Origin of the sequence: Lysobacter antibioticus HS124, from assembly GCF_000336385.2 — a bacterium.
GTDB classification, from domain to species: domain Bacteria; phylum Pseudomonadota; class Gammaproteobacteria; order Xanthomonadales; family Xanthomonadaceae; genus Lysobacter; species Lysobacter firmicutimachus.
This window is the reverse complement of the sequence record NZ_HG424449.1, coordinates 1-56,171: the sequence shown is the minus strand read 5'-3', so window position 1 is coordinate 56,171 and position 56,171 is coordinate 1. Positions and strand designations below refer to the sequence as shown.

Here is a 56,171-nt window from a genome sequence, read left to right as displayed (position 1 = left end):
CAGGTTCGGCACCAAACCGTATCCGACCGCGAGCTGGTCGCAAGCGATCCGTTCCACGCCGCGCGCCGTTTCGATCTCGACCTCGCTCACCTTGCGCTCGCCATAGGCCGCGCGCACCCAGGCGCCGCAGCGGTACGGGACGCCGGCCAGGCGCGCGCGCAGCGCCGCAGCCTGCGCCAGCTTGGCCGGCCAGCGCCACAGCCGTGCGGCGAAACCGCGCACCGACGCAGCCGGCGCCTGTTCGCAGATCGCCAGCACCTGCGCGCCGTGCGCACGCAAGGTGGCCGCCGCCGCCAGCAACAACGGGCCGCTGCCGGCCACCAGTACGCGCCGACCGGCGATCGGCCAGCCTTGCTTGACCAGCGCCTGCAGAGCGCCGGCGCCGCTCGCGCCGGGCAGCGTCCAACCCGGAAACGGCAGCAGCAGCTCGCGCGCGCCGGTGGCCAGGACGAGGCTGCGATACCGCAGTTCGTGCAGGCCCTGTTCCTGCTCGATCAACAAACGTCCCGGGGCGGACGCGAAGGCCTGCGTCGCCAGATGCCATTGCACCGGTACGCCCCGTTCCAGTTCGGCCAAGGCGCGATGCAGCCCCGGCGCGATGCCGCGCTGTACGTCCGGCCGCCATACCTGGCCGCCGGCGCGCGCCTGCAGATCCACCAGCGCGACCTGGGCGCCGTGCGAAGCGGCCGCGCGCGCCGCGGCCAGTCCGGCCGGGCCGGCGCCGACCACCAGCACGTCGATGAGGACGTCGTGCGCGTCAGTCATCGCAGCGCACCCGCATGCCCTCGCGCGCCGGCACCAGACAGGCGCGCCGATGCGCGACGCCGTCGATTTCGACCCGGCATTCGAAGCAGACGCCCATCCCGCACAAGGGCGCGCGCGGCTCGCCGCCGCAGGAGCGGCGGAAATGCGCGCCGGCGCGCGCCACCGCCGCAGCGACGTTGGCTCCGGCCGGTACGTCGACCGCGACCTGGTTGACCCACAGCCATAGCTTGGCGCTCATCGCAGACTCCTCGCGGGCGAAAACGGCGCCATGTCGATCTGCGGCGCGCGGCCGAGCATCTGATCGATCAGCAGCTGCGCGGTGCCCAGCGCCGTGGTCACGCCCAGCCCTTCGTGCCCGGCCGCGACCCAGGTGTGCGCGCGGTCGGCGACGGCGCCGATGTAAGGCCGCCCGTCGGGCGTGGTCGGTCGAAAACCGGTCCAGACCCGCAAGGCCTGCAGCTCGCGCAACATCGGCAGGTACTCGAAGGCGCGCTCGAGCATGCGCTGCAACATCGGCCACGACACCTCGCGCCCTTCGACGCCGAACTCGCGCGAGGAACCGATCAGCAATTGCCCGGTCGGGCGCGGCTGTACGTTGAAAGCGACACTGCTGTCGGCGTCGCCGTGGGCGCTGTCGGCATAGCCCAGTTCCAGCAGCTGATGCCGCACCCGTCCGGGATAGCGCTCGGTGATGACCAGATGCCCCTTACGCGCGCGCATCGGCAGCTGCGGCAGCAGTTCCGGCAGGGCGCAGCCGGTCGCGACCAGCACCGGCCCGGTCAGCTCGCTGCCGTCGTCCAGGCGCACGCCTCGCGCGCTGAGCGCCGATGCGCGCCGGCCGAGCCGACAGTCGGCGCCGCCGGCGCGGGCACGTTCGAGCAAGTGCAGCGCGACCCGCGGCGGGTAGACCACCGCCTCGTCGGCGACCAGCATGCCGCCGCGCAACCCCGGCGCCAGGGCAGGCTCCAGGCGATACAGCTCTTCGGCATCGATCTGCCTGGCCTGCACCCCGGCCGCAGCCAGGCGCGCGATCTTGGCGGCGATGCCGTCGTACTCGCGCGCCGTGCGCGCCACCCACAACGTGCCGCAACGGCTGAACTCGGCGTCGGCCAAGCCGGCATAGCGCTGCCACAGCTGCAGCGAATAGCGCGACAACGCCAGCTCGGCGGGGTCGTCGTCCATCGCCACCAGATGCCCCATCGCCGCCGCGGTCGCGCCGCCGCCGACCGGGCCCGGCTCGACCACCGCCACCCGCAGGCCTTCGGCCGCCGCACGTTCGGCGCAAGCGGTGCCGACGATGCCGGCGCCGATGACGATGAGGTCGTATGCGGCCATCGTTCAGCGCGCCACCACGCCCCAGGCGAAGGGGTCGTTCGGGTCGATCAGCAATTGCGCGAGCGCGGTGACGTGAGCGCTGCCGGTGATGGTCGGCAATACGCCGCGCTCGCCGGAGCGATAGCGGCCTTCGAACACGCTGCCGATGAGGCTTTCCTGGCGCCACACCTGCTCCGGCGCGAGCTTGCCGTCGGCCGCCAGGCAGGCCAGCTTGGCGCTGGTGCCGGTGCCGCAGGGCGAGCGGTCATAAGCCAGGCCCGGACACAGCACGTAGTTTCGCCCGTCCAGCCCCGGCGTCGGCGAAGCCGTCTCCAACTCGATGTGATCGATCTCGGCGCCGTCGGCGCCGGTCACGCCCTGCGCGCCCAGCGCGCGCCGGATCGCCTCGGCGTAAGCACGCAGTTCGGGCTCGTGCGTCAGCGCGATGGGGCGGTCGATGCGGACGATGAAGAACCAATTGCCGCCCCAGGCGATGTCGCCGCGCACCTCGCCGTAGCCGGGCACGTCCAGGCGCACGTCGGCGGCATGGCGCCAGCTTTCGACGTTGTCGATCGACACCCGTCCGTCCTCGTGCAGCCGTGCGCCGACCGTGCCGACCGGGGTGTCGATGTAATGCTGCCCGGGTTCGATCCGGCCCAGGTACTGCAACGTGCGCACCAGGCCGATGGTGCCGTGGCCGCACATGCCCAGCGTGCCGACGTTGTTGAAGAAGATCGTCGCCGCGCAGGCGTGCGCCGACTGCGGCGGCAGCAACAACGCGCCGACCACCGTGTCGGAGCCGCGCGGCTCGCAGGCGATCGCCCGCCGCCAAGGGTCGAATTCGGCACGGAAGCGGTCGCGTTGCGCGGTCAGCGGGCCGGGGCCGAGATCGGGCAGGCCGGAGACCACGACCCGGGTCGGTTCGCCGCCGGTATGGGAGTCGATGACGTGGACGGTATGCATGCCGCACATGCTCGCGGCGGGGGCCGTCGGCGGTCTAGCGCGGCTTGCCGCCCACGGATGCGGAATTCGGCATAATTCGCAACGCCCTCCGAAGCCCGCCGACGATGCCCGCCTTGCCCGCCCCACCGGTCCGGATCGACGCCGACCTGATGCAGACCCTGTGCGACGCGCTCGCCGACGTGGTGTTCTTCGTCAAGGACGAGGCCGGCCGCTACACGCACGCCAATCTGACCCTGGTACGCCGGCTCGGCCTGAAGCGGCGCGAGGACGTGATCGGCCGCGGCGTCGAGGACGTGTTCCCGGCCCGTCTCGCCGCGCGCTATGCCCAGCAGGACCGGCGTGTGCTCGAAGGCGGCACGATCGAAGACCAGCTCGAAGTGCACCTGTATCCCAACCGCCGCCCGGGCTGGTGCCTGACCGGCAAGCGGCCGCTGCCGCTGGCCGGCGGCCGGCGCGGCCTGATCGGCTTGTCGCGCGACCTCGGCGCCCCGGACGGCCGCGACCCGACCTTCGAACGCCTCGGCCGGGTCGTCGCGCACATGCAGGCGCACTACGCCGAGCCGCTGCGCGTGGCCGCGCTGGCGCAGTTGGCCGGCCTGTCGGTGGCGCAGTTGGAGCGGCACTTCCAGCGCGTGTTCCAGCTCAGCCCGCAACAGAGCCTGATCAAACTGCGCATCGAAGCGGCGATGCGCGAACTGTGCGGCGAGGCGCGCATCGCCGAGGTCGGCCTGGCCTGCGGCTTCACCGACCAGAGCGCATTCGCGCGCCAGTTCAAGGCCACGGTCGGGATGACGCCGCGCGACTACCGCGCCCTGCACCGCGATGAGGGCTGGCCCGGCGGCGCGCGCTGATCCGGCGGAATTCCTATGCCAGCGCGATGGCCTCGATCTCGATCCGCCAGTCCTCGTCGTAAATGCCGGTGACGATCACCCCGACCGACGGCCGCACGCAGTCGCCGAAACGCGCCCGGCGTAGCGCGCGTTCGCGGCCGCGGTCCCCGGCCCGGGCCAGGAACACGTTGACCCGGACCAGATGCCGCAACCCCATCCCGGCCGCGGCCAATTGCCGCTCCACGCCGTCCCAGGCCAGCGCGCACTGCGCATCGAAATCCTCCGGCGCCGCGCCATCGGCATCGGTCGGCACCTGCCCGCTGACGAACAGCAGGCGGCTGCCGGCATGCAGGCGGTGCGCGGGCGGTCCGTCCGACACCGCATCGGCAGGCGCGGGCGAGAGCGCCAGCGTCGTGGCGCCCAGTCCCGCCAGCAGGAAGCCGCGACGGCGCAAGCTCAGCCCGCCTCCGGCGCGGGGCGCGGACGCCGGTCGGGTCTGGATAGGCCGGTTCGGGCCGAACGACGCACGCCGATAACCTCCAACAGGGTTATTGAAGGTTATGGCGGGGAACTTGAACCTGTCAACGGCGCTTCAAGGGTTTCCGACCGAAGGCTTCACGCAGGAGCGGCATACGCCGCCCCGGCGAAAACGCAGCCTCAGTAGCGGTCGTCGAAGGCGAAGATCGGCTTGCGGTCCTTCCACTTGCCCTCGGTGAAGTCGGGAAACGCCAACGTCTTGTGCTCGGCGATCGATTGCTCCGACAGCGGCGTGATCGCGCTCCAGGCGACTGCGTCGTAGATATCGATCGGCATGGCCTCGCCGGCCTTGAGCGCCTCGACGAAGGCATGGATCACGAAATAGTCCATGCCGCCGTGGCCGGCGCCGGCAGCGGCCTGGGCATAGCGCTTCCACAGCGGGTGGTCGTACTTCTGCAACCAGGCTTCGGCCGGGTCCCACTCGTGCGGCTTGCTCTTGCCTTCGATATGGATCGAATCGTTGACGTCCATCCACAGCCCGTCGGTGCCTTGTACGCGGAAGCCCAGCGAGTACGGGCGCGGCAACGAGGTGTCGTGCTGCAGCAGGATGGTCTCGCCGTTCTCGCATTCGATCTGGGTCGTGACCAGGTCGCCGAGCTTGAACTTGATCTTGGCGTTGGGATGGTCCGCGCCGCCCTTCTTGACGATGTAGTCGTGCAGGCCGCGCGCCTTGCTGGCGAACGAGCTGAGGTAGGTGAAGCGGTTGCCGCGATGGATATTGGCGACCATCGCGCAAGGGCCGATGCCGTGGCTCGGGTACAGCTCGCCGTTGCGCTCGACCGAATGCTCGGTGCGCCAGCGGGCCTCGGACCAGGCCTTGGGACCGAACTCCACGCCGTCGTTGATCAGCTTGTCCGGGTCGCCGCTGTTGAACTTGACCGCGCGCAGATCGTGCTGGTAGCCGCCCTGCAGGTGCACGATCTCGCCGAACAGGCCTTGGCGGACCATGTTCAGGACCGCCAGCACGTCGCGGCGGTAGCAGACGTTCTCCAGCAGCATGTAGGGCGTCCCGGTCTTCTGCTGCACGCGCAAGACCTGCCAATGATCGTCCAGGGTGATGCCGGCCACGACCTCGCAGGCGACCGCGATCCGCGCCTGCATGGCGGCGATCGCCATCGGCGCATGGAACTCCCAGGGCGTGGCGATGATCACCCCGTCCAGCCCGCCCTTGTCGAGCATCTTGCGGTAGGCGTCCTGGCCCTGCTCGCCGTACGTGGCGGGCTTGGGTCGGCCGGCCTTCTCGATCATCTTCATCGCGCGCCCGAGCATGATCGGTTCGATGTCGCAAAGCGCCACCACTTCGACGTCGTCGCGGCGCACCAGCTCGCGCAGCAGCACCTGGCCGCGCATGCCCGTGCCGATCATGCCCAGGCGAAGTTTCGAACGGGTACGCGCGAACGCCGGAGTGAACGCGTTGCTGGCCAGCAACGTGCCCGCGGTGGCGGAGGTGGCGAGGAAGTCGCGTCGGTTCATTGCAGGAAGCCTCGATCGGGTGCGGTGGGGTGGAAGGCGTAAGCGCGGGCAGCGCCGGGCGGCGGGAAATGCGTGGCGGCGAGAGAAACGATCCGGCGCGTCGCGCGCCGGCGGAACCGTTTCGCGGCTCAGCGCGGAAGCGGGGCGTAAGCGACGGCTTCGATCTCGATCTTGCAGTCGACCATCATCTGCGCGCGCACGCACGAACGCGCCGGCGGCCGGTCGCCGAAGTATTCGCGGTAGACGCGGTTGAAGCTCCAGAAATCGCGGGTATCGTCGAGCCAGACGGTGACCTTGACCACCTGCGTCAGATCGCAGCCGGCCAGCGCCAGCGCTTTTCCGACGTTCTCCATCGTGCGCCGGGTCTGCGCCTCGATGCCGCCGGGCTCGATCTCGCCGCGCTCGTTCATCGCCACCTGTCCGGAGATGTAGACGAAGTCGCCGGCGCGCACCGCCGGCGAGAACGGCAGAGACTGGCCCCCGGCGCCGCTGGGCTCCAGGCCGTAACGGACGATGGCGTCGGTGTCGCTCATGAAAGCCTCCGGCAGCGGGCATGGAACGAAGCAGCCGCGCCGCCGTCCGCGGTCCCGAGCTCGGGAAGCCGCAACGAAGGCTTCGACTGATGTGCTTCGCAGACCATTGAACCGGGACCGCCAGCACCGTCATGTGAAAGTATCCTACACGACCACTTCTTGCATTTTGCACCGCACAATGCCTTTATTTTCTTTTGGTTGATACCATCATCGAAAGATCAGTCGCCAAGTTGTTTCTAATTTACAAGGAACGCAGATGAGCACGGTGCGGTCGCCGGTCCGGTCCCTGTACGCCTATCCCTGGGACGTGGCCGCACGCGGCGCTCGCGAGTTCGCTTCCCAGGTGCGCGAGCTCGGCCTGGACAGCGTGACCCTGGCGTTGAGCTACCACGCCGGCAAGTTCGTCAGCCCGCACCACCCCGGCCGGCGCGTGGTCTTCCCCGAAGACGGCGCCACCTACTTCGCACCCGATCCGGACCGCTACGGCGAGATCGCTCCGTTCGCGCACTCCGATGCCGCCTTGTTGCGCATCGCCGCCGATCTCGCCGACGACGGCCGCATCGCCGTGCGCGCATGGACCGTGCTGCTGCACAACAGCCGCCTCGGCGAACGCCACCCCCGCCATGTCGTGCGCAATGCCTGGGGCGACCCCTACGTCCACAGCCTGTGCCCGTCCTCGCCGGCGGTGTTCGACTATGCCGTCGCGCTGTCGACCGATGTCGCCCGGCAACCGGTGCAGGGGCTGGTGCTGGAAACGCCGAACTGGTTGCCGTACGCGCATGGACACCGTTGCGAGTTCATCCAGGTGCGCGGCAATCTGTGGCTGGAAACTCTGCTGGGACTGTGCTTCTGTGCCGATTGCCGGCGCCTGGCGATCACCGCCGACCTCGACGCCGACGCCCTGTCCGCGCGCGTGCGCAGTCGCGTCGATGCCTATCTCGGCGCGCCCATCGACGCCGGCGCCGACCAGGCCGCGAGCTGGCTGATGGCCGACCTGCTGGATATGCCGCAACTGTCGGCGTATCTCAAGCTGCGCCAGCGCCGGGTGGCCGAGCTGGTTGCGGCGATACGCGCCGCGGTTCCGCGCGATCGCGAAGTGGTGGTGATTCCGACCGCACAACGGCCGACCGCTTCCTCCTGGCTGGAGGGCAGCCAACTGGCGGCGCTGGCCCAGGCGGCCGATGCGATCGAAGTGCCGCTGTACGAACCCAATGCCGCGCGCGTGGCCGCCGACGCGTTCGACACCGTGCAGCGGGTCGGCGCAGCCGGCCGGGTGCGCGCGATACTGCGTCCCGGCCCGCCCGATCTCGACGATGGCCACGAACTGGAGGCGGCGCTGCACGCGGTCAAAGCGGCCGGCATCGCCGATATATCCTTCTACAACTACGGCCTGCTTCGCCCCGACCGCCTGCGTGCGCTCGGCCGAACGTTGCGGCGGTGCGACTGAGAACACAGGAACCGAACGCGCATGAGTACGTCCCCTCGCCCTCGCCGCCTGACCCTGATCACCGGCGCCGCCGGCGGCATCGGCCAGGCCCTGGTCGCACGCTTCGTCGCCGGCGGCGACCGCGTGCTCGCTCACGATCGCGACGGCGCGGCGCTGGCTGAGCTGGCCGCAGGCTACGATCCGGATAGTGTGCTGACAGGCACATCGGAGCTGTCCGACCTGGACGCCTTGCGCGCATCGCTGGCGCCCACCCTGCAGACTCACGGCCCGATCGGCGCAGTGATCGCCAACGCCGGCAGCGCCGAAAGCCTGAGCCTGGCCGACACCAGCGCCGACTCGTGGCGGCGCGACGTCGAATTCAACTTGCACGCCGGCTATTGCACGATCACGGCCGCCATCGACGGGCTCAAGGCCAGCCGCGGCAACGCGGTCTTCATCGGCTCGGTCAACGGCCTGGCCGCGCTCGGCCATCCCGCCTACAGCGCGGCCAAGGCGGCGTTGATCAGCTACGCCCGCTCGATCGCGATCGAGTATGGCCGCTTCGGCGTGCGCGCCAACGTGGTCTGCCCCGGCACGGTCAAGACGCCGGCCTGGCAGGCGCGCGCCGACAAGCACCCGCAGGTGTTCGAAGACCTGCGCAAGTGGTACCCGCTGGGCGACTTCGCCGCTCCGCAGGACGTCGCCGAGGCGGCCTGGTTCCTGGCGTCGGAGCAGGCGCGGATGATCAGCGGCGCGGTGTTACCGGTGGACGGCGGGCTGATGGCCGGCAATCGGTTGATGGCGGCGGAACTGACCCTCGAGCCCTACTGATGAGCGCCGCCGCACCGATGAACGACGCATTGCGCGCCCTGCACGAACAATGGTTGCTGCCCGGCACCAAGGGACTGGCGCTGCAGACGCCGGTACAGCAGAGCGCCTTGGCCGGACACGGCCTCAACGTGCTCGACGGCCGCCTGTCCTATCCGGTTGCCGTACTGCGCGATTCGACCGTCGCCCACAACATCGCCTGGATGCGCGACTTCGTCGCCCGTGCCGGCGCACTGCTGGCGCCGCACGGCAAGACCACGATGAGCCCGCAACTGTTCCAGGCCCAGATCGAGGCCGGTGCCTGGGCGATCACCCTGGCCACCGTGCCGCAACTGCAGATCGCGTACCGTTTTGGGGTGCGCCGCGTGCTGCTGGCCAACCAGCCGGTCGCCCTGGCCGATATCGAAAGCCTGGCCGCGCTGCTGCGCGACGATCCCGCTTTCGAAGCCTGGGTGCTGGTCGATTCGTCCGCCGGCGTGCAGCGCCTGCAGCAGACGATGCAGCGGATCGCGCCGCAACGCCGCCTGCCCGTGCTGGTGGAGCTCGGCGCGCCGCAGGGGCGCACCGGCGTGCGCGGCGTGGACGCCGCCCGCGCGCTGGCGCGCGAGGTCGCCGCCGCGCCGCGACTGCGCCTGGCCGGCATCGAGGGCTACGAGGGGCTGTGGGTCGGCGCCGATCGCGAGGCCGATCTGCAACGCGTCGACGCTCTGCTCGCGCAGTTGCTCGAACTGACCCGCCACTGCGACGAGGAGCGGCTGTTCGACGGCGAAGAGATCCTGCTCAGCGCCGGCGGCTCGGCCTATTTCGACCGCGTCGCCGCCGCGTTCGCCAGCCTGCGGCACAGCTCCCGGCCGCTGCGGCGGGTGCTGCGCTCGGGCTGCTATCTGACCTCCGACCACGGCTTCTATCACGGCCTCCAGCAAGAGATGCGCACCCGCCACGACGCCAGCTTCCGCCATGGCCTGCAGCCGGCGCTGGAAGTGTGGGCCATGGTGCAGTCGCGCCCGGAGCCGGGCCTGGCCCTGCTGACCCTGGGCAAGCGCGACGCCTCCTACGACATCGACCTGCCCAGGCCGCTGTGCTGGCATCGCCCCGGCGACGGCGCGCCGCGGCCGTTGCGCGAGGCGCGCATCGCCAAGATGAACGATCAGCACGCCTACCTGGAACTGCCGCCGGAACACCCGCTGCAAATCGGCGACCTGGTAGCGACCGGCATCTCGCACCCCTGCACCACCTTCGACAAATGGCCGGTCCTGCTGACGGTCGACGACGGCTATCGCGTCACCGGCGCGATCAACACTTTCTTCTGAGGAGCGCGCCCTTGTCCGACAATCTGATTCCGGCGATCCGCGACGCCCTCGGACGACTGCGTCCGGCCGAGCGCAAGGTCGGCGAGGTCGTGCTGGCCGACCTGGACTTCGCCATCCACGCCAGCATCGGCGCGCTGGCCGCGCGCGCCGGGGTCTCGGAGCCCAGCGTGACCCGCTTCTGCCGCGCCGTCGGCTGCGACGGGCTGCGCCAGTTCAAGGTCCGCCTCGCCCACAGCCTGGCCGTCGGCGTGCCCTACCAGGCGGTGACCATCGACAAGGACGACGACGCCGCGACCTTGGTGCACAAGGTCTGCGACAGCATTTCCGTGGCCTTGCAGGACGTGCGCGAACGCACCGATCCGGCCGCGCTCGACGCCGCAGCGGCGCTGATCGCCGGCGCGCGCCGGGTGTGCTGCATCGGCGTGGGATCGGGCTCCGGCGTGGTCGCGCAGGACGCGTTCCTGCGCTTCTTGCGCCTGGACATCGCCGCCACCGCGCACAGCGACGGGCATCTGCAGCGGCTGGCCGCGGGCATGCTCGATCCGGGCGATGTGTTGTTCGCGATCTCGCTGTCCGGGCGCAGCGCCGAGATCAACGACAGCGTGCGCATCGCCAAGGACCATGGCGCGCAGGTCATCGCCCTGACCCAGGCCGGCACGCCGCTGGGCTGGGACGCGCACGTACCGCTGCTGCTGCCGCCGTCCAGCGCGGCGACCCAGTACTCGCCGGGCGTATCGCGGCTGATGCAGCTGGCCGTGATCGACATGCTCGCGATCGCGGTCGCCCTGCGCCAGCAGCCGGCCGTGCTGGAGAAGGCGCGGCGCGCCAAGGCCGAGTTGGAGCGCCTGCAGGCGCAGAGCCGGACATGAACCCGACGCGCGAATACGAGCTGGTCGTCGCCGACGCCCGGATCTACGACGGCAGCGGCGGCCCGGCCTATCGCGGCGACGTCGCGGTCGACGGCGGGCGCATCGCCGCCATCGGCGCGTCGCACACGCTGCGCGGACGCTTGCGCGAGGACGCGCACGGCCTGGCCCTGGCGCCGGGCTTCATCGACGTGCATACCCACGACGACCGTGCCGTACTCGACGATCCCGGGCTGTTCAACAAGCTCAGCCAGGGCGTGACCACGGTGATCGCCGGCAACTGCGGCATCAGCCTGGCGCCGTGGCGGGCCGACCGCGAGCCGCCCGCGCCGCTGTCGCTGATCGGCGGCCGCGAGCATTTCCGCTTCGACCGGTTCGCCGACTACCTCGATGCGGTCGATGCGGCACGGCCGGCGGTCAACGTCGCCGCACTGGTCGGCCATTCCACCCTGCGCATCGCCGAGGTCGCCGACTTGTCGCGGCCGGCCGACGAAGCCGAACTCGGACGCATGCGCGCGCGCCTGCGCGAGGCGCTGGACGCCGGCGCGATAGGTTTGTCCAGCGGCTTGTTCTACAGGCCCAGCCAGGCCGCGCCGAACAGCGAGGTGATCGCGCTCGCCGCGGAAAGCGGCGCGCGCGGCGGCGTCTACGCCTCGCACATCCGCGACGAGTACGACGGCGTGCTCGATGCGCTCGACGAAGCCATCGACGCCGGCGTCGCGGCGCGCACGCCGGTGGTGCTGTCGCACCACAAGTGCGCCGGACCGGCCAACTGGGGCCGCAGCGCCGAAACCCTGGCGCGGATCGATCAGCGCCGGCGCTCGCACTGGGTCGGGCTCGACGCCTATCCGTACACGGCCGGCTCGACCGTACTCGATCCGGATTACGTCGACGGCGTCATCCGCGTCCTGGTCAGCTGGTCGCAGCCGCATCCGCAGCAGGCCGGACGCGATCTGGCCGAGATCGCCGCCGATTGGGGCGTTGATCAGAAGGAGGCCGCGCGCCGCCTGCACCCGGCCGGCGCGGTGTATTTCCAGATGCGCGAAGACGACGTGCGCCGGGTGCTCGCCCACGACCGCACCATGATCGGCTCCGACGGCCTGCCGCACGACGCGCACCCGCATCCGCGCCTGTGGGGCGCGTTCCCGCGCGTGCTCGGCCACTACTGCCGCGACGAGGGGCTGTTCCACCTCGCCGAGGCGGTGCGGCGCATGACTTCGTTATCGGCCGACTGCTTCGGCCTCAAACGCCGCGGCCGCATCGCGCCGGGGCTGGCCGCCGATCTGGTGCTGTTCGATCCGGCCACCATCGCCGACCGAGCCAGCTATGCCGAACCCCGGCAGGCGGCCGCCGGCATTCGTGCGGTCTGGGTCGACGGCGCTTGCGCGCTGCGCGACGCCCGCGCCACCGGCGAACGACGCGGCCGCGCTCTGCGTCGCGAGGAGGAAAGACATGGCCGCTGATCCCACCGCAATCTCGCCCGGCGCGGTCGCCCTGATCGGCGTCGACTGGGGTTCGACCCACCTGCGCGTGCATGCCTTCGACGAACTCGGCGGCATCATCGCCACCCGCTCCAGCGCCAGCGGCATGGCCGGTCTCGCCTCGCCGGACGCGTTCGCCGCGGCGCTGGAAGAATTGCTCGGCGCCGATCTCGACGACGGCACCGCGCCGATCCTGTTGGCCGGCATGGTCGGTGCGCGCAGCGGCTGGCAGGAGGCGCCCTACGCGGCCCTGCCGGCCGACGCCTCGGCCCTGGCCGCGGCCTTGCAGCCGCTGGCGTTCCGCGGCCGGCGCGCCGCGATCGTGCCCGGAGTCAGCGGCGACAGCGACGGCTTCGCCGACGTGATGCGCGGCGAAGAGACGCAGGCGCTCGGCGTGCCGCCCGGAACCCATCGCGTGGTCGCGCCGGGCACCCACAGCAAGTGGATCGGACTCGACCGGGGCGCCGTCGTGGATTTCGCCACCTACCCCACCGGCGAGCTTTACGCGCTGCTGTTGAATCAGAGCCTGATCGGCCGCGGCCTGCCCGCGCAAGCCTGGTCGGAACGCGGTTTTCTCAGAGGCCTGGACACCGCGCGCGAGCGTCCGGATTGGCTGCATCAATTGTTCGGCGTGCGCGCGCGCCACGTTCGCGACGCGACCCCGGCGGAGGAATTGCCGGCCTTCCTGTCCGGCCTGCTGATCGGCTACGAATGCCTGGCCGCGAGCGTCGGCCGCGACCCCGCCGCCGACGGCGAAATCGCGGTGATCGGCGGCGCACGCCTCGCCGCCACCTACGCCCTGGCGCTGCGCCGTTACGGCTGCGCGCACTACATCATCGAAGGCGACACCGCCTTTTGCCATGGCCTGTGGCGCATCGCGAAGGCGGCAGGACTGGTATGAACGCCGACATCCGCCCCCCTGTCCAGCCTCCTCTGCGCACATGGCTGGCGCACTCGCCGTTCGTGGCGATCCTGCGCGGCATCACCCCCGACGAAGCGATCGGCGTCGGCGACGCGCTGGTCGACGCCGGCTGGCGGGTGATCGAGGTCCCCCTGAATTCGCCCGGCGCCTTCGACAGCATCGCCCGCCTGCAGCGTCGCTACGGCGACGACATCCTGCTCGGCGCGGGCACCGTGCGCCGGGCGGCCGAAGTCGACGAGTTGGCGCGGGTCGGCGCACGGTTGATGGTGTGCCCGCACACCGACCCGGCGCTGATCCGCTACGCCAAAACGCTGGGGCTGCTCGCCCTGCCCGGCGCCGCCACGCCCAGCGAATGCCTGGCGGCGCTCGACGCCGGCGCCGATGCACTCAAGCTGTTCCCGGCCGACGCGCTGGGTCCGGCCATGCTCGCCGCATCGCGTGCGGTGTTGCCGGCCGACGCCGCGGTACTGCCGGTCGGCGGCATCCATACCGACCTCCTCGCAGTTTGGCGCAAAGCCGGCGCGACCGGCTTCGGCATCGGCGGCAGTTTGTACCGTCCCGGCCGCAGCGCCGCGCAGGTCGCTCAGATCGCGCACGGCTTCAACCAGGCCTGGCGCGAGACCGAGGCCGCACGGCGCGCGCCGCGCTGACGTCATCCCCCAACCGCTAGGCCGGAGCCTCCGCGCATGTCGTCGATGTCCGTTTCGCGTTCTCTCGCCGCAGCCCTGCTCGGGCTGGCCCTCGCCCTGCCGACGCAGGCCGCGGCCGCGCCGCGCTTCGCCATCGACGGCGACCGCTTCCTGCTCGACGGCAGGCCGCACCTGATCCGCTCCGGCGAAATGCATTATCCGCGCATACCGCGCGAGTTCTGGCGCGAACGTCTGCGCCAGGCGAAAGCCATGGGCCTCAACACGGTCACCACCTACGTGTTCTGGAACCTGCACGAACCCGAACCCGGCCGCTTCGACTTCAGCGGCAATCTGGACATCGCCGCGTTCGTGCGCACCGCCGCCGAGGAAGGCCTGGACGTGATCGTCCGCCCCGGTCCTTACATCTGCACCGAGCTCGACTTCGGCGGCTATCCGGCCTGGCTGCTGCGCACGCCCGGACTGCGCGTGCGCAGCATGGACCCGCGCTACCTGGCCGCCGGCGAACGCTATCTGCGCCGCGTGCACCAGGAACTCGGCCCGCTGCTGAGCACGCGCGGCGGCCCGATCCTGATGATGCAGGTCGAGAACGAATACGGCTCCTACGGCCGCGACCGCGACTACATGGCCACCGCCAAGCGACAGATGATCGAGGCCGGCTTCGACCTGCCGCTGTTCACCTCCGACGGCGCCGGCCCGCACTACTTCGAAGGCGGCCCGTTGCCCGAGGTCGCCGCGGTGATCAACTTCGACGGCGACGTCGCCGACGCCGAAGCCGCGTTCGCCCACCTCAAGGCCTTCCGTCCCGGCGGCCCGCGCATGGTCGGCGAGTACTGGGCCGGCTGGTTCGACCACTGGGGCGAGCAGCACCACACCACGCCGCTGGAGCGCGCCGCGCGCACCGTCGACTGGTTCCTCGATCGCGGCATCTCGTTCAACCTGTACATGTTCCACGGCGGCACCAGCTTCGGCTGGATGGCCGGCGCGAACTACAGCCGCGACCAGCCCTACCAGCCCGATACCACCAGCTACGACTACGACGCGCCGGTCGACGAGGCCGGTCGGCTCACGCCGAAATTCCATGCCTTGCGCGAGGTCATCGGCCGCCATCTGCCGGCCGGCGAGACCTTGCCGCCGCTGCCTGCGCCGGCCGCGGCGACCATCGCGGTGCCGCGCTTCGTCCTGAGCGAATCGGCATCGCTGTGGGATGCGTTGCCGGCGTTGAGCCGGCCGGTATCGGCGCAGCTGCCGCGGACGATGGAAGACCTGCAGCAGAACTACGGCTTCGTGCTCTACCGCAACACCGTGCCGGCCGGCGCGCAGGGCAAGCTCAGCGTCGACGAGGTGCGCGACTACGCCAGCGTGTTCGCCGACGGCGCGCCTGCGGGCACGCTGGACCGCCGCTTCGGCGAGCGCGAACTCGATGCCGGGTTGAAGCCGGGCCAGCGGCTCGATCTGTTGGTCGAGAACATGGGCCGGATCAACTTCGGCACGCGCCTGGACGAGGAGCGCAAAGGCATCACCCGCTCGGTCTCGGTCGGCGGCCGCGCGCTGTACGACTGGACCCACTACCCGCTGCCGCTGAGCGACCTGTCCGGCCTGCGCTACGCCAAGACCGCAGCCGGCGCGCCGGCCGGCTCGCGTTTCTGGCGCGGCGGCTTCCAGCTCGAACGCGTCGGCAGCACCTTCCTCGACACCCGCGGCTGGGGCAAGGGCCACGTCTGGGTCAACGGCCATCACCTCGGCCGCTACTGGAAGATCGGCCCGCAACAGACCCTGTTCGTGCCGGCGCCCTGGCTGCGCCGGGGCCGCAACGAGGTGGTGGTGTTCGAAGTCGAGGGCGACGCCGGCGCGCGCAGCCTGCAGGGGCTGGCCGACCCGGTGTACGCGACCGATCCGGACGGCTTGAAGCCGGCCAAGCGCTGAGGCGGCGACGCAGGCCGCCTCGGCGGGCTTGCGCGATGTCCGCTGCGGGTTTCGTCGCGCCTGCGGGGCGAAGAACAACCCCCCCCTTTTCAAAAGGGGGAACAGCGGTTACGACGCGAATATGCGACGACGCCGAGCGCGGGCATAGTGCTTGAATGGTCCATCGTCGCCGGCGTACTTTCCCGCTGAAGCCGCCTGCCTTTGCCGTTCCCCCGTTGAAAAAGGGGGCAGGGGAATTTGCCGTTGCCGTCACGCCCGAACCTAAGGCGGCGGCGTCGAAGGCCGATGATCGAAGCTCAGCACCCTCGCCAAGCGCCAGACCCCGTTCTCCTGCTTCCACAGGTGCACGAATTTGGCGACTTCCGAGCCCGGCTCGCCTTTGCGGGCGAAGACATGGCGCCCGATCTGGACAGCGCCGTAGCCCTTCATCGGGTAGACCTCCAGACTTCCGGGCATCAGGGTGCGGGTGACGCCGTTGTCGCGCGGACACGACTTCAGCGTTCGGACGTCTTCGCCGACCGCCGCACCCGTGCGGTCGTGATAGAACTCCGCGTCGGCGGTGAAGATCGCCCGGAACCTGTCCGCGTCGCAGCTGACGAAAGCGGCGTCGAACAGTTGCTTGTCCATGCCTGCAAGCTCATCGAACAGCGGGCCCGACCGGGTCGTGTCCTGAGCCGAGCCGAGCGATGCGTATCCGATCAGGAGCGCCGCAAGGGCCCGGGCGTGCCGGCGGGCGGCGCAGGCCCCGGAGTGTCCGAGCGTGACGGGTGCGCGCATGGCAGTCCTCGACGGCGTCTGTGGTTTGAGTTTTACGATGCCGCATGGCATCGGCTCGAACGAATCGTTCCGCGCTGTGCGGGGCTATCGACGGTCTGCGCTCCGCGTCTTGGAAGCTAACGTTCTTCGCCCCGATACCGGGCCAAGCGCGGCCCCGGCCCGAGCCGCGCCGGCGGCGACCGCCGCGGAACTCAGTGCGTGGGCGTGGCCCCGCCGGCGATGCCGCTTTCCGCCAGCGCCAGCAATTCCAAGGCCATCGCCTCGATCTCCGCCCGCATCGCCAAGCGCTCGCGCCAGGCCGCAGGGATCGCTTCCACGCCGTAGTAAGCGCCGGCCAACTGGCCGCAGATCGCCGCGGTGGTGTCGGCGTCCTCGCCCAGGTTGGCCGCGCGCAGCACTGCCGAAGCGTAGTCGTCGGTGTGCAGGAAACACCACAGCGCCGCTTCCAGCGACCGCACGCTGTAGCCGGTACCGGCGATCTCGTCCTCGCGCTTGCCGGCATAGTCGCGCGCGTGCAGCGCGGCGATCGACGGGCTCTGCGGCGCCGGCATCGCCGGGGTCAGCACCGCCTCCTTGCCGGCGCCGAGCAATGCGGCGCGCAACTGCATCGCGAACAGGCGCGAAGCGTCCAGCGCTTCGGCTGCGCCGTGAGTGGTGCGGGTGGATTCGGCCGCGTAGTGCCGGCAGGCCTCGGCATCGGCGCGATACCGCATCGGCACCGGCGCCAGCCGCATCAGCGCGCCGTTGCCGGCGGCGCGCGGGCCCGGGTCGCCGGCATAGGGATCGCCTTCGCGCAGATAGCGATCCAAGGCCGCGCTCACGGTCGCGCCGATGTCGAAGCACTCGCCGGTGCTGCTGAGATAGCCGTGCGCGCGCCAGTTGCAATAGCGGTTCATCTGGTCGCGCGCGTCGAAACCGCGACAGTGGATCAGGCTCGCCCCCAGGCACAGCGCCATCGAGGTGTCGTCGGTCCACTGCCCGGCCTGCAGCCGAAACGGTCCGCCGCCGGTCATGTCGCGCAGCGGCGCGAAACTGCCGCGCGCGCTGAACTCGACCGTGGTGCCGACCGCGTCGCCGCAGGCCAGTCCCAGCAGGCTGCCCAGGTAGCGCGCGCGCAAATCCGGCCGGGTCGCGCTCATTCGCCCTCCGCATCGAGGTCTTCGTAGCACTCGGGCACGAAGCGCGGGGTGCAGATCGCCGCGAACAGCAGATCCTCGTCGCCGATGTTGACGATGCGTTGCGCCACGCCGGGCGGGATCACCGCTACGTCGCCGGCCCCGACCTCGATCGGGGCCAGATCGCCGACCTCGACCCGGCCGCGGCCGGCCAGGATCAGATAGCGCTCGGTGGTGCCGAGCAAGCGGTGCAGGCGGGTGGTCGTGCCCGGCTCGACCCGGGCGCGCGCGATCGAGGCCTGCGGGTCGTCGGGATGGTTCCACCATTCCAGGATGTGGCAGCGTTCCTGGAAGTAGTACTCGGCATGTTCGTCCTGGCGGACGATGCGGGCAGAGGTCATCGCGAGGCTTCGGCGCGGGCGGGCCGACAGCTTAGCCCGCACCGGCGGCTCAGGCGCCGACGCCGTGCGGCTGGACCACGCCGGTGAGGATGCCGACCACGACCAGGGCGATCAGCGCGATCGAAAACCCGATGCGCCGGGTCAGCGCATCGACCGTGCGCTTGCTGCTGCCTTTGTCGACCAGCATGTAGTACAGGCCGGCGCCGAGGTTGTAGAGGATCACCGCCATGAACGCGGCGACGAACAGGATTTTCATGGTTCGGCCTTGCCCGCGAGCGGGCGCGAGGAGAAAGAGGCGGCGGTCGCCGCGCGGCGACGCAACCAGCGCCAGCGCAGGATCAGCGCCGCGGTCATGACCGCGAGGAACAGGCCGTAGGCGACCGAGGTCGCCAACACCTGTTTCCAGATCGCACCGGCCTGCGGATCGGCGTTGTAGAACCCCCAATGCATGCCCCAGCCCGCGGCCAAGGTGGCGAGGATCAGACTGGCGGCATCGAAGGCGCTGCGGGCCCCGCCGCGCGGCTGGCGCGGATAGGCCCAGAACAGCCAGGCCAGGATCGAGAACCAGGGGATGAACAGGATCAGCGCCAGATTGAGTTCGACTTGCGGGTTCATGAGCGCGGGCATTCGCGCAGCTTTGGCTGCGGGAGCCACTGTCCGCCAATCGGATCAGTTGGCGTAGACTCAGATTTTGCTCAAAAAACCGGATCAGTCTGTTGGATGGCTGAGATTGGGGATTCGGGATTGGGCATTAGCTAGAGCAAACGCGGCCGCACCGGCGGCAGACCTTCGCCAACCCCCAATCCCCAATCCCGAATCCCGAATCCCGTGAAACGCTACCAAGCCCTCGCCGACGACATCGCGCGCTCGATCCGGCAGGGGTTGCTGCGGCCGGGGCAGCGTTTGCCCTCGGTGCGCGAGACCCGGGCGGCGCGCGGGGTCAGTGCCGCGACCGTGTTTCAGGCCTACTACCTGCTGGAGGCGCAAGGACTCGTGCAACCGCGGCCGCGCTCGGGCTATTACGTGCGCGCCGCGCCTGAGCCCTTGCCGCCGGAGCCGGATGCGGCCTCGGCGCCGGACGGCGAGTCCCGCCCGGTCGACATCAGTGCGCTGGTGTTCGAGGTGCTGGAATCGGCGATGGCGCGCGAGGTGGTGCCGCTGGGGTCGGCGTTCCTCAGTCCGGGCCTGTTCCCGCTGGCCCGGCTCGGCCGGGCGATGGCGCACGAGGCGGTGCACTTGGACCCGCGCAGTACCGTCGACGATCTGACCCCGGGCAAGTCCGAACTGCGCCGCCACATCGCCCTGCGCTACCGGGTCGAAGGCGTCGACCTGGGCGCCGGCGACCTGGTGATCTGCAACGGCGCGATCGAAGCGCTGAACCTGTGCATCGCCGCGACCACCCGTCCGGGCGATGCGGTGCTGGTGGAGTCGCCCTGTTTCTACGTCGCATTGCAGACCCTGGAACGGTACGGTCTGCGCGCGGTCGAGGTGCCGACCCATCCGCGCGAAGGCATCGACCTGGGCGCGCTCGACGCGGCGATCCGCCGCCACGCGCCCAAGGCCTGCTGGCTGATGACCCGTTTCCAGAATCCGCTCGGCGCCAGCCTGCCCGAAGCGAAGACCCGCGAGCTGGTCGAACTGCTGGCGCGGCACGAACTGCCCTTGATCGAGGACGACGTCTACGGCGAACTGCATTTCGGCGCGCAGCGTCCGCGCCCGGCCAAGGCCTTCGACACCCGCGGCCTGGTGCTGCACTGCTCGTCGTTCTCCAAGACCCTGGCGCCCGGCTACCGGATCGGCTGGGCCGCGCCGGGACGCTACGCGCAGCAAGTGGCGCGACTCAAGCTGACCCACACCCTGGCCACCTGCGTGCCGGCGCAGTTGGCGATCGCGCGCTATCTGCAACGCGGCAGCTACGAGCGGCACCTGCGCGGGTTGCGCAAAACCCTGGCCCAGCAACAGGCCGCGTATCTGCGGGCGGTGGCGCAACACTTTCCCGCCGGCACCCGGGTCACCCGCCCGGACGGCGGCTACTTCCTGTGGATCGAACTGCCGCCGGACCGCGACGCGCTATGGATCCAGCGCCAGGCCGCTCAGCGCGGCATCAGCGTCGCGCCGGGACCGATCTTCTCCGCGCATCGCGGTTACCGTCATTGCTTGCGGCTCAACTACGGCCACCCGCTCGACGACCGGGTGGACGCGGGCTTACGAGTCTTGGGCGAGCTTTCGGCGGCGCGATCGGGCTGAGCCGCGCGCGCTGCGCTTCGTCGGCATCGGCCAACACCTCGGCCTGACGCTTGCGGCTGAGATTGCCCAGCGCGCGCCGGTACGACCAGTCGACCAGTTCGGCCAGGTAATCGTCCGGCAGCCGGCGCACATCGACGATGGTGACCCAATGGTGGCGGCCCATGAACCGCGCGGGTTTGGCGCCCGGCATGTCGGTCAGCTCGACGAAGCGCTCGGGCGTGACCTTGATGCTGAAACGCCAGCGCTCGGGCTCGCTGGTCTTGAAATAGGCGAAGAACTTACCGCCGGCGCTGTAGACCAGGATGTTGGACGGCGCCGCATGCAGCGTTTCGACCGCGCCGGGATAGGCGCGGCACCAGCGTTTGAGGGCTTCGGTATCCATCGGCGGCAACGCAGCGGCGGGAGCGCGCCAGACTCGCACGCGCGACGGCGCGCGGCGAGCCCGGCGGTCACATATGCGCGGTGATCGCGGGCGTTTCGAACCAGTTGTTGTGCAGCCCGTCCATGAAACGCACCGGCGCCGCCGCCAGTACGGCGTGGTCGACATCCAGGCAGGCCACATTCACGGCGTAGTACTTGCCGCCGAGCACGTCGAGTTCGCCGCTGCCGAAGGCGTGGATGCCGCAGTGCTTGCAGAACTGATGATGGCCGCTGAAGGTACCGAACTGGTAGTCGCCCATGTCCTCCGGCTTGCCCGCGAGCAGGCGGAAGGCATCGGGCTTGGCCAGCGCCGTCCACTTGCGCAGCTTGGTGCAGATCGAGCAATTGCAGCGCGAGGTGCCGGCGTCGAGGTCGAGGTCGACCTCGTAGCGGATCGCGCCGCAGTGGCAGCTGCCTTGGTAGGTCTGGACGGTCATGGCTGACTCCGGGATTAGAGATTGGGGATTGGGGATTCGTGGTCGGGAGGCGGGGCTGCGGGCCCCCGTATCCGGGGCGAGATCAGAATAGCGCCTATCGAGGACAGGATATGTCCTCAATCGTCGCTAGACTGGCCCCATGCTCAAGACCTCCGCCCGCCTGCTGCGCCTGCTGTCCCTGTTGCAGCAGCGCCGCCACTGGACCGGCCACGAATTGTGCGACCGGCTCGAAGTCGACGCCCGCACCGTGCGCCGCGATGTCGACCGTCTGCGCGAACTGGGCTACCCGATCCAGGCCTCGGCCGGGGTCGGCGGCGGCTACCAGCTCGGCGCCGGCGCCTCGATGCCGCCGCTGTTGCTCGACGACGACGAAGCGGTGGCGATGGCAGTGGCCCTGCGCAGCGCCACCGCGAGCGTAGCGCGGATCGAACAGACCGCGCTGGGCCTGCTCGGCAAGCTCGATCAACTGATGCCGGCACGGTTGCGACGGCGGATCAGCGCGTTGTATTCGGTCACCGTATCGTTGGCGCAGGACGAGGACGGCCCCGACGTCGACACCCTGACCGAACTGGCCGGCGCCTGTCGAGACCGCCAGCTGATCGAACTCGAATACCGCGACCGCGGCGGCCGCGCCACCCGGCGCACGATCGAACCCTTGCGCCTGGTCAGCAGCGGCCGGCGCTGGTACTTGCTGGCCTGGGACCGCGGCCGCGAAGACTGGCGCCTCTTCCGCGCCGACCGCATCCAAAGCCTGCGCTGCGGCGCCGGCTTCGCCCCGCGCGAGTTCCCCGAGGACGTCGCCGGCTACGTCCAGCGCAGCCTCAGCCAGGGCATGACCGGCGACGTGCTGCGCGCGCGCCTGCACGGCTCGGCCGAAGCGTTGGCCCCGGGCCTGCCGCCGTGGTGCGGCGTGCTCGAACACATCGACGAGCACAGTTGCCTGCTGCACGTGCGCGGCGAAACGCCGGAGGATTTCATCGCCCTGCTGGCCCTGACCGGAGTCGAATTCGAGCTGATCGGCGCACACGACCGCCTGCCGCAATTGCGGGCCGTGGCCGAGCGCTTGGCGCGCGCCTTGGCCTGACGCCCGGCGGCACCGGCCGCCTCTGCGGTCCGCACAAGGCGATGCCCGCCGGCGGGCGGGCATCGGTGGCAGAACCGAACGCGCAGGGTGGACCCGCGCCGCAGGCGCGACGCGGGCCGCCGGCGCCGGCTTACTGCGCGACGGCGTTGGCGCAGGCCGCGTCGTTTTCGTCGTGCAGCACGTCGTAGCTCTTCTGTCCCGCCGGCAGCGGATTGGCTTGGGCCGGCAGCAGCCCGCGATAGGCCGGGTCGTACAGCGCGGTCAGGAAGCAGGCCTGCGACTGGGCATGGAACTTCAAACGGCCGGTGCCGTAGCTGCTGTCGAAACCGGCAATGCCCAGGTCGTTGCCGCCGGTGCCGGCCACATAGGCCAGCGAGTCGTACACCGATCCGGTCAGCGTGACGTTGCGCTGCCGCAGCGCCGCAGCGTAAGTGGCGCGCTGCTGGGCGGTCGGGTTGGCCGGCAGCACCGGCACGGTGGCGTTGGTCAGCTGGCGCTGGTGCTGCAGGCCGAGCAGGGCCAGCGCGGCCACGTGCGGGGTCGCCGAGGAAGTGCCGTTGAACTCGTTATCGCCGTAGGACACCGTATCGACGTTGGCGAAGTTGGCCATGTCGGGCTTGGCGTTGCCGGCCGCCTGCCCGTTCGGACGCGCACCGCCGGCGGCCAGCACCGGGCCGCGCGAGCTGTAGGCCTCCAGGTTGGAGGTCGCCGCATCCAGCGCCGCCACCGTGATCACGCTGGCCGAGTCGGCCGGATGGATCAGCGAACGCTCGGCCTGAGCGTACTGCGGGGTGTAATAGCCGCCGATCATCAGGCGCAGGAAGTTGTTCGCGGCGGCGGTCTTGCGGACGATGCGCAGGCCGAACTTGCCGCCGCCGGCGAAACGATTGGCGTTGAACACATTGTCGCATTCGGCGGTGCGGGTCGCGGCCGACGGGACGAAGGAGATGCCTTCCAGCGGCGTCTGACCGGCACCGCCATTCTGTGCGGCGTCCGATTGCGTCGCCACCACCCAGCCGGCCGGGGTGACCACGCGGCCGTTGCGCCGCACCGCATCGGCCCAGCGCACCAGCTCCAGCCGGTAGTCGGCGTCGGTGAGGTTGTTGGCGTTGGTCCAATCGTTCCAACCCAGGGTCGCGCTGATCTCGAAGTTCTCCTGATCCGCCGCGCTGAAGGCGCCGACCGGAATGCAGCCGTCGAAGTCGGCGCCCAAGTTCAGGCGATTGACGTTGTCCACGCCCGCGGCGCTGAGATCGAAGTCCTGGCGCACGTTGGCGACCGCGCCGGCGGTGCTGTTGCCGTCCCAGTGCACCTGGGCCTCGTTGCCGGCGGCGTTGAGGACCAGCACGCCGTTGCGCGTGGCCGCCTCGATCGCGTCGTACAGGCCCTTGAGGGCGCTGCCGTTACCGGTGCCGTCACCGGGCCCGTACAGATCGAAGCCCAGCGACGCGGTGATGACCTGCGCGCGCGGCTCGCCCTGGATGACGTTCTGGGCGTTGAGGTTGGCCGCGTCCTGGACCGCGCTGACCCAGTCGGCCGCACCGGAACTGTCGTAGACGCGATACGACGCCGCCGGCGCGATGTCGTAGACGATCTCGGTCACCGCATTGCCGTGGGCGGCGCCGCGGTGGCCGAACGCCTGTCCCGGCAGCGCGCGCAGGGTGATCTTGTTGGGCTCCGCGGCGGTGTTGCTCGGCCACTCGCCGGCGGCCTGCAATGCCGCCACCTCGCCGCCGAGATTGCCGAAGTGATCGATGATGGCGATGCCCAGGCCTTCGCCGCGCAGGTCCCTGCGCAGGTTCTCGGCGAGTCCGCCGTACTGGCCGAGCGCACGCAAACGGTCGATATTGCTGGCGGTGGCGCCGTCGCTGAACACCGCGGTCTGCGACATCTTCATCAGCGACACCTGGGCCACCGATTGCAGGCCGGCGACCCATTCTAGCTTCGCCAGCGGCACCAACGCTTCGAGCGTGGGCGAACCGTTGACCGGGGTCGCCTGCAGGCCGGCGGCCAGCAGGGTGTCGCGCAACGCCGAGGTGGCGCGGTCGAGCAGGCCGGGGTTCTGCACATCCTCGTAGCTCAGGGCCAGATCGAGGCTGACCTTGACCTTCTCGCCGTCGCGGAAGCGCTGCGGAATGCCGGCGCGGTCGAGCGCGGCGATCTGCGCCGCGGCACTGATCGCGTGGCGGGCGGAACGACCGGCATTGCCGGCGCCGGTGGCGGCCGGCGCGCCGTTCGCGTGCGCTGCGCTGTTGGCGCCGCCGCCGGCCTGGGTCTGCGCCAACCATTGCACGGCTTCCAGCAACTGGCCACTGCCCAGCTTGGCCTGCGCATCGTTGCGCGGCGTCGGCGCGGCGTAGGCCACGCCGTGCAGGCCGGCGCCCGGCCAGGCGCCGGACGCCTGGGAGGCAGCGAAAGCGTCGCCAGGCGCGCCTTGCGAAGGCGTCCCCGCATCGCGGTGCGACCACATCAGCACGGTCGCGCAAGCCGCCGCGAGCCCGAGCACGACGAACGTCTTTTTGGAAGAGATCTGCTTCATTGCTGTGGATGTCCTATGCAGTTGACTGCCGGCACGAAGCGACGCCGCCGGCGGACTCGCGCGACAGGTCTGTTCCGGCGGTGGGAACTTCGAAGGAAGCGGTCCGACGCGAGGCGTTTCGAACCGGCTCAGGGAATCAAACGTGCGCCGCGATCCACTCCCCTACCGCGACTTCGGATCTTGCATAGAACCAATCGCAATGACGTCGCGCATGGGGAGATGCGGCGAACTTGCGTTGGCCGTGAACGAACGATCTGGATCGGCCCTACCAATCGACGGCCTTGGCGACGCCGTCGGGCGGCATCGCGATTGGGCTGTAGTGCGAAGTCGCGGCTGCCCGCGCTGCCGGCGGGGATCTGCGCGCGCAAGCGCCGGGCGAAGCCGGCCCGGTTTCGCTGTCAATCTCGCTGTCGGTCTCGCTGTCGGTCTCGCCGCCGGTCTCTCTGCCGGTCGGCGCCGCCCGGCCGGCGCCGACGCTGACGCAGCGCATCGCGCCCGTCGGACAGTCCGTGGGACGCGGCGAAAAGCCCCTGCGGGCGCATGCGACCGCGCGATCGGCGCGGTGCGCGTCGCCGGCCGCGCCGGCGACGCGCCTCATCGACTACGTCGGCCGATCCCGCGCAAGGGCCGAGGCCGTCGCGTCGGCGATGCCGGGATGATACGAGACGTCCTCGCTTTCGGCGGACGCGAGGTCTTGCAGGATGTTGTCGGCCGCCTGCAGCGCCAGCGCGGCGATGGTCAGGGTCGGGTTGGCGGTGGCGGTGGTCGGAAACACGCCGCTGCCGACCATGTACAGGTTGGAGTGGTCCCAGGATTGCTGGCGCGGGTTGAGCACCGAGTCGCGCGGCGTGGTGCCCATGCGATAGGTGCCGATGATGTGGCCTGCACCGTAGAAGGTGAAGCGGTCGCCCTTGTACTCGAAGGTGCTGGAAGTGACGTTGAAGCCGTGCATCTTCACCGGCCCCGGCAGTTGGGTGTACTCCTTGGCGCCGAGCGCGGCGAAGATCTGGGTCGACACCTTCTTGGCCGAGACGAAGGCCTCGCGCACGTAGTTGTCGCGGATGCGGTAGGTCACCGACGGCCGCGGCAAACCGAGGTGGTCGCGCAGGTTCGACAACTGCACGCGGTTGTCCGGGTCCGGCAGTTGTTCGATCAGATAGCCCAGGCGAAGCTGGCGCACATAGATCGCGTTGAGGGCCTGCACCAGGGGGGTACCGAACAGCTTGCTGAACGCCGGCAGGGCCGGATTGAAGCGCAGCGGCTGGTTCTGCTGATTGACCGAATCGCCGTTCAACTGGGAGTTGTTCTGGCCGAACACGAAATCGGCCAAGGTGGTGTTGGGATCGCTGGTCGCCCAGTTCCAGCCCTCGTTGCCGATCTCGATCCGGTAGGCCGCGCGCTGGCTGCGGAACGCGCCGTCGCGCAGCGTCTCGATGCCTGCGGTCGACAGCGGGCCGCGGAAGGCATAGATCGGGTCCTTGGACAGGCCCCAGGCCAGGTACATCACATGGTCCATCAGGTTGCGGCCGACCTGGTCGGAGCTGTTGGCGACGCCGCGGTTCCAACCCGGATTATGGTTGGACATCAACAGCAGCTTGGGCGTCTCGATCGCGTGCGCGGCCAGCACGTAGCGCTTGGCGGTCGCGGTGCCGGTGCCGGTCGCCGGCCCGGTCTGGGTGTCGTAGGTGATGTAGTCGATGCCGCTGACCTGGTCGCCGTCGAGGCGGATGTTGCTGGCCACGGACCGGTACTGGATCTGCACGTTGCCGGTCTGCAGGGCCTGGGCCAGGGTCACGGTGCCGTCGTACTTGGCCTGGATCGGGCAGATCGGGATGCAGTTGGTGTTGCCGGCGCACTGGCGCCGGTTGCCCGGACGCGAATTGCGCCCCTGCGGCGTCGGGGTGACGAACAACGGGATGTTGTCGACCTTCAGCGCGCCGACCTTTTGCGCGTACAGCGCATCGTTCATCGACTCGACGATGCCCGGCATCGGGTAATCGTAGTTGTCGCCGTAGACGCCGTTGGATTCGACGCCAAACGTCTTGTAGAGATCGACCATCGCCTGCTTGTCGGCGGAGACCCCGATCACGTCGGTCGCTTTCCGGTAGTACGGCAGCAACCGGCGGAAGAACTGCGAGCCGCCCGGCCAGTCCACGCCGTGGCCGTACTGGCTCTTGAGCCGGAAGTCGTTGGGCAGGTTTATCAGCGAAGTGCCCAGCCAATGCCAGGTGGTGCCGCCGGCGACGCGCTCGTAGGAACTGCCGAAAGCGAAAGTCAGTTCCGGACTGTCGGGCGTGATGTTGTTGGGCTGGCTGAAGTAGGTGAAATAGCTGATGCTCGGGTCCTGCCAGGAGTTGATCTGCAGCACCGTGTAGCGCGGCGTGTTCAGGCTGGACGGATCGGGCTGGCCGAGCGCGTTGTTGGCGCCGGCCGCGCCCTGGGTGGTCGGCGGGTACGGCGACTCGGGGGTCTTGGCGTTGGCCATGAAGAAGGTCTGCATGTAGTCCTCGCGGCTCTTGGGCACGGGCGGCCCGCCTTCGAGGATCAACACCTTCTTGCCTTGCTTGCCGAGCTGATAGGCGACGATCGAACCGGCGATGCCGGAACCGACGATCACCACGTCGAAACCGCCGGGAGGCGTGACGATGCTCATACCGGATTCTCCAGGTAGGCGCTCAGCGGCGCGGGCGGCTGCGCCCAGTAGCCGTAGTGGTAGGTCGATCTGCCCATCGGATGCGACTGCATTACCCGCCAGACCAGGCCCTGCGTGTAGCTGTCGGCCGAGATCACCTCGCTGAAGGTCTGTCCATGAGTGGCCGCAGGAGTGTCGGTCACCGTCGGCCAAGCGCCGGCATACCACAGGAACAGCAGCTGCCGGCAGGGGAACTCGTACTCGGGCTTGTCGGCGAACAGCAGCGCCACCACGCGCTCCTCGCGATCGGGCGGATTGCCCGACACATGCCTGTCGGTGAGTTTGTACCAGAGCAGGATGTCGTTGACCGTCGCCTGACTCACTCGGTCGATGAAGGTCTTCAGATACAAGGACTTGATGTCGTGGGTGTCGTTGTCGGGCGCCAGCGCGCCGCGCTTGAATCCGGTCAGGCCGATGCTGAGGCTGACGAAAGTGTCCATCGGGTCCATGGAAAGGCTCCTTATTGCGCGCGCTGCAGCAGGTAAGTGAAGTCCGAGGCCAGGCCGTTGGTCATGGTGGCGTCGTTGTGGCAGTCCATGCAGCTCGACGAGACCCGCGGCGTTTGGCCCTGGATGTAGGTTTCCAGGGTGGCGTTGGCCAGGAAATTCGGCGCCGGGTTGCCGGTTGGGTCGATCGGGTTGTTCCGCTCGGTCGGCCACTGCGTGCTGATCAGCTCGTAGTTGGCCCAGACCGAATTGGCGTTGGCGCTGCGCAGCAAGGCCTGGTACTGGGCATTGAGTTGCTTGGTCGAATCGGTCAGCGGGATCTCGCGCACCACCTGGGTCGGCTGGGTGCGGGTCGCGTTCGGGTTCCACGGCCGCGGCGGCGGCTCGTTGGCCCGGCAAGTCGTGCAGGTCTTGTCGTAGAAGTTGTAATGCGGCTTGGACGGCGTATCGCCCTGGCTCGGCGCGTTGTCGACGTGCTCGAAGGTCGACCACACCCACTGCGGCGCGTCGTGGGTCTTGTGCACGATGTGCAGGCCGACCAGGCCCACCGTCTGCAGCTTACACGAGGCGGTCACACCTTCGTGTTCGTTCGGGTTGGTGTAGACCAGCGCCTTGATGGTGTGGAAGCGGCTGGCGTCGTCGTTGGCGCCCATCACTTTCCACGAGGACTTGATCATGATCGCGCCGACGTGGGCGTTGCTCTGCGTCTGGGCGAAGTCGGCGGCCTTGTTGAAGGCCTCCTGGCCCGCCTTGCTGTACAGCCGGTCGCGGACGATGCGGTCGAACATGTCCTGGTTCATCATGATCGCGAAGCGCACGTACTGGCCGTTCTGGTCGATCAGCGGACCGGTATCGAACGGCTCGGCGCTTTCGTCGAGCACGTCCGGGGTCTTGCCGACCTGGGTCAGGTTGAGCGCCGCCTTGCCCAGACCGGCGCAGACCGCCGGCGGCGCAGGATCCTGCCCCCACGGCAACGGCACGGCGCCGCCGGGCAGGAACACCTCGCGGCTTTCCTTCCAGTTCTCCCATACCGTCGGCAGGTTGGCGCCGATGGTCTTGCCGGTGTCGGGATTGCCGTTGCCGTCGGCCGGCCAGTTGACCGCGACGAAGGTCTGCCACGACAGCAGGTCGAAATCGTCCTGCAACTCCTGCAGGCTGGGATTGGACTGCGGCACGTTGACGTCGAGCGGAATCTGCGAGCTCAGCGGCGGCAAGCTGCCCAGTCGGCCGGCGGTGTGAGCGCGGATATCGGCGCCGCTCAATCGGTCGTGCGGCTCGGGTCTGACGCCGCCGTCGGTACAGGCGCTCAAGGCCAGCGACAGCGGTACGAATGCGACGGATCTCCACAGCAACAGCCTGCGACGGGATCGATGGCTCATGGGACTCCCTGCTCCTCGGTCGAGTGAAGCGAAGGCGTTCGCTTCGTCGCGGTGCAGGCAGCGTTCCATGCCATTGCGATGCGGCCCTATCGCGCGGCCGTGCGTCGTACTCGGCTTGGCTGGCGATCGCTATCGCTGGCTCCACTCGCGTCGAGCGAGGACGCTACCGATGCGGGTGGGGCAAAAACGCGACGGACGCGGCAAAAGAAAAATATCCCCGATCGATGCGCAGAACGCGCATCGCGGGTGTCCTGCAACCCGGTCCGTTTACGTAGCCGTATGCAGCGCACACGCCGCACGCTAGCGAACGTGGCGCAGGCGTGATGGAAGGTGAGTGCGCCGCCGGCGCTGGTGTGGCACGCCCCTGGCGAAACGGACGCCTGCGACCTCGCCGGATCGCGATCGCCGCAGCGATGCTCGCGACCTTACGACGATGCAGGCTTCACGCCGCCGAAGCCGGCCGCGCCGCGTCGGACTCAGCTCTGCGGCGCGCTGCGGGCCTGCACCACTTCCGCCCGCGGCGGCGCGCCGAACAGGCGCTTGTACTCGCGCGAGAACTGCGAAGGGCTTTCGTAGCCGACCCGATGCGCGGCGGTCACCGCTTCCATGCCGTTGACCATCATCAGTCGGCGCGCCTCGTGCAGGCGCAGCTGCTTCTGGAACTGCAGCGGCGACATCGTGGTCACCGCCTTGAACTGGTGGTGCAGCGAGGACGTGCTCATGTGCACTTGCTCGGCCAGCTCCTCGATGCTCAACGGCTGCAGATAGCAGCGGCGCAGCACCGCCACCGCCTTGGCGATGCGGCTGGAACGGCTGTCGTTGACCGCGATCGCGCGCAGGCGATGGCCGAGGTCGCCCATCAGCACGCGGTAGAAGATCTCGCGCAACGCCAGCGGCGCCAGCACCGGCAAGTCCTGCGGCGTGTCGAGCAGGCGCATCAGCCGCAGCACCGCGTCCATCAGGGTCGGATTGACCCGCGCCGCGTACAACCCCAGATCGGCCGAACGATCGGCGCCGCGTTCCGGCGCCGGCGCCTGGCCGGCGTCGACCAGCAGACGCGCGATCTCCTCCGGGTCGACGTCGATGCGCAGGCACAGATAAGGCTTGTCGGGCGTCGCCTCGACCACCTGGCCGATCATCGGCAGGGTCACCGACACCACCAGATAGTTCAGCGGGTCGTAGTGATAGGTGCGGTCGGACAGGGTGACGATCTTGCGGCCCTGCGCGACGACGCACAGCCGCGGTTCGTACACGCTGGGGGAGCATTCGGTGGGGCCGCTGATGCGGATCAGCTGCAGCGCCTTGACCGCCGTCGGGTGCAATCCGTCGCCGTGCGTCAATCGGGCAATCCGGTCGACCAGTTCGGCCTGCGCTGCGCAACTGCCGCGCTGGGCGATGGTTTCGGCGGAAGTATTGGCGTTCATGGCTTCCCGCATTGGTTCCGGGTACGGCGATTATCGGGAGGAATTTGTCCTGTGACTGTGCCGGTTCGGCCAAATTGCAGAAATAGGCAACGATGCGACAGTAATGAACTAACGCCTCCGCGATTCAGGGAACTAATTTACCCCCACTCCCCCTGCGGACCCGCGTCGGTCCGGCCGGCGGGCGACGACCGGCATCGGGCTGCCGCCCGGCGGCGGCCGTCGTGCCGGCGCCCGCGCGTTTTCCGCCGGCGGAGCGCTGCACCCGCGTCGCCGGCGGGGCCTCCCTCCCGCCGCGCAGAACCGCCCGGACCCTGCCGCCACGCGTTCGCGCCGGCGCGCCCGCCTGACGCTTTTGTCAGGTACGCGTCAGTTCCGCGTCCGCATGCCGCCTCTACCCTGGCCGCAGGGTCCGCTGCGTTGCCTGCGCGGTCGCCCGCGCGACGCGCCGCAGCGTTGCCTCACGCAGACGAACCGTTCCACGCCGCAGCGCTGCGCGATCGGCGCGGCGCGCGGACACTGCGCCCCCACCCCCAGCCGTCGGAACGCCTACGCGATGTGGATAGTGCAATACGCCCTGAGCCGCCGTTACACCATCGGCGTGCTGGCGATCCTGATCCTGCTGTTCGGCGTGCTGTCGGCGCGCAAGATGCCGACCGACATCCTGCCGGAAGTCGGGATTCCTTCGGTCAATCTGGTCTGGACCTATAGCGGCCTGCCCGCCGCAGACGTCGCCGCCAAGATGACCTCGTTCTCCGAGGCGGCGATCCTCAACACCGTCGACGACCTCAAGGAAGTGCGCTCGGAGACGATCAACGGCGCCAGCATCGTGCGCATCGATTTCCAGCCCACGGTCAGCCTCGATCGCGCGCTGGTGCAGATCACCGCGGTGTCGCAGACCATCCTGCGGCGCATGCCGCCGGGCACCTCGCCGCCGCTGGTGGTGCGCAACAACGTCTCTTCCACGCCGGTGCTGCAGTTGGTGCTGTCCTCCGACTCGCTGACCGAAGCGCAGCTGTACGACTACGCGCGCCTGCAACTTCGCTCGCAGATCCAGACCATCCCCGGCATCCGCATGACCCTGCCCTACGGCGGCGCGCCGCGGCAGATCATGGTCGACCTGGACCCGGCCAAGCTGCAGACCTACGGCCTGACGCCGGCCGACGTCACCGGCGCACTGGAGCGCGGCAGCCCCACCCTGCCCTCCGGCGCGATCCGCGAAGGCCGGCGCGAGATGCAGATCTCGATCGACACCAGCCCGGCGACCGCGGCCGAATTCCTCGACATCCCGGTCGCCATGCGCGGCGGCACCGTGGTCTACGTGCGCGATGTCGCCTCGGTGCGCGACGGCGGCGCGCTGCAGACCAACGTCGCGCGCATGGACGGTTCCAGCGCGGTGTCGGTGGCGCTGATCAAGCTCGGCGGCGCCTCGGCGGTGGAGATCGTGCGCGCGGTGCGCGAGCGCCTGCCCGAAATCGAGGCCTCGGCGCCGCCGGGCACGCGCATCCACGCGATCTTCGACCAGTCGGTGTTCGTCGACAACGCGATCGGCTCGATCGAGCACGAGGCGATCCTGGTCGGCCTGCTGGTCGCATTGGTGGTGCTGGTGTTCATCGGCTCCTGGCGCTCGAGCCTGATCGTGCTGTCGGCGATCCCGCTGGCGCTGCTGGCGTCGGTGGCGATGCTGCATCTGCTGGGCTACACCTTCAACGTGATGACCCTGGGCGGGCTCGCGCTGGCGATCGGCATCCTGGTCGACAACGCGGTGGTCGACGTGGAGAACACCAACCGCAACATCGCCCTGGGCAAGGACGTGCGCACCGCGATCCTGGACAGCGCCAAGGAAGTGGTGTTCCCGGAAATGGTCTCGACCATTTCGATCTGCATCGTGCTGACCCCCATCCTGCTGATGACCGGCCTGTCGGCCTGGGTATTCGCCCCGCTGGCCCTGGCGGTGATCTTCGCCATGCTGGCCTCGTTCCTGCTCTCGCGCACCCTGATCCCGGTGCTGTGCTATCTGCTGCTGCCGGCCGACATCCAAAGCCGCGCCCGGCCGCGCTGGGCGGCGGAGAAGCTGCTGCTGAAGATCAATCATCGGGTCGAGCACACCCTCGACGCCCTGCGCGACCGGCATCACGCGCTGCTGGTGCGGCTCGGCCACCACGGCGGTGCGCTCGCGCTCAGCGCCTTGCTGGTGCTGGGCCTGGGCGCGGCCGCGGCGATGTCGCTGGGCCGCGAGTACTTCCCCCAGGTCGATGCCGGTCAGTTGCGGTTGCAGGTGCGCCTGCCCACCGGCACCCGGCTGGAGGAAACCGCGGCCAAGCTCAGCGAGATCCAGCGCGAGATCCGCGCGATCGTCCCGCCCGCCGAACTGCAAACCGTGTACGAGCAGATCGGCGTGCCCGATGCGATCAACCTGTCGCTGGTCGACAGCACGGTGGTCGGCTCGTTCGAAGCGGAGATCATGCTCCAGCTGCGCTCGCCGCACGCCAACAGCCACGATTACCTGGTCAAGATCCGCCAGCGCATCGCCGAGCGCTTTCCCGAGGTCAAGCTGTTCGAGCGCCCGCCCGACGCGACCAGCCGCACCCTCGCCGGTTCGGCCGCGGCCGCGTTCGAAGTGCGCCTGATCGGCCGCGACGTGCCCGGCAACATGGCGCTGGCGCGCGAGATCGAGCAACGCCTGCACCGGGTGCCCGGCGCGGTCGACATCTCGCTGCGCCAGGTGCTGGACCTTCCCGAGTACCAGGTGCGGATCGACCGCACCCGCGCCGCCCAGCTCGGCCTGGACCCGCAGCAGGCCGCGCGCGCGGTGCTGGCGGTGCTCGGCTCGGCCGGCACGGTGTCGCCGGTGTACTGGACCGACACCGTCAACGCCATCGCCTACACCGTGCAGGTGCAGGCGCCGATCAACGACCTGCGCGACATCAACGCGCTGTTGAACTCGCCGTTGCGCATCGGCGCGGGCGGCGAGGCGGTGCTGTTGCGCAACATCGCCACGGTGACGCCGCGCCAGGTGCCGGCGAGCATCGCCCGCACCACCCTGGCGCCGACCATCAGCGTGATCGCCAACGTCGAAGGCACCGACCTGGGTTCGGTCTACGACCGGCTGTCGACGATCACCGGCGAGCTCGAGGCCAAGCTCAAGCCGGGCAACCGGATCGAAATCGTCGGCCAGGCCGGCGAGATGCAGAACGCCTACAGCGAACTCGCCGCCGGCTTGCTGATGTCGGCGGTGCTGGTGTTCCTGGTGCTGGTGGTGAATTTCCAGTCCTGGGTCCAGCCGGCGGTGGCCATGTCCGGCCTGCCGATCGCGATCGCCGGCGCCGCCATCGGCCTGTTCGTCACCGGCACGCCGCTGAGCGTGCCGGCGCTGATGGGCGTGATGATGGTGATCGGCGTATCGACCGCGAACTCGGTGCTGGTGACCAGTTTCGCCCGCAGCCTGATCGCCGACGGCCACGATCCCGAACAGGCCGCCTACGAATCCGCCGCGGTGCGCCTGCGCCCGGTGTTGATGACCGCCAGCGCGATGGTGCTCGGCATCGTGCCGATGGCGATCGGCCTGGGCGACGGCGGCGAACAGAACGCGCCGCTGGGTCGCGCGGTGATCGGCGGCCTGCTGTTCGGCACGCCGGCCACCCTGGTCCTGGTCCCTTCCATCCTGGCCGTGATCGGCCGCCGCCAAAAACCCGCCGCGCCGGTCGCGACCGACGACACGACCGCGCCGGCCGCCGCCCCCGCAGGAGTCGCCCCATGAACCGCTCTGCCTCCTCTCCCGGTCCCGTGTTGCGCCTGAGCCTCGCCGTCGCCGTCGCGGCGGCCTTGGCCGGCGCGCTGGCCGGCTGCAACCGCAGCACCGCGGCGACCGCGCCGGCGGCGTCCCTGCCGCAGGTGCTCACGGTCGCCGCCAAGCCCGCCGAGCCGGCTTACGAAATGGCTCTGCCGGCCCGCGCCCACGCCGGCGAATCGGCGCAGATCTACGCCCGTGCCACCGGTTTCGTCAGCGAGCGCAAGGTCGAGCTCGGCGACCGGGTCGCCGCCGGCCAAGTGCTGGCGACGGTCTCGGCGCCGGAGATCGATCAGGCCGTGCGCGAGGCGCGCGCGGTCCTGGCCCAGGCCAGCGCCGACCAGGAACTGGCCAAGGTCAATTACGACCGCGCCCAGGCCCTGGTCGGCTCCGGTGCAGTGTCGAGGGAATACTTCAGCGATCGCAAGGGCCACTACGATGTCGCCGTCGCCGCGCGCAGCGCCGCCCAGGCGCGCTTGACCTCGGCTTTGGAGCGGCAGTCGTTCCAGGTCGTGCGCGCGCCGTTCGCCGGTGTGGTGGTGGCGCGCAACATCGAGCGCGGCGACCGCGTGGTCGGCGATTCGGCCGCCGCGGCAGCGCCGATGTTCGAGATCGCCGTGCTCGACCCGCTGCGGGTGGTGGTCGATGTGCCGCAGAACATCGCCCTGCAGATCGAGAACGGCCTGCAGGCCGAGGTCGGTTTCCCCGAGCTGCCGGGCCGACGCTTCAAGGCCCAGGTCGTCCGCAGCGCACGCATGCTCTCGCGCGAAGCCGGAGCGATGCGCACCGAACTGCTGCTGCCCAACCCGGACGGCCGCATCCCCGCCGGCATGGTCGGCACCGCGCGCCTGCAACTGCCGCGCCCGGCCCCTGCGGTGATCCTGCCGGTCTCGACCGTGGTCCAACGCGCCACCGGCGCGCAGGTCGCCACGCTCCGATCCGACTCGACCTTGTCCTTCCGCAGCGTCACCCTCGGCCGCAACCTCGGCAACGAAATCGAAGTACTGACCGGCATCGCGCCCGGCGACACCGTAATCCTGGCCCCGAACGCCCTGCTCGCCGACGGCCACAAGGTGCAGGCCAAGCCCCTGCCCGCGCCGAAGAAGTCCTGACTATCGGGATGCCGCTTCTACAGGCGCAGGTTTCGAGCTTCGATGGGTGAGGCAAGCCGCCGGGGCTCTGCGCGTCCCGTGGTCGCGGCTCGCGCCGCTCCTATCCTCGCGACGAGTTCCGGCCTGGACGGCGACGGCAGCAGGCCGGCCCTAGCCGTCCCGCGGTTCGTCGTTGGCGCTGCCGGACGCCTCCAGCACTTGCAACTGCAACACATCCGCCGCCGCCGGCAGCGTCGCCCCCATCGCCTTGCGCACTTCGGCCAACAAAGGCAGCAGGTTGTAGAACGAATTGGCCACCGCCCGACGCCCCAGCGCCGAGTAGCGGTCGCCTTCGCACAATGCGAACCAGGTCGCGGCATGCAAGGCCTGCAGGGCACGGCTGGAATCGCGCTCGGTCGTGTCGACGCTCACGGCGTCCTCCTTCGCTCCACAGCGGTCGGCCTTCGGTGAAGACACACTAGTCCGCGGCAGTCTCATACACCGACACGTTGGCGGATTTCGCCTGAACCGCAACCCCGTTGCCGGGGCCCGAACGCGCTTTTGTGCGCGCCGCCGCAACCCGCAACGACGATTCGATCCGATTCGTTCAGACCCGGTCGCGTTTCGGTGAGTGCGTTTCAATGTGTGGGACCGGGCCATGGAACCCTGCGCGGCATGCGTCGGCCTCGACGCGCCCTTCACGCGCCGCGCATCGCCGGCGCCCTTGACGCAGGGAATGCAAACATGAGCGACATCATCGACCAGGCGCAATTGTTCGAGCAGATCGACCTGGCCCAATCGCTGCAGGCGCAACGCCTGTCCGCGCAAACGCTGCCGCCGACCGCCGCAGCGGGCTACTGCCTCAATCGCGCCTGCCTGGAGCCGTTCGACGGCGAGCCGGCGCGTCTGTACTGCGGGCCGGCCTGCGCCGAGGCGCACCACCGCCAGTGTCAGCGCGGGGCACGGGTGCGCTGAGCCGGCTCAGCGCACCCGCACCGGCAAGCTGCAGGCGGCGTAATAGGAGCGGCAATGCGCTTCCCCGCGCTCGCCGCATTCGCGCAAGGCGTGCTCGACCGCATCCTCCTTGAGCTCCGACGGCCGTACATGAACGTGGCTGTCGCTGACCGCAATCGCCACGCATTGATTGCGGTAGTCGATCTGCACTCGGCAGTCCCGTCCGCCCTGCGTGCGGCAGTCTTCGACCGCCTCGCGCCGCGCCTGGCGTTTGCTGGCCGCCCCGTGCGCGGTGCCGATCGCACCGCGCGGACCGTCGAGCGCGACCGCGCCCCAACGCGACCCCCACACTTCGCGCGGCGGCGCCGGTTCGGGGTAGTAGTTCGGCGGCGCGGGCGCGCAGGCCTGCTCGTTGCCGGTGCGGTAGGGCAGCATGCCGGGCGGACACACGCCTTCCGCGCGCGCCGGTGCTGGCACGCAGGCGCCCGCCAGCGCCAGCGCGAGCGGCCACCGCCATGCGACGACACGCATCACGGCGTCGGCCCGCCGGCACGGGGCGCGGGCTGCGTGGCGACGCGCGGCGGCGTCCAGGCCGGCGCGGCGATCGGTTGTTCGCTCGCGCTCGCCGACGGCGGCAAGGCCGGCACCGGGGCGACGCCGCCGCGGGCGGCGGCGGCCGCATTGCCGGCGAATGCCGAATGCGCCTGGAACTGGCCCAGCGTGCCGTTGAAGAACAGCGCCGACACCGGCGGCGCGACCACGATGAAGATGGTCAGGATCAGGCCGATGCCGCCTTGCTGCAGGGCCAGGGTGCTCATGCCCTCGGCATCCAGGCCCGGCAGGCCGGCGGCGAGCTTGCTCGCCCAGAACGCGATCGCGATCTTGCTCAGCAACTTGGTGCACATCGCCGTGACCACGCTCAGCGTCGCCATCGAGAACAAGGTGCCGATGCCGTACAGCAGCCAGCGCCGGAACAGCTCGCGGGTCTGGTCGAAGATCAGGCACAGCACGAACAACGGCCCCAGGCCGATGAACACGGCGATGCCGAATTTGTACAGCAGCAGCATGGCCGCCGCGGTCATCGCCGGACCGGCCGCGCCGAAGCCGGCGAACAGCAGCGCCCGCGCCTTTTCCTCGCGCAGCGCTTGCTCGCCTTCGACTACCTGCACCGCATCGATCGCGTCCAGCGCGACCTGGGCATACGCCAGGTTCTCGTCGATGCTCTGCGCTGCGGTGCGCCCCTCGATGCCGGTGAACAACTCGTGGATCTCGCGGTCCAGGTCGTGGGTAAAGAACTCGTGCAGGCGCGTACCCGCCAGCGACATGCCGGTGGCGACCGCCACGATGACCGCGATCCGGGTCAGGTCCGCGACCAGGGCGGGCATCGAGTCGCGCGAGCGGCCGGTGACGACGCGGTAGCCCGCGATCAGGATCCACAGGGTGACCAGGCTCAACGCGACCGCGCTGGCCCAGGCCATGGCGCGCGCCATCAGTTGCAGGCCGAAGCGGTCGATCTCGCCGCGGAAGTACTCGTCGATCAGACGGAAGAACACGAAATCGCCGATGCCGGCGGTCGCCGCCCAAGCGTCGGCGGCGCGCGCCGCCGCATCCCATTGCATCCAATCCATGCCTTGCGTCCCTGGTCGACGTGATCGGCCGTGCGGCCGTTGGCGGCGATCGCTGCGATCGCGAAGCCACACGCTAGCAGCGCCGGAACGCCGCGCCGCGTAGGACAAATCTGATTCCGACGACGCGTTTGACTACACCGTGTAGACGAACGTCCACAACAATGTGGACACGAAGCAATTTCAGCTGGCACACATTGCCAACTTACGGTTTTGCCGGCGTAGTCGCCACCGAGACAAACCGCAAGGACGCATCGTGATTCGGGTATTCGCTGTCGACGCCCAGCCTTTGATCCGCGCCGGATTGCGCTGGATCGCACACCAGGCCGGCGACATCGTGGTCGTCGGCGAAGCCGATCGCGCCGAGACGGCGCTGCGCGCATTGATCGCGCTGGAGATCGACCTGGTCCTGTGCTCGACCCAGTTGCCTGACCTCGACGGCGTCGACTTCCTGCGCCGGCTGCCGGCACGCCCTTGGGTGTTGGCCTTGGCCGCGGGCCACGACGGCATCCTGCCCAAGCACCTGTTCGCTGCCGGCGCGCGCGGCTATCTGTCCTACGGCTGTACGCCGGCGGCGGTCGTGCGGGCGGTGCGCGAAGTCGCCGCGGGCCGGCGCTACCTCGACGATGGCCTGGCCAGCCGGGTGCTGTTCGGCGACTCGCCGTTCGACCGGCTCAGCACACGCGAGTTGGAGGTCGCCCGCCTGACCGCGCGCGGCGACGGCATCCAGCGCATCGCCGTCGCGCTGGGCATGGCCGATTCGACCGTACGCACGCATCGCTCGCGTCTGTTCGACAAGCTCGGCGTGCGCAGCGACGCCGCACTCACCCGGCTCGCGCTGGAACACGGGTTGCTGCCGTGAGCGCGATGCGGACCGCGCGCAGGCGTTGGCAGGCGGCGGCGGCCGGGCTGAGCCGGCGCTGGCGCACGTTGCCGCCGTGGCTGCGCCTGGCCGTGGCCGGCCTGATCGCGATCAAGCTAGCGCGCTGGGCGCTGCCGGCGCTGTTCCCGCCGCCCGAGCCGCGCTTCCTGGTCAACCCGCAGCCGCGCGAGCGCTACCGCCTGCAGCTGAGCCTGGAGCGGGCGCCCGGCGGCTTCGCCCTGGTCGACGGCGCAGCGCTGTACGGCATCGACAGCCCGCACTGCATGCCGCCGCGCGGTTTCTTCTCGGGTGCGCGACAGGCCCAGGACACTGCGTTCGCGCTGGTCCATTTCGAGCGCGACGGTCGCGGCGGCCACCGCGCCGTGGTCGCCGCCGACGGGTTCCTCGACAGCGATGTGTACGGACGCGGGGTTTGCCGGCTGCGTCTGGCCGGCGTGTCGGTGCGCCTGCGCGCCAGTCCGGACCCGCGCAGCACCCATTTCCGGCTGTTCATGCCGGCGCAGACGCTGCGCGCGTCCGGTCAGGAACGCGCGGTGTTTCTGCGCAGCCACTACCCGCTGATCGAAGCGATCGACGCCTACCCCGACCTCGGCCTGCCGCAAGCCGACCGCACTCCCGTCGAGCAGCGCGCCGAGCTGTTCGCGATCGTCCTCCAGTCGAAGGAACTGACGCCATGAGCCTGCCCAGCCGCCACTACGCCATTCTCTCCGAACACGTCTACCGCCCCGCAGCCGCCTACGGGCACGACGCGCTGCGCATCGACGGGGTCACCTATGCGGTGGTGCAGCGGGTCGACCGTCCGTCCGGCTACCAGGGCGCGATCTACCGGCGCGCCGACACCGGCGAGTACGTGGTCGCCCACCGCGGCAGCGAATTCCTGCGCGAGCCGGACAAGGACGGGGCCGGCGCCGATCTGGCGATGATCGGCCAGCGCATCAATCCGCAGAGCGAGGACGCGATCGCCCTGACCCGCCAGGCGCTGATGCTGGCGCGCGCGAGCGAACCGCCCGCGCCGGTCAGCGTCGCCGGCCACTCGCTCGGCGGCTGCCTGGCGCAGATCGCCGCGCACCGCTTCGGCCTGCGCGGCGAAACGTTCAACGCCTACGGTGCGGCCAGCCTCGCCTATGGCATTGCCGAAGGCGGCAACCAGGTGCTCAACCACGTCATGGCCGGCGATGTGGTCAGCGCCGGCGGCAAGCACTTCGGCCGGGTGCGCATGTATGCGCAGGCGCAGGAAGTCTGGCGCTTGCACGAAATCGGCCGTTACGAGGACCATGGCGGCGCGCTCGATCTGCGCTATCCGCTGCCGGCGGCAGCGGCCTTGCTGGACTCGCACCGCATGCATCATTTCCTGGACGGCGGCGCCGACGGCCGCAGCCGCTCGGTGCTCGACGACCCGCAGGCGCGCTATCGCGCCCAGGCCCACCAGCCCATGTTCGAACGTTACCGCCACGACATCTGGCTGTTGCGCGAAAGCGTGAGCCTGACCGCCGCGGCATTGCGCGGCGCCGGCGGCATCGCCGGCGAACTCGGTCGTCTCGCACCCGCGCCGCCGCCGCGCAGTCCGTTTGCCGATCCCGCCCCGCACGCAGCGCCGGCGCGGCAAGCGCCGGCCGCCGAAGCTCCATCGCACGACCCGCGCCGGCGCAGCCATCCGGACCATGCCCTGTACCGGTCGATCCGCGACGGCGTCTCGCAACTGCCGGCGCACACCGGCGCCGCGGCCGACGACGACGCCTTCGAACGCACCGCCGCCAGCCTGTACGCCCTGGCCAAGCGCGAGGGGCTGCAACGCATCGACCGGGTGCTGAGCGCCCGCGACGGCGGCGACGCACTATTCCTGGTCGAGGGCGATCCGCGCGATCCCGCGCACCGTCGCGGCCAGTTGTCGGCCGCGCAGGCGGCACGAACGCCGCTGGACGAGTCGTTCGCCGCCGCAGCGACGGCCGCGCAAACCGCGCCGGACCGCGACTCGCCGCGCGCGCTGGGCCGCACGGCCTGAGCCGACGCCGCGACCGGCGCTCACCGCCGCGCCTGGCCGCCGCTGAACTTCCGCTGGCGCGCGGCGCATCGGCGGCTGACCGGCGGGCGACATCTCACTACAATGCCGCCCCCGCAGTTTTCAGCAGCCGCACCGCATGAACATCGTCGTCAACGAAGACCTCAAGGCCTACATCGATCCGCTGACCGCGGAGGAATACGCCGCGCTGGAGCGCAGCCTGCTGGCCGAAGGCTGCCGCGACGCGCTGGTGCTGTGGGGCGACGTGCTGGTCGACGGCCACAACCGCTACGGCATCTGCAAGAAGCACGGCCTGCCGTTCCAGACCGTGCAGAACCCGCGCTTCCAGTCGATCGAAGACGTGTACTTGTGGATGATCGACCAGCATCTGGGCCGACGCAGCGTGTCCGACTTCCAGCGCGGCGTGCTGGCGCTGCGCAAGCGCGAGATCCTGGCCGAACGCGCCAGCACCAAGGCCAGCGCGGCGATGGCGGCGCCGGCGCCGATCCCGGCGCCGGCCTCGCCCGACGACGATCAGGCGCCGTGGGACCCGCCGGCCGAAGGCGAAGCCGTGCTCTCCGCTGCGCCGGCCCAGGCCGCGGCGCCTGCCGCACCGGCCGCCGCGGCGCGCAAGCAGCGCAGCGAAATCGCCCGCGAGGCGCGCTTGAGCAGCGCCCAGGTCGGCCTGATCGAGACCATCCATAAGCAGGCCGCGCCGGAAGTGGTGGCCGCGGTCAAGTCCGGCAGCTTGTCGATCAACGCCGCCGCTGCGGTGGCGACCTTGCCGGAAGAAGAACAGCGCGCCGCGGCGTTGGCCGGCAACAGCGAACTCAAGGAAGCGGCCAAGCGGGTGCGCGCGTCCAAGCGCAAGCCGCGCGAGAACGCCGAGGAAGACGCCGAAGAGGCCGCCGACGCCGGGCGCGACGAGGAAAAGCGGATCCTGTTGCGCCGGGTCGCCGAACTCAGCGCCGAGAACGACGCGCTCAAGCGCGAGAACGCTGAGTTGCGCGCGCAGCTGGCGGTCAGCGAGATCGCGGCCGGCGCCTGATCCGCCGCCGCTCGCCAGGCCGGCGCGCAAGGCGCCGGCCCGCCGGCACGATGGGCCCGCCTGGCGGGCCCGCTCGGCGACGCCGGCTCAGTCGACCGTGCAGGTCAGCGTTACCGTCACCGAGCCGCCGTTGACCAAGGTGCCCAAGGCCACGCCGGCATCGAGCTGAGCCAGGCTCAGACCCGCCGGACAAGCAGTGCCGCTACAGCTCGGCGGCGCAGTGCAGCGGATGCCGCTGCGGCTCGCGATCGGATCGCGCAGGATCGCACCGGTCACCGCGTCCGGGCCGTTGTTGCCGACCACGATGGTGTAAGTGGTGCTCGCGCCGCGCGCCAGCGTGTCGCCGGACGGGTCGTCCGCCCCGGCGGCCGGCGTGTTGGTCTTGTGGATGGTCAGGTCGGCGAGCGGCTGTCGGGTATTGCGGAAGGTGCAGGTCAGGTCGTCGCCGGCCACCGGGGTCAGCGCGAAGCTGCGGCCGTTGCCACTCGGCGCCTGGCCGCCGGGCAGCGCGTTGCTGCATGCGTACGTGGTGGTGTAGCCGGACAGATCGGTGGCGCCGGCGCCGGTTTCGCCGAAGGTGTAAACCGTACCGATCTCGGCCGGGTCGATCGTTGCGATTTCCGGCGGCGCGTCGCCGGCGCCGCTCGTGGTCGCCGACACCGGCGCGCCGTTGCCCGCGATGCTCAACACGAACTGGTCGCCGGCGACGAAGCGGCCCAGCGGCAGACTCTTGCGCAGGCGCAGCAACGGCTGCCGGGCGTTGACGAAGTCGCAGGTCAACACCGCATCCAGGCCGGTAGCGCTGCCCGGTATCGCATACACCGTGCCCGACAGACTGCCGACCGTGGCGCCGCCGGCATCGGTGCAGCGCGCCGAGCTCAATCGCCAGCCGGCCGGCAGCGCGTTCTCGTCGATCGAAACCGCCGCGCCGGCGCTTTGCACGGCGAAGCCCTGAACGCCGCCCGTCGCGGTGTCGCCATCGACCTGCACCGGCGTGCCGATCGCGACGGTGGTCGCGCTGCCGCCGGCCTGCACGGTGTTGCCGAGAGCGAAGCCGAAGCTGCCGGTACCGCCGAGCGTGGTCTTGCGCAGCACGATCCGTGCCGGCTCGGCGACCCGCACCAAGGCGTCCTCGACTTCGCCGCTGTCGGCACGGCCGCTCGGAGTAGCGGCACTGAGCGCGCTGCCGTAGCTCACCCGCACGCGCGCCACGCGCTGGCCGGCGACCGCATTGGCCGGTATCGCGATCGTCAGCGGCAGGACCGTCGCGCCGGCCGCGAAACCGGCGCATGCGCCTTCGGCCGCGGCGAAGCTGCCGTTGTTGTCGACATCGACCCAGCCGCAGGCGGTGCCGGCGCGGCTGGCGCCGGCAAGGGGCACGCTCAGGTTGACGCTGCGTCCGCGCACCAGGGCCGGCCAAACGAAGTCGTCGCTGTCGGCATCGGCCGCGGCGCTGGCCAGCGGGCTGGCGGTCGCGGCGGCGAGATTGGCGTTGTCGGCGCTGAGGTTGCCGCCGATGCTCAGATCGCTGAGCACATGCACCGCGGCCTGGCCGGCGTCGTAACTCGCCGGCGCGTCGCCGAAGTCCTCCTCGACCGTCACCGCCAGGCTCAGGGCGTCGACGTGGCCGCTGTCCAGGGTGACCGAGCCGCTCTGCAATTGGGTGTCCAGGCCGACGCCGATCACCAGCCGGGTGATCGTGCCGTTGATGCGCAAGCTGCCGCAGGCGGCCGGGTTGTTGGCGACGGTGCAGCTGGTGTTGCCGGCCAGGACGTTGCTGTAGGCCTGGGTCGCGGTGGCGGCGAAGTTGGCGTTGCCGGCGGTGCGGGTCCAGGTCAGGCCTGTCACCGCAGTGGCGCCGTTGGCGGCCGAGGCGATGGTGAAGCGCGCGGCATGATTGGCGCGCAGGCCGCCCCCGGCGACGTTACCGCCGAGCCCGCTGAAATGCAGCGAGGGATTGCGCACCGGCTGCGGGAAGGTCAGCGTGACCGTGCCGCGGTTGGCGCAGGTCTGGCGCGCGGCGGCGATCGCGCAGCCGCCGGCGTTGGCGTCCAGCTTCAGCGCCGGCGTGGCCGGTGCGATGCCCGGGCTGTAGTGAGTCGCCACCGGCCCGCCGATGCCGTTGAACGTGGTCGACGCGGTGTCGATGGCGAGATTGCCGCCGGCCACGGCCAGGCCGACCAGATAATTGTTCGGCAGTACGTACGTGCCGCCGGCCGCGTTGAGCCCGGCGGCGATCAACGTCGGCGCCTGATAGGCGCGCACCGGCGCGATCGGTGCGACCAGGGCCGCGACCAGGCACAAGGCGAACGCGAGCGCACCGCTGCCCAGACGCGCACGCGCCGGCGCCGACCGTCGGCGCAGAGCCGCGGCCTGATGATGGATTTTCACGAACAGTCCCCTGAGCGGCGCGACGGAGCGCGCCATCGAATGCGAAAGCGAGCGAAGGTTGCCTGGCCCGGCGGCGACCGGCGCGCGTGGCGCCGGTGGGCCCAGTCAGGGTTCGACTACGGCGCGCATCCTGAATCAGTTCATGAAAGTGGTCAATGTGTCACACTTAAACTTCGAAATCACTCGCCAAGTTCGGCAAACAGCCGCCATCCGGACCCCGCAGACGCCGGTCGCGTCTCGCACCAAGGCCCTCTCCCGCCCCGCCATCAACACCCGTCGCCAACACAGGCCGCCTCAGTTTGCACCGAGGCCCGACCGGCGTGAGATGATTTGCATCATATAAAGGCCGCCGCGATGCGCTACACCGCCGACCGCAAGCCCCAGACCCGCCAACGCGTGCTCGACCAGGCGGCCCGCGCCCTGCACGCCGAAGGCCCGCACCGGCTCGGCGTGGCCGCGATCATGCGCGAGGCCGGACTCACCCACGGCGGTTTCTACGCCCATTTCGCCTCGCGCGACGAACTGCTCGCCGCGGCGATCGAACGCATGTTCGAACAAGCCCGCGGCTACTGGCGCGAAGCCTTCGCCGGCCAGACGCCGGCGCAGGCGCTGCGCATCTGCATCGATCGCTATCTGTCGCCGGCGCATCGCGACGGTCGCCTCGGCGGCTGCCCGTTGCCGCCGCTGTCGGCCGATCTGCCGCATCTGCCCGACGCTGCGCGTGCGGCCTACGAGGCCGGCGCGCAGCGCATGCACGAAGGCTTGCGCGCGCTGATCGCCGCACACCGCCCCGGCCAAGACGCCGAGCAGCAGGCGCTGTCGATGCGCGCCGAATTGGTCGGTGCGCTGTTGCTCGCACGCGCGCAGAGCGCGCGCGAACGCTCAGACGCCCTGCTTGCCGCCTCGCGCGAGGCCTTGCATGCCCGGTTCGGACTGGACTGAGTCCGGCCGCACACCCACCACCGAAGGAGTTCCGCGATGCGCTTGGTCGACGAAGTCGCCGCCGGCTTGCCCGGCCTGGCCCAACTGCAAACCCTGCTGGCGAGCGGCCGCAAGCCCGGCATCCTGCGCGCGCTGGATTTCGACTTCGTCGAAGTCGGCGACGGTCTGGCGGTGTTCGCCGGCACGCCCGGCGATCATGCCTACAACCCGATCGGCACCGTCCATGGCGGATACGCCGCGACCCTGCTCGACTCGGCCTGCGGCTGCGCGGTGCATTCGCGGCTGAGCGCGACGCAGGCCTACACCACGCTGGAACTGAAGATCGCCTATCACCGCCCGCTCAGCCGCGACCGCGGCCCGCTGCGCGCGGTCGGCCGGGTGCTGTCGATCGGCCGTCGCGCCGCCTTCGCCGAAGCCCGCCTCACCGATGCGCAGGACAAGCTCTACGCCTCGGCCACCTCCACCCTGCTCGTGTTCGAGCGCTGAACGGATGCCCCCCATGTCGCCGGATCCCATCGTCGTCTGCGCCGCCGTGCGCACCCCGCTCGGCCGCTACCTCGGCGAGCTGTCGCCTCTGCCCGCGCATCGTCTCGGCGCGCACGCGATCGGCGCTGCGCTGCAACGCGCCGGCGCCGCGCCGGAGTGCATCGACGAAGCGCTGATGGGGTGCGTGCTCGGCGCCGGCCAGGGCCAGGCGCCGGCGCGCCAGGCCGCGCGCGCGGCCGGCCTGCCCGATTCGGTGCCGGCGGTCACGATCAACAAGGTCTGCGGTTCGGGCATGAAAGCCGCGATGCAGGCGCACGATGCGCTGATCGCCGGTTCGATCGAGGTCGCCGTCGCCGGCGGCATGGAGTCGATGTCGAACGCGCCCTATCTGCTGCAACGCGCGCGAGCCGGCTATCGGGTCGGCCACGACCGGATCTTCGATCACATGGCGCTGGACGGCCTGGAAGACGCCTACGAACCGGGCCGCGCGATGGGCGAATTCGGCGAAGCGCTGGCGCGCGAGTACGGTTTCGACCGCGCCGCGCAGGACGCGTACGCCCACGAAACCCTGCGCCGCGCCCAGGCCGCGATCGAGCACGGCGACTTCGCCGACGAGATCGCTCCGATCCAGATCGAGGACAAAGCCGGCGCGCGCACCGTGCAGCACGACGAACACCCGCGCAAAGTGTCGCTGGACAAGATCGCCGCGCTCAAGCCGGCGTTCGCCGCCGACGGCAGCATCACCGCCGCCAGCGCCTCGGCCAATGCCGACGGCGCGGCGGCCCTGCTGCTGACCCGGCGCTCGATCGCGATGCGCGAAGGCTGGCCGGCGCTGGCGCGGATCGTCGCCCATGCCAGCCACAGCCAGGCGCCGGCGCGGTACACCACCGCGCCGATTCCGGCCGTGCGCAAGCTGCTCGCGCGCGCCGGCTGGAACGTCGGCGATGTCGACCTGTTCGAGATCAACGAAGCCTTCGCGGCGGTGGCCATGGCCGCCGCGCGCGACCTCGGCATCGCCCGCGAACGGCTCAACGTCAACGGCGGCGCCTGCGCGCTCGGCCATCCGATCGGGGCCACCGGCGCGCGCCTGCTGGTGACCCTGATCCACGCCTTGCGCCGGCGCGGCGGGCGCCGCGGCGTCGCCGCGCTGTGCATCGGCGGCGGCGAGGCGACCGCGATGGCGGTTGAGATCGAGCCGGCCTGACCCGGCGTCCGCCGATGCACGGCGGTGCGCTTGCGCAAAGTCGAGGCGGCGCGCGGCCGTGCGCGGCCTCCGCGCGGCGCCGTCGCAACGGCGCCGCGTCCCGGCCTCAGCCGTCGCGGCCGTGGCGGCTGCGTTCGATCGGCTGGTCGGCCGACTCGGTCGCCTGCTGCGGCGCATCCGCCGCTTTGCCCTCGAAACGCAACGCCGGCTGGCCGGACTCGGTCTCCACCGATCGCACCTCGCCGTTGGCGCGACGCGCCTTGACCTGCTCCAGCACGGCGTTGCTGCATGAGCCTTCGACGAAGTCGGCGCGGTGCAGCTGGCCGTTCTTGAGATCGACGAACAGGCTCTGCGCGTCGCCGGCATTGCGGCTGCCGGAGGTGGTCAAGCGGCTGTCTGTGGGCAGCGTGCTCGGATCGACCTTGAGCGCGTGTGTCACCGGGCGCAGCCCGCAATGGCTGTACTTGCCCTCGACATCGCTGATCAGATACGTGCCGTCCTCGAAGTACAGACGGACGCCGGGGATGCCGAGCTCCTCGCGGTCCTTGACCGAATTGCGATCGCAGTCGACGAAGATCTGCCCGACCACGCAGGCTTCGTCGGCGAACACGCCGCCGCGCAGATCGACCTTCCATTGCGCCTGGTTCGAACAAGTCCGCGTTGCCGCGCCGCCGGCCGCATCGCCGCATTCGGCGTGCACGCGGTTGATGCCGTCGCCCTGGCGCGCGCCGACGCCGACCCGCACCCGGTAGCGCAGCAGCGCCTGCGCGCCCGGCGCCAACCGGTCCAAGGCGATGCGCAGCACCGGCCCGGGCGCGCCGGTCAGCGACAACAGGCGCGCGCCCTGCACTTGGGCGGTGTTCTCGATCAAGCGGAAACCAGCCGGCAGCCGATCGACCAGCACCGGCGCGATCGCCAGACCCGGGCCGCGGTTGCGGATGCGGACGCTGTACACGATCAGATCGCCGACTTCGGCCTCGCGCACCGAACCGGTCTTCTCCACCGCCAGTTGCGCATCCGTCGACGGCAAGGGCGTGTCGACGCAGGCGTCGTCGCGCTGTTCGCGCCCGCCGTAGCTCAGCAACGCCTCGTTGTAGAGGCCGCGTCCGGCTTCGCCGGCGAGGCAGGCCAGCGCGGCCGAGTCGGCGGCGGCTTCGGCCGCGACGCGCACGCGCACTTCCAACAAATAGCCGTCGCTGGCGCCCGCGGCGAGATCGCGGCCGCTGGCCAAGGTCCACGGCGCCGCGCCGCTGAGGTTCAACGCCTCGCCGTTGCGGTCGGCACGGACCGACAGCAGGCTCACCCCGGCGCCGAAGCGCGGCGCGTCGCGCAGGTCGTAGCGGCCCGCGGCCGCGCCCTGGTTGCGCACCTCGATCCGGTAGCGCACCACGAATTCGTCGGCGCTGCCGGCGACCGGCTGCGGCGCGCCCTGCACCTGCTTGCGCACGCTCAGCGCCGAGGCCACCGGAACGGCCACGCAGTGCTGCGGATCGGCGGCGACGTCGCAGCCCGGCGGCGGGCCCGCACAGCCGTCCGGATCGGCGGCCGGGTCGCAGGCCGGCGGCGGCGCGCCGGTGTCGTCGGTGACCAGGTTGTAGATCGCGCTCACCCCGGCCGGAATCGGATCGGCCACGCGCACCGCGACCACGACCTCGGCGCGTCCGCCGTCGCCGGCGATCGGACCGGCGACGGCGAGCGTGCAGGCGCGCGCACCGGCATCGCCGATCGCGCAGTCCGACAGGCTGGCGCCGCTCACCGACACCAGCGTGGTGTGCGCCGGCAGGCGCTCGTAGAAGCGGTGGTTCGCGGCGGCGATGGCGGCGCCGTTGACCAGGGTCAGGGTGTAGCTCAGCGTCTCGCCCGGTTCGGCCACGTCGGCGAGCGAACCGCTTTCGCCGCTCAGGCGCTTGGACACGGTCACCCGCGGCTGGATCACCGGAGTTGCCACGCAGTGATCGGGATCGGTCGCGACCGAACAGCCCGGCGGCGGCCCGGCGCAGCCGTTGGGGTCGCTGGCCGGATCGCAGGCCGGCGGCGGCGTGCCGCCGCCGTCGGTGACCAGGTTGTAGATCGCGCTCACCCCGGCCGGGATCGGGTCGAGCACGCGCACCACGAAGCCGGCCGTGGCGGTGCCGCCGTTGCCGGCGATCGGGCCGGCCACGCTCAGCAGGCAGGGCTTGGCGCCGCGGTCGCCGATCGCACAACCGGACACCACCGCGCCGCTCACCGACACCAGCTCGGTATGCGCGGGCAGCAATTCGTAGAAGGCGTGGTTGCTGGCCGCGCTGCCGCCGGTGTTGCTCAGGGTCAGGACGTAGCTCAGGGTCTCGCCGGCTTCGGCGCGGCCGGCGACGCTGCCCGACTCGGCCGACAAGGCCTTGCGCACGCTCACTGCCGGCGCGGTCGGGATCTGCGCGCAGCCCGGCAGGCTCGGATCGCTGTCGCAATCCGGCGGGCCGCGGTCGGGGTTGTAGGCGCGGTTGAGGATGCGCTGCACGCCGGCCGGCACCGGGTCCACCACCCGCACCACGACGTTGAGCACCACGCTCGCGCCGGGCGCGATGCTGAGGTTCTGCCACTCGATCCGGCCGCCGCTGGCCGCGCCGTCGTGGCTGCCGCCCTGGTCGGAGGACACGTAGACCGTGTTCGGATCGAGGTTGTCGATCACGTCGTAGTCGATCGCGGTCAGGTTGCCGGCGTTGCGCAGGGTGATCGCGTAGGTCAACGTTTCGCCGGGCTCGGCGATGCCGTTGCCGTTGGCGTCGCTGACGCGCTTGCTCAGACTCACGTCGCTGGCGCAAGCGTCGAGCGCGGTCAGCGAGATGTCGTCCAGGGCCAGGTCGTTGCCGGGTCCGCCGGGGCTGTTGTTGACCACCTCCAGGCGCAGGCTGGACTGGGTCGGCACGAAACTCACCCCGTACTCGTTCCAGGTCAGTACGGTGCCCGGCAGCTCCGGGATGTCGCCGCTGCTGACGCTGCCGAGCACGGCACCGGTGGCCGGGTCGACGATGCGGAAGGTCACGTTGGGGTCGATGTCGCCGTCGCCGGGCAGATACTCCTGCACGTTGCTGAGCCAGGCGGTGAAATCGTGGCGCACGCCGACCGCCAGCCCGTTGAAATCGCGCGAATAGAACACGCCCGGGGCGAAGTCGGCGTTGACCAGCATCATGTAGCCGTTCGGGTCGCCGGTGTGGTCGGCGCCGTCGCGCCAGGCGCTATTGCCGCCGTCGCTGCGCGGCGACTGCACCAGCGCGTATTCGCCGTCGTTGACCCGGCAGTCCGGGCCGATGCACGGCGGTGCGGTGTCTTCGTAGCGGTAGGTGGTCTGCGTCGGCGACAGCGGCGGGCCGATCCGGCTGGCGCCGGAGCCGAAGCCGAAGCTCTCGTTGAACAGCGGCGTGCAGGTCTGCGCCGCGACGGGCGCGGCCGGCAACGCGGCGGCGAGCAGCAGCGCGGCCAGGCGGGCGCGCCAACCGCGTGCAGGCGGGCGGGAGACGATGGCCATGATCGTCCTCACGGCCGAACCGGACGCACGTCGATCTGCACCCGGCGGTCGGGTTGCAGGCACTGCTTCAGCGCCGCATCCGCGCGCTCGCCGGCGCAGCCGCGGCTGACCGGTTCGCGTTCGCCGCGGCCTTCGGCCTCGATCGGCACGCGCACGCCCTGCGCCAGCAGATAGGCGCGCACGCTCTGCGCGCGCTGCTGCGACAAGCGCTGGTTGTAAGCCTCGGAGCCGAGCCGGTCGCTGTGGCCGACGATGCGCAGGCCGGCGACGTCGCTGCGTCCGCGCAGTTCGGCGGCCAGCGCGTCGAGCTGGCCCTGGCCGCGCGGCAACAGCCCGGCCAGGTCGCCGCGATCGAAAGCGAACAAGGCGTCGGCGGACAGGTCGTAGCGCGACTCGGCCGGCGGCGCGGGACGCTCCGGCGAGGCCGGCGGCGGGCAGGCCGCCGCGGCCGCCTCGGCACGCGCGGTCAGGTCTTCGGCGATCTGGATATAAGGCTTGGCATGGCGCCAGCCGCCATCGTGGATCTCGTTGCCGGCGTGCACCAGTTCGACCTCGGCGCAGGCGGTGGCCTGGGCGGCGCAACGGAAACCGGACTGTCCGCGCAAGGCGTCGTAGCGCGCCCACAGGTCGGCGCGCAGTTTTTCCGCGCCGTTGACCAGCGGCGTTTCGAAACCCGGGTCGCGTCCGGCCTCCAGCGCCTCGATCAGCGCGATCGATTCGGCCAACGCCGCCTGCGGATAGCCGCCGCGATCGTTGCGGCTGTATTCGTGGAACGAGGTGTCGAGCCAGCACTGCGCTTTGGCCAAGTGATAGTCGGCGACGCGGCGGCCGCCGTCGTTGAGCGCGCGGATGCGGCCCTGCGCGGCGGCGTAGGCCCGGTGGTCGGCATGGATCGCCGCGCCGGCGATGCGCTGCGCGGGTGGCGTCAGCGCCGGCGCCGCCGTCTGCGCCTGGGAAGCGCCGTTCAGCAGCAGCGCGGCGGTCAGCGCGAGCGGCCGCAGGCTCCGGCGACGCGCCGTCGTGGCATAGGAATGCATCTCGGGTTCTCCTTAACGCGGCAGGGCCGGATTGGTCGCGGGGTCGTTGCCGCGGAACAGGGTTTCGTCGAACTTGAAGCGCAGGCGCAGATAGGCGCCCTGCTGGGTGTACTCGCCCTGGCTCAGGTCGTCGTCGCGGAAGCCGCGCGCGTTGTAGCCCGCCGACAGCCACAGGTTGTCGCGCAGCAGATGGCCGGCCTCGACGCCGAACGCGGACTGGCGCGCGCCGCCCGGGCTCCACATCTGCGCGGCCAGCGCGCTGACGTCCCAGCGTTCGCTCAGGTCGTAGGTGATGCGGCCCGAGACCAGGTAAGCGGTGTAGCGGTCGCTGCGTCCGTCGAAATAGTCGCGCTGGCGCTTGCCGGCCAAGCGCCCGTCCAGCCACCACGGCCGCGCCGGATGCCAATCGGCGTGCAGCGACAGCACGTGCTTGTCGAAACCTTCGCCGGCCGGCGCGAAGCGCGCGTCGTCGGCGTCGTCCCAGGCGGTGCGGTCCAGGCCGGCGTCGCGGCGGGTCCAGTACTCGTAGCGGCCGAGCAGATTGAAACGGTTGCGATCGGTATCGCGGTACGCGACGCCCAGCTGGAAGCGGTCTTCGTAGCTGTCTTCGGCGCCGCCGCGATAGACGTTGCGCAGATGGTAGTTGCGCAGCAGGCCGGTCCAGTCGCGATTGAACTTGCGCGCCACGCTCAGGGTCGACAGCCAGCTGTCGTAATCGCGATTCAACCACGGCACCGTCGCCTCGCCCGCGGCATCGCCGACCTGTTCGATGCGCCGCCATTCCAGGCGTCCGGCGATCGACCACAGCTCGTCCGGCCGCCATTGCGCGGCCACGCTGGCGGCGGTGGCCTGCTGGCCGCGGCCATCGAGCAGTTGCAGCTTTTCCAGCGCGGTCTGCAGGCTCCATGCCGCGCTCGGCCGCCACTGGTTGCGCAGGCCGTTGGCCCATTGCAGTTGGCGCGCACCGTAGGCGTCGTAAATGCGGTACTCGCTGAACACACTGCCGCCGTCCATGTACTCGCTGTCCAGGCCCCAGACGAAGGCATCGCTTTCGTAGGGGCTGGGCGAGCGGCGGCCGGTCGCATCGACGACGCCGTCGGCGGTGGCGACGCTGGACAGGCCGGTATTCCACTCATAGCGGCCGTACAGGCGGGTGCGTTCGCGCACGCGCCAGCCGGCGCCGAGCGCGGCGCGGCGATGGTCGCGATGATCGATATCCTGCTCGGCCTCGGCGGCGAGGTCGAAGCGCGGCCCGAGCCGCCACTGCAGCGCCGCGCGCAGCGCGGTGTATTCGACCGGCACGCCGGCCAGGCCGTTGCCGACCCAACTGCCGTAGCGCTCGCTCCAGCCGCTGCCGGTGTTGTACAGCGTCTGGCCCGTGCCCGGATCGATCGCGCTCGACGAACCGCCGTAGAAGCCGCCGCCGAAGCCGGGCGTGACCACGCCGACGCCGTAGGGCGCGGCCAGCGGCGCCGGCACGCTCAGGCCGTTGCCGGCGCCGTAGCGGCCGGCGCGTTCGTCGATGCGGTTGGCGCCGAACTCCAGCGTCAGCGCGTCGCTGGGCAGATAACGCACGCCGGCCTGCCATTGGTCGCGGCGCGCACCGCTCGTGCGGTCTTCGACATGACTGCCCTGGACGTACACGCTCCAGCGTTCGTCCAGGCGCCACAGCGCATCCACGCCGCCCTGCTTGCGCCCGCCGAGGAACGACGCCGAGGGATTGTTGAAGCCGGCCTCGCTCTGGCCGTAGAACGCCTGCACCTCGGCATGCTCGCCGCGATGACCGAAGGCCAGCCGCCAGGCATCGCCGTCGATTTCGCCGCCGCGCGCCGGATCGGCCGCGCCCGGCCAGGCGGTATAGGACTGACCCGGCACGCGGTTGTAGGCGCTGCGGCTGCGCGCCACCTCGCCGGTCAGCCAGGTGCCGGGGCCGAAGCGCCAGGTCGCGTTGGCGCTGGCCAGGCGGTACGGCGCCAGGGGATTTTCGTCTTCCACCGCGCTGGCGCCGATTTCGAACCGTTCGTTGATCCGGTACTGGCCGTTGCCGCCGTAGACCCAGTAGCGCTCGCCGCCCTGGTCGATCTCGTAGCTGATCCGCAACGACACCGGGTTGAGTGCGGCGTCCACCGACGGCAGCGCGCGCGCGAGCAGGACCCGGCCGCTGAACGGTTCGAAGCTGTAATCGACGAAGCGCTGCAGGGGCTCGGTCGAGACGATCCGCGAGGGCGCGTGGCGGTCGCGCACGATCAGTTCCACCCGCTCGCTGCCGAGCACCGCATGCGCGCTGTTGCTGACCGTGTACGGCCCGGACAGGCCGCGGCCGGGAAATTCCTCGACCACCTGGCGCAGGTTGTCGTAGGCGGCGAACACGTCGAGCGCGCCGCGTTCGCCTTCCAGATGCCCGCGCACGCCGGTCAGGGCGCGGTGGTACTGGCCCAGGTCGCGCAGCGCGGTCGAGGCCACCGCGCCCTGGCCGCTGCGCTGACTGAAGCCGTCGCCGGTGACGATGTCGCCATACAGCAGGTAATGGCGGCCCCGGTCCAGGCGCAGGTACAACCGGCTGTTGCTGCGCGCCTCGAAACCGACCATCGACGCGTCGCCGTACACCGGGTACCAGCGCTCCGGATCGATGTCGCGGAACAGCCGGTCGCGATCGGGCTTGTCGCTGTCGTAGGCCATCGTCAACAACGCGTCGCCGCGCACCTTGCCCTTGAGGAAGAACGCGCTGCGCAGCGCCGCGTTGCGCTTGCCGTCGCCGGAACGGCGCGACCAGTTGCGGATTTCGTCTTCGAAGCCGTCCTCGCTGCGCGCCTGCGACAGGCTCAGCGGGCTCTTGCGATCGAAGCGCACCACGCCTTCGACCAGGCCGACTGCGATCATGTCGCGCAATGCCGGCACGAAGCCGATCTCGCCGCGCGCCACCGCGCCGCCGGCGGCGACCCGCACCTGCACCGTCTGCGGCTCCACCGGCGCCAGCAGCCAGATGTCGGCGACGCCGTCGCGGGCCGGCAGTTGCAGGCCCGGCGTCAACGGGTCCGGATCGTTCGGCGCCAGCCCGGCTTCGTCGCTGACTGCGCCGGGCAACTGCCAGCGCCCGGCCGAAGCCTCCAGGGTCAGCATCGTCTCGCCGGCGACCGGCCGGCCGTCGCGATCGAACACGCGCAGGGTCAGGCGGGCCGGGGTCTGGCCGTCCGCCGGCAAGCGGTCCCGATCGACCTCGACCCGGATCGTCGCCGTGGCCGGCGGCAACTGCCGCCTGGCCAGCAACGGCGCCGGCAACGGCGCCTCGGATCGGAATTGGGCCTGGGCCTGGCCGCAGCTCGCGGCAATCGCGCAGGCCAGGGTGCTGAGCGCGCTCCGGCGCAGGAAACGTTCCGTTTGTCGCATATCCGTGCCATGCCTCCTACCACAACCCAAAGTGGGCTGTGCGGTTCGGACGAGGGGCACGGACTCAGGTGCCCGGCCACTCGCTTGCGCATAAATACGTGATGAAGATCACGAATTTGATGGGTACGCAAAGCGCATGCCAAGAACGAGAGTTTTGCTGGGACTGACTAAAAATTACTCATACATCAATCTAAATGTCACTAAATGACGACTTGCGTCACATTTTAGGCCGAGATCGGTCACTTGCAGGGCCCCTCGGTCGCCGCGCACAGCGCCCGCGGGCCCAATCCGGGCCTTGATCTCGAGCGCGGCGAAGCACAGTCGCTACCGGCGGACGGCCCCGACCGACAGACAGCACTTTCAAGTTGCGATAATTGCCACCCTTTACGCGCCCGCTCCGCCCGGACGGCGCAGCGGCGCCGGCCGGCCACGGCTTACTTGCCGCTGCGGGCCTTGCGCGCAGGCACCGGCACGCAGCGCAGGCAACGCCCGGACAGGCCTTCGTCGACGCGATAGAACTGGTGATGGCTGAGATCGTTGTAGCTCCACGGCCGGGTCACTTCGACGATCGAACGCGGCGCCAGGCGCGCGCATTCCTCGGCCGCGGCTTTGGACGCGCTGTGCCAGTGGTCGTCGACGATGCCGCAGGTCTTGGTGCCGACCTGGCCGCGGCCGGCCGGACAGGAATCCGGATCGCTGGGCGGCTGGCGCTGGTGGTAGGCCTTCAGATAGGCCGGACTGAGTTCGAACTTGGCGACCTCCTGTTCGGCGGTTCCCGGGTCCAGGCACCAGCCGATCGGGCGCGGGTCGTGGGCCTGCGCCGAAGCGGCGACGACGGCGAGAACGAACGACACGATCAATGGCAGGGTACGCATGGGACTCTCCTTATCGAGGGACGCGGTCGGACGCGAGGGCGCGGTCACGCTAGGCTCGCCCCTCCCCACTGTCCAACGAATTCCCGGGCCAAACCGGGAACGAATGCCGCCCGCGGCAATGCCGGCGCGGCCCGGACCCACGCCGCGGCGCGCGCGCGGGCGCCGCCGGTCGCGG

The 56,171-nt window shown here is 70.4% G+C and carries 48 protein-coding genes (1 of these 48 running past the window's edge); 21 read left to right on the top strand and 27 right to left on the bottom strand.

From position 1 onward, the window contains the following. The 4 genes in view from TX83_RS02510 to TX83_RS02495 are tightly spaced (at most 3 nt apart) and all read right to left on the bottom strand, a layout consistent with a single transcriptional unit that may run on beyond the window. Positions 1-765 carry the 5' portion of an NAD(P)/FAD-dependent oxidoreductase gene (locus tag TX83_RS02510; RefSeq protein WP_075574947.1) on the bottom strand. The gene continues 600 nt to the left of window position 1, outside the view, so only the first 765 of its 1,365 coding nucleotides appear in the window; it begins with the start codon at positions 763-765; the stop codon falls past the left edge of the window. Next, positions 758-1,003: a (2Fe-2S)-binding protein gene (locus tag TX83_RS02505; RefSeq protein ID WP_064746340.1), complete on the bottom strand. Its 246-nt coding sequence runs from the start codon at positions 1,001-1,003 to the stop codon at positions 758-760. Before TX83_RS02505 ends, TX83_RS02510 begins: the two co-directional genes overlap by 8 nt. Beyond that, positions 1,000-2,100 (bottom strand): NAD(P)/FAD-dependent oxidoreductase, encoded by a 1,101-nt coding sequence (locus TX83_RS02500; RefSeq protein WP_064746339.1) that lies wholly within the window; start codon positions 2,098-2,100, stop codon positions 1,000-1,002. The genes TX83_RS02505 and TX83_RS02500 overlap by 4 nt, the downstream gene beginning before the upstream one ends. A gap of 3 nt (positions 2,101-2,103) precedes the next feature. Next, on the bottom strand, positions 2,104-3,042 hold the full coding sequence (locus TX83_RS02495; RefSeq protein WP_064746363.1) for a proline racemase family protein: 939 nt from the start codon (positions 3,040-3,042) through the stop codon (positions 2,104-2,106). 149 nt (positions 3,043-3,191) lie between these two features. Between TX83_RS02495 and TX83_RS02490 the strand changes: the two genes are divergently transcribed. After that, complete coding sequence (locus tag TX83_RS02490; RefSeq protein ID WP_079248002.1) at positions 3,192-3,893, top strand: AraC family transcriptional regulator; 702 nt, start codon at positions 3,192-3,194, stop codon at positions 3,891-3,893. Between the two features lie 13 nt (positions 3,894-3,906). On the opposite strand, the gene TX83_RS02485 is transcribed toward TX83_RS02490, so the two are convergent. From TX83_RS02485 to TX83_RS02475, 3 genes are all read right to left on the bottom strand, one after another. Further along, positions 3,907-4,326 carry a RidA family protein gene (locus tag TX83_RS02485; protein WP_186442496.1) on the bottom strand — a complete coding sequence of 140 codons (420 nt, stop codon included), beginning with the start codon at positions 4,324-4,326 and terminating at the stop codon, positions 3,907-3,909. A gap of 203 nt (positions 4,327-4,529) precedes the next feature. After that, positions 4,530-5,882 (bottom strand): Gfo/Idh/MocA family protein, encoded by a 1,353-nt coding sequence (locus TX83_RS02480; protein WP_064746337.1) that lies wholly within the window; start codon positions 5,880-5,882, stop codon positions 4,530-4,532. A 128-nt stretch (positions 5,883-6,010) separates the two neighbouring features. Next, positions 6,011-6,415 carry a RidA family protein gene (locus TX83_RS02475; RefSeq protein WP_064746336.1) on the bottom strand — a complete coding sequence of 135 codons (405 nt, stop codon included), beginning with the start codon at positions 6,413-6,415 and terminating at the stop codon, positions 6,011-6,013. Between the two features lie 256 nt (positions 6,416-6,671). Here TX83_RS02475 and TX83_RS02470 point away from each other — a divergent pair, with 256 nt between their 5' ends. From TX83_RS02470 to TX83_RS02435, 8 genes are read left to right on the top strand one after another with little or no spacing between them, the layout of a single operon-like run. After that, positions 6,672-7,862, top strand: coding sequence for a hypothetical protein (locus tag TX83_RS02470; RefSeq protein ID WP_064746335.1), 1,191 nt, complete (start codon positions 6,672-6,674; stop codon positions 7,860-7,862). A gap of 21 nt (positions 7,863-7,883) precedes the next feature. Further along, a complete protein-coding gene (locus TX83_RS02465) occupies positions 7,884-8,672 on the top strand; it encodes an SDR family oxidoreductase (RefSeq protein WP_064746334.1) in 789 nt (262 codons plus the stop codon). Continuing rightward, positions 8,672-9,979 carry an amino acid deaminase gene (locus TX83_RS02460; protein ID WP_064746333.1) on the top strand — a complete coding sequence of 436 codons (1,308 nt, stop codon included), beginning with the start codon at positions 8,672-8,674 and terminating at the stop codon, positions 9,977-9,979. Before TX83_RS02465 ends, TX83_RS02460 begins: the two co-directional genes overlap by 1 nt. A gap of 11 nt (positions 9,980-9,990) precedes the next feature. After that, positions 9,991-10,848, top strand: coding sequence for a MurR/RpiR family transcriptional regulator (locus TX83_RS02455; RefSeq protein ID WP_222423706.1), 858 nt, complete (start codon positions 9,991-9,993; stop codon positions 10,846-10,848). Continuing rightward, complete coding sequence (locus TX83_RS02450; protein WP_064746332.1) at positions 10,845-12,308, top strand: N-acyl-D-amino-acid deacylase family protein; 1,464 nt, start codon at positions 10,845-10,847, stop codon at positions 12,306-12,308. The genes TX83_RS02455 and TX83_RS02450 overlap by 4 nt, the downstream gene beginning before the upstream one ends. After that, a complete protein-coding gene (locus tag TX83_RS02445; protein WP_064746331.1) occupies positions 12,298-13,227 on the top strand; it encodes a 2-dehydro-3-deoxygalactonokinase in 930 nt (309 codons plus the stop codon). Before TX83_RS02450 ends, TX83_RS02445 begins: the two co-directional genes overlap by 11 nt. Further along, entirely contained in the window at positions 13,224-13,898 is a 675-nt protein-coding gene (locus TX83_RS02440) for a 2-dehydro-3-deoxy-6-phosphogalactonate aldolase (protein ID WP_064746330.1), read from the top strand. Before TX83_RS02445 ends, TX83_RS02440 begins: the two co-directional genes overlap by 4 nt. A 36-nt stretch (positions 13,899-13,934) precedes the next feature. Further along, positions 13,935-15,821, top strand: coding sequence for a glycoside hydrolase family 35 protein (locus TX83_RS02435; RefSeq protein ID WP_064746329.1), 1,887 nt, complete (start codon positions 13,935-13,937; stop codon positions 15,819-15,821). A gap of 261 nt (positions 15,822-16,082) precedes the next feature. On the opposite strand, the gene TX83_RS02430 is transcribed toward TX83_RS02435, so the two are convergent. The 5 genes from TX83_RS02430 to TX83_RS02410 form a co-directional block, all read right to left on the bottom strand. Beyond that, positions 16,083-16,598 carry a nuclear transport factor 2 family protein gene (locus tag TX83_RS02430; protein WP_075574946.1) on the bottom strand — a complete coding sequence of 172 codons (516 nt, stop codon included), beginning with the start codon at positions 16,596-16,598 and terminating at the stop codon, positions 16,083-16,085. Positions 16,599-16,789: 191 nt separating this feature from the next. Next, positions 16,790-17,737 carry an ADP-ribosylglycohydrolase family protein gene (locus tag TX83_RS02425; protein WP_064746327.1) on the bottom strand — a complete coding sequence of 316 codons (948 nt, stop codon included), beginning with the start codon at positions 17,735-17,737 and terminating at the stop codon, positions 16,790-16,792. Further along, positions 17,734-18,114: a cupin domain-containing protein gene (locus TX83_RS02420; RefSeq protein WP_064746326.1), complete on the bottom strand. Its 381-nt coding sequence runs from the start codon at positions 18,112-18,114 to the stop codon at positions 17,734-17,736. The genes TX83_RS02425 and TX83_RS02420 overlap by 4 nt, the downstream gene beginning before the upstream one ends. 49 nt (positions 18,115-18,163) lie before the next feature. Next, positions 18,164-18,370 (bottom strand): twin transmembrane helix small protein, encoded by a 207-nt coding sequence (locus TX83_RS02415; RefSeq protein WP_064746325.1) that lies wholly within the window; start codon positions 18,368-18,370, stop codon positions 18,164-18,166. Next, positions 18,367-18,729 (bottom strand): hypothetical protein, encoded by a 363-nt coding sequence (locus TX83_RS02410; RefSeq protein WP_064746324.1) that lies wholly within the window; start codon positions 18,727-18,729, stop codon positions 18,367-18,369. The genes TX83_RS02415 and TX83_RS02410 overlap by 4 nt, the downstream gene beginning before the upstream one ends. Positions 18,730-18,942: 213 nt before the next feature. Here TX83_RS02410 and TX83_RS02405 point away from each other — a divergent pair, with 213 nt between their 5' ends. Beyond that, positions 18,943-20,361, top strand: coding sequence for a PLP-dependent aminotransferase family protein (locus TX83_RS02405; RefSeq protein ID WP_064746323.1), 1,419 nt, complete (start codon positions 18,943-18,945; stop codon positions 20,359-20,361). Here TX83_RS02405 and TX83_RS02400 read toward each other — a convergent pair. Next, entirely contained in the window at positions 20,279-20,743 is a 465-nt protein-coding gene (locus tag TX83_RS02400) for an MmcQ/YjbR family DNA-binding protein (RefSeq protein ID WP_064746322.1), read from the bottom strand. The two genes, TX83_RS02405 and TX83_RS02400, sit on opposite strands and share 83 nt — an antisense overlap. 67 nt (positions 20,744-20,810) lie before the next feature. Then, the gene (locus tag TX83_RS02395) at positions 20,811-21,218 is read right to left on the bottom strand and encodes a GFA family protein (RefSeq protein ID WP_064746321.1); all 408 of its coding nucleotides are present in this window, start codon (positions 21,216-21,218) and stop codon (positions 20,811-20,813) included. A gap of 139 nt (positions 21,219-21,357) precedes the next feature. Between TX83_RS02395 and TX83_RS02390 the strand changes: the two genes are divergently transcribed. Then, complete coding sequence (locus tag TX83_RS02390) at positions 21,358-22,302, top strand: helix-turn-helix transcriptional regulator (RefSeq protein WP_064746320.1); 945 nt, start codon at positions 21,358-21,360, stop codon at positions 22,300-22,302. Positions 22,303-22,432: 130 nt separating this feature from the next. Here the strand turns inward: TX83_RS02390 and TX83_RS02385 are convergent, their stop codons facing one another. The 5 genes from TX83_RS02385 to TX83_RS02360 form a co-directional block, all read right to left on the bottom strand. Next, on the bottom strand, positions 22,433-24,841 hold the full coding sequence (locus TX83_RS02385; protein ID WP_064746319.1) for a S8 family serine peptidase: 2,409 nt from the start codon (positions 24,839-24,841) through the stop codon (positions 22,433-22,435). A gap of 601 nt (positions 24,842-25,442) precedes the next feature. Continuing rightward, positions 25,443-27,494 carry a GMC family oxidoreductase gene (locus TX83_RS02375; RefSeq protein WP_079247996.1) on the bottom strand — a complete coding sequence of 684 codons (2,052 nt, stop codon included), beginning with the start codon at positions 27,492-27,494 and terminating at the stop codon, positions 25,443-25,445. Continuing rightward, entirely contained in the window at positions 27,491-27,982 is a 492-nt protein-coding gene (locus tag TX83_RS02370; protein ID WP_075574945.1) for a hypothetical protein, read from the bottom strand. The genes TX83_RS02375 and TX83_RS02370 overlap by 4 nt, the downstream gene beginning before the upstream one ends. Positions 27,983-27,993: 11 nt before the next feature. Further along, positions 27,994-29,358: a hypothetical protein gene (locus tag TX83_RS02365; RefSeq protein ID WP_261369981.1), complete on the bottom strand. Its 1,365-nt coding sequence runs from the start codon at positions 29,356-29,358 to the stop codon at positions 27,994-27,996. 476 nt (positions 29,359-29,834) lie between these two features. After that, positions 29,835-30,782 carry an AraC family transcriptional regulator gene (locus tag TX83_RS02360; protein ID WP_064746316.1) on the bottom strand — a complete coding sequence of 316 codons (948 nt, stop codon included), beginning with the start codon at positions 30,780-30,782 and terminating at the stop codon, positions 29,835-29,837. A gap of 553 nt (positions 30,783-31,335) precedes the next feature. Between TX83_RS02360 and TX83_RS02355 the strand changes: the two genes are divergently transcribed. Together TX83_RS02355 and TX83_RS02350 are read left to right on the top strand one after the other, a co-directional pair. Next, on the top strand, positions 31,336-34,539 hold the full coding sequence (locus tag TX83_RS02355) for an efflux RND transporter permease subunit (RefSeq protein ID WP_064746359.1): 3,204 nt from the start codon (positions 31,336-31,338) through the stop codon (positions 34,537-34,539). Further along, on the top strand, positions 34,536-35,681 hold the full coding sequence (locus tag TX83_RS02350; RefSeq protein ID WP_079247995.1) for an efflux RND transporter periplasmic adaptor subunit: 1,146 nt from the start codon (positions 34,536-34,538) through the stop codon (positions 35,679-35,681). The genes TX83_RS02355 and TX83_RS02350 overlap by 4 nt, the downstream gene beginning before the upstream one ends. 150 nt (positions 35,682-35,831) lie before the next feature. On the opposite strand, the gene TX83_RS02345 is transcribed toward TX83_RS02350, so the two are convergent. Further along, positions 35,832-36,092 carry a hypothetical protein gene (locus tag TX83_RS02345; protein ID WP_064746313.1) on the bottom strand — a complete coding sequence of 87 codons (261 nt, stop codon included), beginning with the start codon at positions 36,090-36,092 and terminating at the stop codon, positions 35,832-35,834. 312 nt (positions 36,093-36,404) lie between these two features. On the opposite strand from TX83_RS02345, the gene TX83_RS02340 reads away from it, so the two are divergent. Next, complete coding sequence (locus TX83_RS02340; RefSeq protein ID WP_064746312.1) at positions 36,405-36,635, top strand: hypothetical protein; 231 nt, start codon at positions 36,405-36,407, stop codon at positions 36,633-36,635. Positions 36,636-36,641: 6 nt separating this feature from the next. Here the strand turns inward: TX83_RS02340 and TX83_RS02335 are convergent, their stop codons facing one another. After that, complete coding sequence (locus TX83_RS02335) at positions 36,642-37,145, bottom strand: DUF4189 domain-containing protein (protein ID WP_064746311.1); 504 nt, start codon at positions 37,143-37,145, stop codon at positions 36,642-36,644. Then, entirely contained in the window at positions 37,145-38,242 is a 1,098-nt protein-coding gene (locus tag TX83_RS02330; RefSeq protein WP_064746310.1) for a type IV secretion system protein, read from the bottom strand. Before TX83_RS02330 ends, TX83_RS02335 begins: the two co-directional genes overlap by 1 nt. Before the next feature lie 253 nt (positions 38,243-38,495). On the opposite strand from TX83_RS02330, the gene TX83_RS02325 reads away from it, so the two are divergent. The 4 genes from TX83_RS02325 (at position 38,496) to TX83_RS02310 (ending at position 42,169) form a co-directional block, all read left to right on the top strand. Further along, complete coding sequence (locus TX83_RS02325; protein ID WP_186442495.1) at positions 38,496-39,101, top strand: LuxR C-terminal-related transcriptional regulator; 606 nt, start codon at positions 38,496-38,498, stop codon at positions 39,099-39,101. Continuing rightward, a complete protein-coding gene (locus tag TX83_RS23140; RefSeq protein ID WP_186442494.1) occupies positions 39,098-39,799 on the top strand; it encodes a hypothetical protein in 702 nt (233 codons plus the stop codon). The genes TX83_RS02325 and TX83_RS23140 overlap by 4 nt, the downstream gene beginning before the upstream one ends. Next, positions 39,796-41,124, top strand: a complete 1,329-nt coding sequence (locus TX83_RS02315) for an XVIPCD domain-containing protein (RefSeq protein ID WP_064746308.1) — start codon at positions 39,796-39,798, stop codon at positions 41,122-41,124. The genes TX83_RS23140 and TX83_RS02315 overlap by 4 nt, the downstream gene beginning before the upstream one ends. Positions 41,125-41,260: 136 nt before the next feature. Continuing rightward, positions 41,261-42,169, top strand: a complete 909-nt coding sequence (locus tag TX83_RS02310; RefSeq protein WP_064746307.1) for a hypothetical protein — start codon at positions 41,261-41,263, stop codon at positions 42,167-42,169. A gap of 87 nt (positions 42,170-42,256) precedes the next feature. On the opposite strand, the gene TX83_RS02305 is transcribed toward TX83_RS02310, so the two are convergent. Then, on the bottom strand, positions 42,257-44,560 hold the full coding sequence (locus tag TX83_RS02305) for a prealbumin-like fold domain-containing protein (protein ID WP_186442493.1): 2,304 nt from the start codon (positions 44,558-44,560) through the stop codon (positions 42,257-42,259). Positions 44,561-44,914: 354 nt separating this feature from the next. On the opposite strand from TX83_RS02305, the gene TX83_RS02300 reads away from it, so the two are divergent. From TX83_RS02300 to TX83_RS02290, 3 genes are read left to right on the top strand one after another with little or no spacing between them, the layout of a single operon-like run. Further along, on the top strand, positions 44,915-45,502 hold the full coding sequence (locus TX83_RS02300) for a TetR/AcrR family transcriptional regulator (RefSeq protein ID WP_064746305.1): 588 nt from the start codon (positions 44,915-44,917) through the stop codon (positions 45,500-45,502). A 36-nt stretch (positions 45,503-45,538) separates the two neighbouring features. Beyond that, positions 45,539-45,988 carry a PaaI family thioesterase gene (locus TX83_RS02295; RefSeq protein ID WP_064746304.1) on the top strand — a complete coding sequence of 150 codons (450 nt, stop codon included), beginning with the start codon at positions 45,539-45,541 and terminating at the stop codon, positions 45,986-45,988. Between the two features lie 13 nt (positions 45,989-46,001). Next, a complete protein-coding gene (locus TX83_RS02290; protein WP_064746303.1) occupies positions 46,002-47,192 on the top strand; it encodes an acetyl-CoA C-acyltransferase in 1,191 nt (396 codons plus the stop codon). A gap of 106 nt (positions 47,193-47,298) precedes the next feature. On the opposite strand, the gene TX83_RS02285 is transcribed toward TX83_RS02290, so the two are convergent. The 4 genes from TX83_RS02285 to TX83_RS02270 all read right to left on the bottom strand — a co-directional run bounded on the left by TX83_RS02285 (position 47,299) and on the right by TX83_RS02270 (position 55,996). Continuing rightward, positions 47,299-50,697 carry a DUF11 domain-containing protein gene (locus tag TX83_RS02285; RefSeq protein WP_064746302.1) on the bottom strand — a complete coding sequence of 1,133 codons (3,399 nt, stop codon included), beginning with the start codon at positions 50,695-50,697 and terminating at the stop codon, positions 47,299-47,301. Positions 50,698-50,705: 8 nt separating this feature from the next. Further along, positions 50,706-51,734 (bottom strand): OmpA family protein, encoded by a 1,029-nt coding sequence (locus TX83_RS02280; RefSeq protein WP_064746301.1) that lies wholly within the window; start codon positions 51,732-51,734, stop codon positions 50,706-50,708. Positions 51,735-51,746: 12 nt separating this feature from the next. Continuing rightward, positions 51,747-55,121: a hypothetical protein gene (locus tag TX83_RS02275; protein WP_087960657.1), complete on the bottom strand. Its 3,375-nt coding sequence runs from the start codon at positions 55,119-55,121 to the stop codon at positions 51,747-51,749. A gap of 434 nt (positions 55,122-55,555) precedes the next feature. Beyond that, a complete protein-coding gene (locus TX83_RS02270) occupies positions 55,556-55,996 on the bottom strand; it encodes a hypothetical protein (protein ID WP_141233307.1) in 441 nt (146 codons plus the stop codon). Positions 55,997-56,171: the final 175 nt, after the last annotated feature.

What these genes read in the sequence shown, in the direction of transcription:
- TX83_RS02425 (WP_064746327.1), bottom strand. Translation starts at nt 17,737, where the DNA reads ATGAGCGCGACCCGGCCGGATTTGCGCGCGCGCTACCTGGGCAGCCTG.
- TX83_RS02330 (WP_064746310.1), bottom strand. Translation starts at nt 38,242, where the DNA reads ATGGATTGGATGCAATGGGATGCGGCGGCGCGCGCCGCCGACGCTTGG.
- TX83_RS02420 (WP_064746326.1), bottom strand. Translation starts at nt 18,114, where the DNA reads ATGACCTCTGCCCGCATCGTCCGCCAGGACGAACATGCCGAGTACTAC.
- TX83_RS02415 (WP_064746325.1), bottom strand. Translation starts at nt 18,370, where the DNA reads ATGAAAATCCTGTTCGTCGCCGCGTTCATGGCGGTGATCCTCTACAAC.
- TX83_RS02430 (WP_075574946.1), bottom strand. Translation starts at nt 16,598, where the DNA reads ATGCGCGCACCCGTCACGCTCGGACACTCCGGGGCCTGCGCCGCCCGC.
- TX83_RS02475 (WP_064746336.1), bottom strand. Translation starts at nt 6,415, where the DNA reads ATGAGCGACACCGACGCCATCGTCCGTTACGGCCTGGAGCCCAGCGGC.
- TX83_RS02280 (WP_064746301.1), bottom strand. Translation starts at nt 51,734, where the DNA reads ATGCATTCCTATGCCACGACGGCGCGTCGCCGGAGCCTGCGGCCGCTC.
- TX83_RS02440 (WP_064746330.1), top strand. Translation starts at nt 13,224, where the DNA reads ATGAACGCCGACATCCGCCCCCCTGTCCAGCCTCCTCTGCGCACATGG.
- TX83_RS02395 (WP_064746321.1), bottom strand. Translation starts at nt 21,218, where the DNA reads ATGACCGTCCAGACCTACCAAGGCAGCTGCCACTGCGGCGCGATCCGC.
- TX83_RS02400 (WP_064746322.1), bottom strand. Translation starts at nt 20,743, where the DNA reads ATGGATACCGAAGCCCTCAAACGCTGGTGCCGCGCCTATCCCGGCGCG.
- TX83_RS02350 (WP_079247995.1), top strand. Translation starts at nt 34,536, where the DNA reads ATGAACCGCTCTGCCTCCTCTCCCGGTCCCGTGTTGCGCCTGAGCCTC.
- TX83_RS02435 (WP_064746329.1), top strand. Translation starts at nt 13,935, where the DNA reads ATGTCGTCGATGTCCGTTTCGCGTTCTCTCGCCGCAGCCCTGCTCGGG.
- TX83_RS02480 (WP_064746337.1), bottom strand. Translation starts at nt 5,882, where the DNA reads ATGAACCGACGCGACTTCCTCGCCACCTCCGCCACCGCGGGCACGTTG.
- TX83_RS02375 (WP_079247996.1), bottom strand. Translation starts at nt 27,494, where the DNA reads ATGAGCATCGTCACGCCTCCCGGCGGTTTCGACGTGGTGATCGTCGGT.
- TX83_RS02295 (WP_064746304.1), top strand. Translation starts at nt 45,539, where the DNA reads ATGCGCTTGGTCGACGAAGTCGCCGCCGGCTTGCCCGGCCTGGCCCAA.
- TX83_RS02460 (WP_064746333.1), top strand. Translation starts at nt 8,672, where the DNA reads ATGAGCGCCGCCGCACCGATGAACGACGCATTGCGCGCCCTGCACGAA.
- TX83_RS02445 (WP_064746331.1), top strand. Translation starts at nt 12,298, where the DNA reads ATGGCCGCTGATCCCACCGCAATCTCGCCCGGCGCGGTCGCCCTGATC.
- TX83_RS02340 (WP_064746312.1), top strand. Translation starts at nt 36,405, where the DNA reads ATGAGCGACATCATCGACCAGGCGCAATTGTTCGAGCAGATCGACCTG.
- TX83_RS02365 (WP_261369981.1), bottom strand. Translation starts at nt 29,358, where the DNA reads ATGAGCCATCGATCCCGTCGCAGGCTGTTGCTGTGGAGATCCGTCGCA.
- TX83_RS02505 (WP_064746340.1), bottom strand. Translation starts at nt 1,003, where the DNA reads ATGAGCGCCAAGCTATGGCTGTGGGTCAACCAGGTCGCGGTCGACGTA.
- TX83_RS02310 (WP_064746307.1), top strand. Translation starts at nt 41,261, where the DNA reads ATGAACATCGTCGTCAACGAAGACCTCAAGGCCTACATCGATCCGCTG.
- TX83_RS02450 (WP_064746332.1), top strand. Translation starts at nt 10,845, where the DNA reads ATGAACCCGACGCGCGAATACGAGCTGGTCGTCGCCGACGCCCGGATC.
- TX83_RS02490 (WP_079248002.1), top strand. Translation starts at nt 3,192, where the DNA reads ATGCAGACCCTGTGCGACGCGCTCGCCGACGTGGTGTTCTTCGTCAAG.
- TX83_RS02360 (WP_064746316.1), bottom strand. Translation starts at nt 30,782, where the DNA reads ATGAACGCCAATACTTCCGCCGAAACCATCGCCCAGCGCGGCAGTTGC.
- TX83_RS02385 (WP_064746319.1), bottom strand. Translation starts at nt 24,841, where the DNA reads ATGAAGCAGATCTCTTCCAAAAAGACGTTCGTCGTGCTCGGGCTCGCG.
- TX83_RS02335 (WP_064746311.1), bottom strand. Translation starts at nt 37,145, where the DNA reads ATGCGTGTCGTCGCATGGCGGTGGCCGCTCGCGCTGGCGCTGGCGGGC.
- TX83_RS02500 (WP_064746339.1), bottom strand. Translation starts at nt 2,100, where the DNA reads ATGGCCGCATACGACCTCATCGTCATCGGCGCCGGCATCGTCGGCACC.
- TX83_RS02270 (WP_141233307.1), bottom strand. Translation starts at nt 55,996, where the DNA reads ATGCGTACCCTGCCATTGATCGTGTCGTTCGTTCTCGCCGTCGTCGCC.
- TX83_RS02285 (WP_064746302.1), bottom strand. Translation starts at nt 50,697, where the DNA reads ATGGCCATCGTCTCCCGCCCGCCTGCACGCGGTTGGCGCGCCCGCCTG.
- TX83_RS02465 (WP_064746334.1), top strand. Translation starts at nt 7,884, where the DNA reads ATGAGTACGTCCCCTCGCCCTCGCCGCCTGACCCTGATCACCGGCGCC.
- TX83_RS02275 (WP_087960657.1), bottom strand. Translation starts at nt 55,121, where the DNA reads ATGCGACAAACGGAACGTTTCCTGCGCCGGAGCGCGCTCAGCACCCTG.
- TX83_RS02410 (WP_064746324.1), bottom strand. Translation starts at nt 18,729, where the DNA reads ATGAACCCGCAAGTCGAACTCAATCTGGCGCTGATCCTGTTCATCCCC.
- TX83_RS02495 (WP_064746363.1), bottom strand. Translation starts at nt 3,042, where the DNA reads ATGCATACCGTCCACGTCATCGACTCCCATACCGGCGGCGAACCGACC.
- TX83_RS02370 (WP_075574945.1), bottom strand. Translation starts at nt 27,982, where the DNA reads ATGGACCCGATGGACACTTTCGTCAGCCTCAGCATCGGCCTGACCGGA.
- TX83_RS02300 (WP_064746305.1), top strand. Translation starts at nt 44,915, where the DNA reads ATGCGCTACACCGCCGACCGCAAGCCCCAGACCCGCCAACGCGTGCTC.
- TX83_RS02315 (WP_064746308.1), top strand. Translation starts at nt 39,796, where the DNA reads ATGAGCCTGCCCAGCCGCCACTACGCCATTCTCTCCGAACACGTCTAC.
- TX83_RS02390 (WP_064746320.1), top strand. Translation starts at nt 21,358, where the DNA reads ATGCTCAAGACCTCCGCCCGCCTGCTGCGCCTGCTGTCCCTGTTGCAG.
- TX83_RS02470 (WP_064746335.1), top strand. Translation starts at nt 6,672, where the DNA reads ATGAGCACGGTGCGGTCGCCGGTCCGGTCCCTGTACGCCTATCCCTGG.
- TX83_RS02355 (WP_064746359.1), top strand. Translation starts at nt 31,336, where the DNA reads ATGTGGATAGTGCAATACGCCCTGAGCCGCCGTTACACCATCGGCGTG.
- TX83_RS02290 (WP_064746303.1), top strand. Translation starts at nt 46,002, where the DNA reads ATGTCGCCGGATCCCATCGTCGTCTGCGCCGCCGTGCGCACCCCGCTC.